This is a genomic window from Portibacter marinus, from assembly GCF_021533195.1.
In the GTDB taxonomy this organism is placed as follows: Bacteria; Bacteroidota; Bacteroidia; order Chitinophagales; family Saprospiraceae; genus Portibacter; species Portibacter marinus.
The window spans coordinates 115,343-166,123 of record NZ_JAJNKB010000010.1 but is presented as its reverse complement, the minus strand read 5'-3'; the positions used below and the strand labels follow the sequence as shown (position 1 = coordinate 166,123).

General features: G+C 36.4%; 39 protein-coding genes (1 of these 39 running past the window's edge). 23 read left to right on the top strand and 16 right to left on the bottom strand.

Annotated features, from left to right (window positions below):
* From L2567_RS18610 to L2567_RS18585, 6 genes are all read left to right on the top strand, one after another.
* Positions 1–194: hypothetical protein (locus tag L2567_RS18610; protein ID WP_235299358.1), on the top strand; the 194-nt coding region annotated here is incomplete at its 5' end.
* A 158-nt stretch (positions 195–352) separates the two neighbouring features.
* The gene (locus tag L2567_RS18605; protein WP_235299357.1) at positions 353–1,075 is read left to right on the top strand and encodes a hypothetical protein; all 723 of its coding nucleotides are present in this window, start codon (positions 353–355) and stop codon (positions 1,073–1,075) included.
* Positions 1,076–1,189: 114 nt separating this feature from the next.
* The gene (locus L2567_RS18600; protein ID WP_235299356.1) at positions 1,190–2,776 is read left to right on the top strand and encodes a hypothetical protein; all 1,587 of its coding nucleotides are present in this window, start codon (positions 1,190–1,192) and stop codon (positions 2,774–2,776) included.
* Between the two features lie 251 nt (positions 2,777–3,027).
* Positions 3,028–3,660 (top strand): SPOR domain-containing protein, encoded by a 633-nt coding sequence (locus L2567_RS18595; RefSeq protein ID WP_235299355.1) that lies wholly within the window; start codon positions 3,028–3,030, stop codon positions 3,658–3,660.
* Positions 3,660–4,358: an SOS response-associated peptidase gene (locus L2567_RS18590; protein ID WP_235299354.1), complete on the top strand. Its 699-nt coding sequence runs from the start codon at positions 3,660–3,662 to the stop codon at positions 4,356–4,358. The genes L2567_RS18595 and L2567_RS18590 overlap by 1 nt, the downstream gene beginning before the upstream one ends.
* 48 nt (positions 4,359–4,406) lie before the next feature.
* Positions 4,407–5,861, top strand: coding sequence for a M48 family metalloprotease (locus L2567_RS18585; protein ID WP_235299353.1), 1,455 nt, complete (start codon positions 4,407–4,409; stop codon positions 5,859–5,861).
* A gap of 15 nt (positions 5,862–5,876) precedes the next feature.
* On the opposite strand, the gene L2567_RS18580 is transcribed toward L2567_RS18585, so the two are convergent.
* Genes L2567_RS18580 through L2567_RS18570 form a run of 3 tightly spaced genes read right to left on the bottom strand, consistent with a single transcriptional unit; the run spans position 5,877 to position 8,930 of the window.
* Positions 5,877–7,205: a mechanosensitive ion channel family protein gene (locus L2567_RS18580; RefSeq protein ID WP_235299352.1), complete on the bottom strand. Its 1,329-nt coding sequence runs from the start codon at positions 7,203–7,205 to the stop codon at positions 5,877–5,879.
* Positions 7,206–7,209: 4 nt separating this feature from the next.
* On the bottom strand, positions 7,210–7,833 hold the full coding sequence (gene rsmG, locus L2567_RS18575) for a 16S rRNA (guanine(527)-N(7))-methyltransferase RsmG (protein ID WP_235299351.1): 624 nt from the start codon (positions 7,831–7,833) through the stop codon (positions 7,210–7,212).
* A complete protein-coding gene (locus L2567_RS18570; RefSeq protein ID WP_319942139.1) occupies positions 7,824–8,930 on the bottom strand; it encodes a glycosyltransferase in 1,107 nt (368 codons plus the stop codon). Before L2567_RS18570 ends, rsmG begins: the two co-directional genes overlap by 10 nt.
* A 146-nt stretch (positions 8,931–9,076) precedes the next feature.
* Between L2567_RS18570 and porU2 the strand changes: the two genes are divergently transcribed.
* Positions 9,077–14,047 carry a putative type IX secretion system sortase PorU2 gene (porU2, locus tag L2567_RS18565; RefSeq protein ID WP_235299348.1) on the top strand — a complete coding sequence of 1,657 codons (4,971 nt, stop codon included), beginning with the start codon at positions 9,077–9,079 and terminating at the stop codon, positions 14,045–14,047.
* On the opposite strand, the gene L2567_RS18560 is transcribed toward porU2, so the two are convergent.
* The 4 genes from L2567_RS18560 to L2567_RS18545 all read right to left on the bottom strand — a co-directional run bounded on the left by L2567_RS18560 (position 14,021) and on the right by L2567_RS18545 (position 17,562).
* Positions 14,021–14,926 (bottom strand): glycosyltransferase family 2 protein, encoded by a 906-nt coding sequence (locus tag L2567_RS18560; protein ID WP_235299346.1) that lies wholly within the window; start codon positions 14,924–14,926, stop codon positions 14,021–14,023. The two genes, porU2 and L2567_RS18560, sit on opposite strands and share 27 nt — an antisense overlap.
* Positions 14,927–14,936: 10 nt before the next feature.
* Positions 14,937–15,545 carry a class I SAM-dependent methyltransferase gene (locus tag L2567_RS18555; protein ID WP_235299344.1) on the bottom strand — a complete coding sequence of 203 codons (609 nt, stop codon included), beginning with the start codon at positions 15,543–15,545 and terminating at the stop codon, positions 14,937–14,939.
* 43 nt (positions 15,546–15,588) lie between these two features.
* Positions 15,589–16,599: an ABC transporter ATP-binding protein gene (locus L2567_RS18550; RefSeq protein ID WP_235299342.1), complete on the bottom strand. Its 1,011-nt coding sequence runs from the start codon at positions 16,597–16,599 to the stop codon at positions 15,589–15,591.
* Positions 16,600–16,746: 147 nt separating this feature from the next.
* Positions 16,747–17,562, bottom strand: coding sequence for an ABC transporter permease (locus L2567_RS18545; RefSeq protein WP_235299340.1), 816 nt, complete (start codon positions 17,560–17,562; stop codon positions 16,747–16,749).
* A gap of 15 nt (positions 17,563–17,577) precedes the next feature.
* Here L2567_RS18545 and L2567_RS18540 point away from each other — a divergent pair, with 15 nt between their 5' ends.
* The 3 genes from L2567_RS18540 to L2567_RS18530 are packed head-to-tail and all read left to right on the top strand — an operon-like array spanning position 17,578 to position 20,445.
* On the top strand, positions 17,578–18,486 hold the full coding sequence (locus L2567_RS18540) for a glycosyltransferase family 2 protein (protein WP_235299339.1): 909 nt from the start codon (positions 17,578–17,580) through the stop codon (positions 18,484–18,486).
* The gene (locus tag L2567_RS18535; RefSeq protein ID WP_235299337.1) at positions 18,483–19,640 is read left to right on the top strand and encodes a glycosyltransferase family 4 protein; all 1,158 of its coding nucleotides are present in this window, start codon (positions 18,483–18,485) and stop codon (positions 19,638–19,640) included. The genes L2567_RS18540 and L2567_RS18535 overlap by 4 nt, the downstream gene beginning before the upstream one ends.
* Positions 19,630–20,445, top strand: a complete 816-nt coding sequence (locus tag L2567_RS18530) for a sulfotransferase family protein (protein ID WP_235299336.1) — start codon at positions 19,630–19,632, stop codon at positions 20,443–20,445. Before L2567_RS18535 ends, L2567_RS18530 begins: the two co-directional genes overlap by 11 nt.
* Here L2567_RS18530 and L2567_RS18525 read toward each other — a convergent pair.
* The 3 genes from L2567_RS18525 to asnB all read right to left on the bottom strand — a co-directional run bounded on the left by L2567_RS18525 (position 20,442) and on the right by asnB (position 24,063).
* Positions 20,442–21,209: an FkbM family methyltransferase gene (locus tag L2567_RS18525; protein ID WP_235299334.1), complete on the bottom strand. Its 768-nt coding sequence runs from the start codon at positions 21,207–21,209 to the stop codon at positions 20,442–20,444. The two genes, L2567_RS18530 and L2567_RS18525, sit on opposite strands and share 4 nt — an antisense overlap.
* A complete protein-coding gene (locus tag L2567_RS18520) occupies positions 21,193–21,759 on the bottom strand; it encodes a glycosyltransferase family protein (RefSeq protein WP_235299332.1) in 567 nt (188 codons plus the stop codon). The genes L2567_RS18525 and L2567_RS18520 overlap by 17 nt, the downstream gene beginning before the upstream one ends.
* Positions 21,760–22,317: 558 nt before the next feature.
* Positions 22,318–24,063, bottom strand: a complete 1,746-nt coding sequence (gene asnB / locus L2567_RS18515) for an asparagine synthase (glutamine-hydrolyzing) (protein WP_235299331.1) — start codon at positions 24,061–24,063, stop codon at positions 22,318–22,320.
* Between the two features lie 122 nt (positions 24,064–24,185).
* On the opposite strand from asnB, the gene L2567_RS18510 reads away from it, so the two are divergent.
* A complete protein-coding gene (locus L2567_RS18510) occupies positions 24,186–25,133 on the top strand; it encodes a GNAT family N-acetyltransferase (protein WP_235299330.1) in 948 nt (315 codons plus the stop codon).
* On the top strand, positions 25,127–26,359 hold the full coding sequence (locus L2567_RS18505; protein WP_235299329.1) for a polysaccharide deacetylase family protein: 1,233 nt from the start codon (positions 25,127–25,129) through the stop codon (positions 26,357–26,359). Before L2567_RS18510 ends, L2567_RS18505 begins: the two co-directional genes overlap by 7 nt.
* On the opposite strand, the gene L2567_RS18500 is transcribed toward L2567_RS18505, so the two are convergent.
* A complete protein-coding gene (locus L2567_RS18500) occupies positions 26,340–27,869 on the bottom strand; it encodes a M20/M25/M40 family metallo-hydrolase (protein WP_235299328.1) in 1,530 nt (509 codons plus the stop codon). The two genes, L2567_RS18505 and L2567_RS18500, sit on opposite strands and share 20 nt — an antisense overlap.
* 53 nt (positions 27,870–27,922) lie before the next feature.
* Here L2567_RS18500 and L2567_RS18495 point away from each other — a divergent pair, with 53 nt between their 5' ends.
* Entirely contained in the window at positions 27,923–29,011 is a 1,089-nt protein-coding gene (locus L2567_RS18495; protein WP_235299327.1) for a glycosyltransferase, read from the top strand.
* An 8-nt stretch (positions 29,012–29,019) separates the two neighbouring features.
* Here L2567_RS18495 and L2567_RS18490 read toward each other — a convergent pair whose 3' ends face one another.
* The 4 genes from L2567_RS18490 to L2567_RS18475 are packed head-to-tail and all read right to left on the bottom strand — an operon-like array spanning position 29,020 to position 38,099.
* A complete protein-coding gene (locus tag L2567_RS18490) occupies positions 29,020–29,712 on the bottom strand; it encodes a 4'-phosphopantetheinyl transferase family protein (RefSeq protein ID WP_235299325.1) in 693 nt (230 codons plus the stop codon).
* Positions 29,713–29,718: 6 nt separating this feature from the next.
* On the bottom strand, positions 29,719–35,199 hold the full coding sequence (locus tag L2567_RS18485) for a non-ribosomal peptide synthetase (protein WP_235299324.1): 5,481 nt from the start codon (positions 35,197–35,199) through the stop codon (positions 29,719–29,721).
* A gap of 12 nt (positions 35,200–35,211) precedes the next feature.
* On the bottom strand, positions 35,212–36,429 hold the full coding sequence (locus L2567_RS18480) for a HupE/UreJ family protein (protein ID WP_235299323.1): 1,218 nt from the start codon (positions 36,427–36,429) through the stop codon (positions 35,212–35,214).
* 11 nt (positions 36,430–36,440) lie between these two features.
* Positions 36,441–38,099: an ABC transporter ATP-binding protein gene (locus L2567_RS18475; RefSeq protein WP_235299322.1), complete on the bottom strand. Its 1,659-nt coding sequence runs from the start codon at positions 38,097–38,099 to the stop codon at positions 36,441–36,443.
* Positions 38,100–38,334: 235 nt separating this feature from the next.
* Here L2567_RS18475 and L2567_RS18470 point away from each other — a divergent pair, with 235 nt between their 5' ends.
* From L2567_RS18470 to L2567_RS18435, 8 genes are read left to right on the top strand one after another with little or no spacing between them, the layout of a single operon-like run.
* Positions 38,335–39,471: an acyl-CoA dehydrogenase family protein gene (locus tag L2567_RS18470; protein ID WP_235299321.1), complete on the top strand. Its 1,137-nt coding sequence runs from the start codon at positions 38,335–38,337 to the stop codon at positions 39,469–39,471.
* A 9-nt stretch (positions 39,472–39,480) separates the two neighbouring features.
* Complete coding sequence (locus L2567_RS18465) at positions 39,481–41,025, top strand: amino acid adenylation domain-containing protein (RefSeq protein WP_235299320.1); 1,545 nt, start codon at positions 39,481–39,483, stop codon at positions 41,023–41,025.
* The gene (locus L2567_RS18460) at positions 41,022–41,258 is read left to right on the top strand and encodes an acyl carrier protein (RefSeq protein WP_235299319.1); all 237 of its coding nucleotides are present in this window, start codon (positions 41,022–41,024) and stop codon (positions 41,256–41,258) included. The genes L2567_RS18465 and L2567_RS18460 overlap by 4 nt, the downstream gene beginning before the upstream one ends.
* 6 nt (positions 41,259–41,264) lie before the next feature.
* A complete protein-coding gene (locus L2567_RS18455) occupies positions 41,265–44,336 on the top strand; it encodes a non-ribosomal peptide synthetase (protein ID WP_235299317.1) in 3,072 nt (1,023 codons plus the stop codon).
* 2 nt (positions 44,337–44,338) lie between these two features.
* Positions 44,339–45,691 (top strand): glycosyltransferase, encoded by a 1,353-nt coding sequence (locus tag L2567_RS18450; protein ID WP_235299316.1) that lies wholly within the window; start codon positions 44,339–44,341, stop codon positions 45,689–45,691.
* Entirely contained in the window at positions 45,688–46,566 is an 879-nt protein-coding gene (locus L2567_RS18445) for an alpha-1,2-fucosyltransferase (RefSeq protein ID WP_235299315.1), read from the top strand. The genes L2567_RS18450 and L2567_RS18445 overlap by 4 nt, the downstream gene beginning before the upstream one ends.
* Entirely contained in the window at positions 46,567–47,298 is a 732-nt protein-coding gene (locus tag L2567_RS18440) for a sulfotransferase domain-containing protein (RefSeq protein ID WP_235299314.1), read from the top strand. It begins immediately after the preceding gene.
* The gene (locus L2567_RS18435; protein WP_235299313.1) at positions 47,295–47,978 is read left to right on the top strand and encodes an FkbM family methyltransferase; all 684 of its coding nucleotides are present in this window, start codon (positions 47,295–47,297) and stop codon (positions 47,976–47,978) included. The genes L2567_RS18440 and L2567_RS18435 overlap by 4 nt, the downstream gene beginning before the upstream one ends.
* Here L2567_RS18435 and L2567_RS18430 read toward each other — a convergent pair.
* Entirely contained in the window at positions 47,973–50,135 is a 2,163-nt protein-coding gene (locus L2567_RS18430) for a T9SS type A sorting domain-containing protein (RefSeq protein ID WP_235299312.1), read from the bottom strand. The two genes, L2567_RS18435 and L2567_RS18430, sit on opposite strands and share 6 nt — an antisense overlap.
* Positions 50,136–50,297: 162 nt before the next feature.
* Between L2567_RS18430 and L2567_RS18425 the strand changes: the two genes are divergently transcribed.
* Together L2567_RS18425 and L2567_RS18420 are read left to right on the top strand one after the other, a co-directional pair.
* A complete protein-coding gene (locus tag L2567_RS18425) occupies positions 50,298–50,684 on the top strand; it encodes a hypothetical protein (protein WP_235299311.1) in 387 nt (128 codons plus the stop codon).
* Between the two features lie 31 nt (positions 50,685–50,715).
* A protein-coding gene (locus L2567_RS18420; RefSeq protein WP_235299309.1) for a TonB-dependent receptor crosses the window boundary here: on the top strand, positions 50,716–50,781 show its 5' portion. 2,160 nt of this gene lie beyond the right edge of the window; the window shows 66 of its 2,226 coding nt (coding positions 1–66); its start codon is at positions 50,716–50,718; its stop codon lies beyond the right edge, outside the window.

Sequence of the window (50,781 nt, the reverse complement as noted above, 5' to 3'; positions counted from 1 at the left end):
CTATATGTATACATGTTGGTCAGAAATGGAATAACATGGCCGCCCATCCGCTTTCGCGGTTCGCTCATTTGAAGCCCTGTCGGACTTCACCCGAAGGGAACATTCGCTCTTCATTTCCGAGAACACCCGGGAATGCTAATGATTGGTATTCACTGAATACAAAAGTTGGCCAAAATACTCTTGATACTGAATGAAATCAAAGCACCTCTGCCATCCACAATGTCGATTCCACTAGCTCCAATCGTAGAGCACATACACTATATCATCATAGATCAATCATTGAAATCTAAATAATCGGGGGTCACAAATATCAAACATTTCTCTCTTATAAGAAATCACCACAAGTATCATTATGGATAAGCGCCAGCCCCACAACTACGTCATCAACTATAAGGTTCTTCGCAGGAGTATCGGAATTCTGGGGATCGCTTTACCAATAGTATTGGTGTTGGGAAGTTTTATTTTATTTGAATGCGATCAAATTTTTCACTCTATCAGTTACTATTATCACACTGGTATGAGAAATGTCCTGGTTGCCATTCTTGCCAGTCTGGCTTTCTTCCTTTTTTCGTACAAAGGGCCTGATCCCATAGACCTTATTATGAGTAGGATAGCTTCTTTTCTGGCATTGATTATAGCGCTATTTCCCACCAAAGGACATCAAGAATTACGCACAGTCTTCACAGAAAATTTCGACAGTGGTATGGATGCTTTGATGAAGCAGTTTCAAAATTGCGATAGAGTGGCCCTGTACGACAACGAGCTTACCCAAACCATTCATTTGATTGCTGCGGCATTATTTTTATTGGTTCTGGCTTTTATGTCCTGGTTCTTATTTACCAGATCTGACCCTTCCAGCCCGATAACCGATCAAAAAAAGAAAAGAAATGTCATTTTTAGGGTCTGTGCCATTATCATTTTGTTTTGTGTTGTGGCCAGCGGAGTTATCTTTTTTGTATTTAATGAATGGATTGAATCGGCAACGAAACCGATATTCTGGTTAGAATCTATTGCATTATGGGCATTCGGAACTTCATGGTTGATTAAGGGAGATACCATATTTTCAGACCCATAAAGGTTCTATTTATGTAAAGTATTTGACTTTGTTGGAAGTTTAATGAGGGGAAAGCTTTTCTGTTGTTTCTAAATCATTATAGGAGTGTTTTCTCCAGGGCTTAAACTATTGATTATGAAAACAATTTGCAAAATCGCACTATTACTAATTTTTAGCCTATGCCAAGCCATCGCCCAATTTGAAACCACCGTTAATCTCTATGACACCATAGACCAGGGTCCATACATTGAACCTGAAAATGACGGTTACAATTTTCTTTTTAAAACCAAGGAGCAAGGAACCATGGTTTCCACTAGAGGGCAGGTGATCAATCCAGCACTGGATTATCACGTGTTCAACCATTACTACTTAAACGAAGATGGTAATATGGATTCACTTTTTTCCATTACCATCAAAGAAGAAGTGACGACTCCCTACACCATGTACAAAAGGGGTCTACCCAAGTTGATACAATACAGGGTAGGGACATCGAATGATCCATCTTTGGATAAAATCATTTCCAAATATCCGATCATTTCATCAGTTCGTAATAATGATGAATACCACGAAATCAGTCATATCAGCTTTAAGAATGGTCAATATGAATTTCTGACCGAAAACTATGATAAAGGTAAAGTTTCTAAGAAATCCCACACTAATAACTTTAATCCAACCTCAGAACATGGTACTTGGGTTTTAATGCATCAATATGCAGCTGCAAACATTGACCTACCCCTAACACTACTGGCCCACGGAAGGAAAATAGATGATAAATCCTTGAAGTTTAATGAGCATAAAGAATATAGGTTCGTTGCCCTGGATAAGAAAGGGGAGGTATTGAGAGATGAAGAAATCACCTTTGAAAAAGCATATGACATCCATACAAGTGGGATAATCAACAAAAAAGATGGCTCTGAGGCAGGGTTCTATATTGCAATGTTGGAGTCCGGAGGAAAAGCTAATGAAGATCAAAATACATCGGCACAAAAAATATTGTTCTTTGACCATAAGGGTATCTACGAGGGTGAAACGGAAATCATACTGCCTTTCGAACCCAAATCCAAAGAAATGGCAGATCAAAAGGTGGATAAAGTATTAGATCTGGATAATGTAAAGATGGTATACTTACACACTTCTGGTAACAAAAAGAATAAAGTTTCAGAGGGCTATTATACATATCAAGTAGATAATGGATCCTCTCAAATGATTCGATTCAAAGAAAAAGCCTATACTGAAGTAGCACAGGACTTAAGAAACAAATATGAAGACAGGCCGGAAGCCAGTACTGATTATAAATATGCTACCAGTTTAGAAAACGGAAACATCTTGTGTATTGCCTCGGAAAATGGAGTTGATTTTCAGTTTTTACATTTCAGCAGTAAGGGAGAGCTACTTAAAACTTCTACCGCATATATGCTGACAGACATAGGCAGTAAGAAGAATATTATATCGTTCGAGTACTTAAACAACAACAAGCTATTGATCAAATCCAAAGTAGGCTATGAGAATGGAGTCTACACGAGTTATGGCATCTATGATGGTCAAAGCGGATACCTTAAAAACATTCAGCCTTCTCAGGATATTGCTACTATACATACCTATAGAAATGGAGATGATATCATGGTATTTGGAAGCTCTTGGGAAGATGAAAAGAAGATTCATTTAATATTACACAAATTGGATATCAAAAAGGAAAGTTTATCCAGCATAGGTCAAGATTGAGTTTATTTTTATAAAAAAAGTGCGTAAAGATTGGTTCATTAATTTGATAACATAACAAGTTAGCTTTTCGTATTATTATCAGATTAAAGAAGTCAGTTTTACGCCAGTAAATCAGCGTTTAACTTATAAACAAAAGACTGTTGACACATCAGTGCAACGGTCTTTTTAATGGATGGGTCTAATAAAAAATAGATTATCAGCGTTATTACATATTATAAATATTTGTAATTTTATCCCAAGAATAGACAACAATGAATAGTACTATAAAATATTTTCTGACCCTGACTTTATTGCTTGCAATCTTTCTAGGCACTTCTTTCGGATTGGAATCGTGTAAAGGTAAGAAGGATCAATCTGATTATTATGAGGACTCGGATGACGATGATTATAGTTCGGATGAGGAAATTTATGATGAATATTTTGAATCAACTGAAGAGGCGTCAAGAGCTGGGGTTGAAGTAGAGTATCCTGCTAACACAGAAATGGATCCTGAGTTTCAGGCTACTGAAAAAGATGTCGTAGATTATCCCAAAGAAGACTTCAGTTTTGAAGCAACAGAGACAGAAAAGGCCGAGATTAATGCTGCCAGCAAAAAAAATTCGACTACCCCTAAGCGTTCCACCAATTCATCAAGTTCCACCACTTCAAATTCTGGCGGAAATTATTTTGTGGTAGCCGGCAGTTATTTAATTCAGGATAATGCTTCGAAGATGGTGGATAAATTAAAAAATCTGGGGTACGGTTCTGCTGAGGTTGTAAAGTTTGACGATAGTAAGTACCATACGATTACTGCGGGTAGATATAACTCATATGATGAGGCCAGCAGAATAGCAAGCACACTGAAACAGAAAGGAATAGATTGTTATGTACATACTAAGAAATAATGTGTGGTAGATCCTCATTAACCAAATCTGAAAAAGAGCTAGAGGAACGTTTTCACGCTACATTCTATAGTGACGAATTGGAGCGATACAACCCGTTGCCAAATTATAATGTAGCCCCTACTCATTATATGCCTGTAGTCACATCAGAAGATCCTCAGCATTTTCATATTTTTAAATGGGGTCTCTTACCATTTTGGGCAAAAGATCAAAAGATAGCATATAAAATGATCAACGCCCGAATTGAGACTATTCTGGAGAAGAACAGTTATAAAAAAGCCATTGAATCAAGGAGGTGTCTTGTGCCAATGGATGGATTCTATGAATGGAAGAGATCTGGCAAAGAAAAATTACCCTATCGTATTGTCACAAAGGACCAGGAGATATTTTCTGTTGCAGGTATATGGGAACGATGGAAATCTCCTGAGGGAGAAGAAGTTTATACCTTTTCTGTGATTACCAAACCACCTACGGAAGTCATGGAAGGAATTCATGACAGGATGCCGGCAATCTTACTTCCCGAACAGGAGGAAATGTGGTTAGACCCCGAATTATCTGGGAAAGAAGCTGTTCAATTGGTCATCGACTATCCACCGAACAACATGAAAGCCTATCGAGTTTCAACGAAGGTCAACAGTGTCAAAGAAAATGATCCGACACTTATTGAACCTGTAGCGGACAGCAATAATACTTTGTTTTAGTAGTTACAAGTTCACAGACCAAAGTTGTAAAATTTGATAATTATAAAGATGATTAATAGACTTTCCATCACTTCCATTATTCTATGCATTATCACTGTTATACCTGCATGTATCAGAAATCCAGTCACAGGCCGGAAGCAAGTAAGCTTTATGACTCCGGAGCAAGAGGAGCAAATTGGAGCGCAAAATGATCCCGTGATCGTATCTCAATTTGGGCTCTATGAAGATCAACAGTTACAGAGCTTTATAAAGCAGAAAGGCCAGCAAATGGTTGCGAGGTCGCATACACCGGATGAAGATTTTGAATTTAAGATTTTGGATTCTCCAGTGATCAATGCGTTTGCTTTGCCAGGTGGATATATCTACTTCACAAGAGGAATCATGGCTCACTTTAATAATGAGGCACAATTTGCCGGAGTACTGGGTCATGAGATCGGACATGTCACGGCGCGGCACTCGGCTGAACAATATACCAAACAGACATTGGGACAGATTCTTTTTATCGGAGGGCTCATTATTTCTCCCGAATTCAGGCAATTTGCAGAGGAGGCACAGCAGGGATTAGGCCTTTTATTTTTAAGCTTTAGCAGATCCAATGAATCTCAATCCGATATTTTGGGCGTGAATTACTCCTCATATATTGGTTATGATGCCCATGAAATGGCTGATTTCTTTAGAACTTTGGAGAGAAAGACTGAGAATACAGAGGCAGGTCGAATACCAGAATTTATGTCTACCCATCCAAATCCGGGTAGAAGGTATCAAAAGGTCAATAAACTGGCAACGGAATGGCAGGAGGAAAATGGCGCAACAAATCTGAAAGTCAATCGTGAGGAATATTTACGAATGATCGACAATATGGTCTATGGTGAAGATCCGAGACAAGGGTATACTGACAATAATGTATTTTATCATCCTGATTTAAGATTTCAGTTTCCGTACCCTAATGGCTGGCAATTGATTAATGCTCCTACGCAGGTACAGATGGCTTCCAAAGACGGTAAAGCATTATCTATATTTACGCTTTCTGCACAAAAATCAATTCAAGCCGCTCAGCAGGAAATCGTTCAAAACCTCAATTTGCAGGTGGTGAGAGATCAGAATATGACCATTGGCGGTTTTCCGGCATACGGTATGGTTTCAAGACAAGTAAGTCAGGGACAAAATGGGCAATCTCAAACCTTGGCGGTGCAGACAGTATTGATAGATTATGATAATACCATTTATGTGTTTCACGGTGTGACACAAGAGGGAGACTTCAACAGATATGAGCAAACTTTTGATTACATCATGACCAATTTCAAGAGGTTGACAGATCCAGCTAGACTCAATGTACAAGCTGAGAGAATAGATATTGTGCAGGCTAAACAAACAGCATCATTTGCTCAAGTGATGAGGTCTTATAACATGCCTTCTAATAGATATGAAGAGTTGGCAATTTTGAATGGTATGGAAGTTAATCAGCAGGTTAGCCAAGGTACATCTGTGAAGATTGTCAGATAACAGGACTAAAACGTCCTACTCGCCTTGTCTGTGTACGTAAATCTCTGATTGAGGAAATGGAATTTTGATCTTATTAGACCGGAATAGCTCATCCACTCTGAATCTTAGATTACTCTTTACATCCTGCTCCGTCAACAACTGCTTCGAGAAGTAGTATAGATCAAAATTTAGGGAACTATCCGCAAATTCCATAAACCGGACAAAAGGAGCCGGAAATTTTAAGACTTGCTTATTCTCTTTTGCGGCTTGCAGAAGCAACTTCTTTACCAATTCGGTATCGGAGCCATATGCCACTCCCACACTAATGTGAAAACGAATATTGTCAGATAAATGAGACCAGTTGACTATCGATTCATTGACCAACTTGGAATTGGGAACGATAACAGAAACAGCATCTCTGGACTCGACAATGCTTGCGCGCAACCCTATTTTCTTTACCATGCCGGTTAAACCATCCATGTGGACGATATCGCCAACTTTAACAGTTCTTTCAAACAACAACACAATTCCCGAAAAGAAATCATTGAAAGTTTGTTGTAACCCCAATCCCACTCCAACCAAGAGAGCTGCAGCACCACCCCAAATTAAAGTCATGTTGATTCCCATAGTCTCTAAAGCCAACAAAATGGCGATAAAGTAACCCACATAAGATATCAATTGATTCACGGCAAATTGAGCACCAATATCGATCCCTTTCCTCTTATAATATCCGTATAAAAACAATTGGGTAATGATCCAAATCAGTAAACGTCCGACTAAAAATATGGCTATGGCCCCAAAAACATTAGAAAGCTTCAGATCAAAAGGATTGCCATCCTTCAATTGTACGGTGGTGAGCACGTAATCCAGATCAAGTGTTCTAATAATCAGAATAAGTGCAATGATATAGACTAAAAATTGAACAGTTCTGGTAGCAATACCTTCAGTATCTCTTTCTTTAGGGGCTTCCTTTTCATCATCTCTGCGGACAAAGTTTCGGTGTATAAAATAGCTGGAAACAATCCAGTCCAGAAGTCTTGCAAACTGAATAATGGCCAGTGCTTCAAGAATAAATGATATGTATATGGGCGTTCCTGTAGTAGGACTAATATTGAAGTTGAGGCCCAACACGAAAACAACGGCAAGCGTTCCAAGAAAAATAAAGAACATGCTGATGATGCGCATCAGTTTTTTGCGTTGTGCATCCGTTACAGTCTCCCAGTCGCGAATTTTTGGATTGAGATAAACCTTTAGCCATCTAAAAACAGTGATGCCAAAGATGGTGATGAGAATTATGGAGACTAGCTGATGAATTTGAAATTCATAACTTCCTATTTGAAATAATCTGTAGTCTAAAAGCTCCATTTATTTAATACATTGGCACATACACAATATACTTGTTCTTGTAAAACTCCTCTTGAAAGTAATCATAAATAGCTACTTGCTCCTTTGCGCCTTTCACTTCTTTCAACTCTTCTTCTAAATCACCCCCTTTTAAAGTAATCAAACCATTGGGCATGGCATTTTTCATTTCACTGCTAATCAATGGTCGCACGAATGTCATCAATTTATCCAGTCTGGTTACTGCGCGAGCCAGTACAAAATCATATCTGGCTTTCATTTCTTCAGCTCTCTTAGGAAATGCCTGGCAGTTTTGTAGTCCTATAGCATCGATGATGGAGGAAGCAACCGCAATCTTTTTGCTGGTTCCATCCACTAAAGTGAATTCTGTTTGAGGAAACATTATGGCCAATGGAATACCAGGCAGCCCTCCTCCTGTTCCTAAATCCAGGCAGTTGGTCCCCTTTCGAAATCGAATGAATTTCGCTATTGACAATGAGTGGAGAATGTGATGTAAGACAATGTTGTCCATATCTTTTCTAGAAATCACATTAATCCGCTCGTTCCATTCACGGTAGAGTTCAGGTAGTGAAGCCAGTTGTTTCTGTTGAAGCGCACTGAGCTTAGGAAAATATTTGTTGATTAATTCCAATCTGTTTTTTTCTTAAATGGATAACTGAGGGATAAAATTACATAATACAAAGTTAAGCTCAGCTCCATGATGGGTGTGAAATAAAATAAGTTTCTTTCCTGAAAGATTCGGGAAGCTTTTAAGTAGGTCAATGTTGCAGTAATACTTTTCAAGAAGTATAAACCAAGTGCGAACTTCCAATATTCCGTAAATATTAATGGGATGAAAAGTAAATTACTGACGATCTGCGTAGTAGAAAATATGGCCAAAAAAAGCTTGATGATCGGTTTGTACTTTACAGATGAGGTAATATGTCTGGATTTTTGTTTAAAATAAGAACTCCAATCTTTTTTAGCTTCGGAATAGACAAAGCTGTCAGGATTGAGGACGGTTTTCGTATTCTTTTCATTTGCTAATGCTGATACCAGAAGATCGTCATCACCCGACGCTAAATAGTCAGAATTCTCAGCATTAAAGTCATAAATAGATTCATCAAAAAGGGATTTTTTAAATAGCAGATTGCGCCCAACCCCCATGTAAGGAAAACCCACATGTGCCAAAGAATAGTATTGAAGCGCCGTTAAGACACACTCAAATCTTTGAAAGAGGTTGAGAAAACCTGGTTTTTTGTGAAATGGAGCATAACCGAGTAATATTTCAGTCGGCATTTCTATTTCTGCGGTCATTGATGATTTCCACAAAGGTCCTGGTTGGCAATCTGCATCTGTAACTAAAATATAGTTCTTAGAGGATGAATTGATTCCGTCGGCTAAAGCTCTTTTTTTTCCAGGTATGTCTTCACTAGCCTTGATGACTTTGCAATATGGAGTTTGGTTCAACTCACAGAGGGATCTAGCTAAATCGTAAGTCTGATCCGTAGAGAAATCATCCACGATTACCAACTCGTCGTTATCACCTAGCTGTAGGATCCAGTCTGGAAAGTTTTGGCGCACATTATGACTTTCATTTTTAGCGCATATGACAATTGAAACTGAAGAGTTTTTATTTGCTTTCGGCCTTTTCTGGGGCTTCCCAGGTGTAACATTGACATAAAAAAAAATCCAGTATGATAATTGCAGCAGTATAGAAACAGAGAAGATAAAAAATAGTGCGGTCACATTGATTGCCAATTTAGACCTGAATTTGACAAAAAAACGCGAAAAACGGGGGAGGAATTCGAATTAAATTGAAAAGATGATCGTTAGGTATTTATCTACAATGTATGAAACAAGGGAAATTGAGACCAACATAACAGTTTTTGGTAATGAATAAGATTCTACTACTTTTTTTATTTGCATCCATAATACCAGGCTTAAATGCCCAATTTGTCTCAGAGGGAGGTGACACTCTCTACGGCAATGAATGGATCAATTATGATCAAGAATACTATAAAATTTCAGTTGCGGAAGATGGCATTTATAGGATAACACTTCCACAATTAGGGGCTTCGGGTATACCAGCGGGATCGCTGGAAGGTGCTAATTATCAATTGTATCACAATGGAAAGGCCTACCCTATATATGTTAGTAATCAAGGGAGAATGGGCGATGGTGATTACATTGAGTTTTACGGGAGGAAGAATCGGGGTGAATTAGATGCAATCTTTTATCAGAATCCGGAAATCATGCAGTTAAATCCGGAGTATAGCTTATTCACCGATACTGCGGCCTATTTTTTGACCTGGAACAACGGGGATACGAATTTGCGGGTCAATGAAGTGATTAGCCAGGAAGTGAGTGGGCCTTTTGAATCCTTTTACATGCATAAAGAGCGTCAAGTATTGAGTAACAGGGTACATAAGCCCACCCATAATGGTTCGGACAATGTCAGGTATTCTCACTTTGACGTCGGGGAAGGATTCGGTGGACCGCTGAGGCAAAACAACGAAGTGACCCTAGCAGCGACGAATATTGTGGAGGCTGGATTAACACCTTCTGTAGATATTCGATTTACGACAAACTCTACCGCACATAAGATTGATTTCCTGTTAAACGGAGAAGTGAAAAAGCTATATGAGCATTCAGGATACAGAGTGTATCAGGATAATATTGATTTTAATATCAGCGAATTAAAGAGCAACAATAGAATTCGTTTGGAAGGCAAAGTAGATCAATTTGATCGTAACATTATGGCGATAGTTGATTTGAATTACCCAAGAGCGTTTGATTTTGGAAATGAGCAATACTTCGAATTTTATATTAAAGGTGACTTCACAGAGCGTTTTGTGGAGGTTGACAGGTTCGATGGTGGAAGTAAACCTGTAATTTATGATCCAGCGACTGCAAGTAGAATTATTCCTGAGGAGATTAATGGTAAATATCGCTTTGTAATTCCTGCATCAGATGAAGACAGGTACATGATCGCTTATCATAGTGGAGAAGCAATCATCAGGGTGGCAGAGATGGAGAAAATGCCTTTCGTGGATTATCGTAACATGGATGGTGATTTTATCATTATTTCACATCCACGCTTGATGGAAGGATCTACGAACCAGGTTGAGGCATATGCATCTTACAGAAGCTCGGCAGCAGGAGGGAACTATAATTCCGTGGTGGTCAATGTAGAGGACTTGTATGAGCAATTTTCCTATGGCGTGCATAGACACAGTTATTCGGTGAAAAATTTTGTGAATTGGGTTACGAAGAACTGGAGTAATCCCAAGTATGTGTTTTTAGTGGGTAAGGCTAGAGAGTATGCAGTATATAGAACTCAGGAACAAATCGATAATCCTATTAATCAGGATTTTACGGTACCTACCTATGGGTATCCTGGAAGTGATAATTTGCTGACCTCCAATGGTAACTATAGTTCTTACGCGCTTTTATCAAGTGGCAGAATTGGAACGCGGATAAGTAATGACTTAGCTATTTATCTCAATAAAATTCAAGAACACGAGAGCTTTAGGTCTTTGCCTCAAACCATTGAAGACAAAGCCTGGACAAAAAAGATAGTACACCTGAGTGGAGGAGACCCAAATATTCAGGAGTTTCTTTTTAATTCTCTGGAATCCATGAGGTCGGAAATAGAGAAGAATAAGTTTGGTGCTGATGTAGAAACAGTAAGAAAATACTCGGCTGAGCCTATTCAATCGTCTTTATCAGAAGGCATTCTGGACATCATCAATAATGGTGTGGCTATGATGACATTCTTCGGCCACTCCGCAGTAGGTACTTTTGATTTTAGTATAGAAGATCCATCAGCATACGATAATAAAGGTAAATATCCTTTCATGATCTCGCTTGGTTGTCATTCGGGGAATGTTCATACCTCGACTTTAGGTGTCAGTGAAGATTTTGTAATTGAAGAAGATAGAGGAGCCATTTCCTTTTTAGCGTCTTCAGGTGCAGCCTATATCAGTATTCAGAGAAGCTTTGGAGAAAGATTTTATGAATATTTAGGTACAGATTATTACGGCTTGGGAATTGGAGATGCTTTAAGAGCGGTTATTAAAACATGGAATGATATAGAAGGTATTTCCACTAAAATACTGATGGAGCAACTTACTTATCATGGAGATCCAGCTTTAAGACTTCAGCATTATGAAGGACCTGATTTTATAGTCGACCATGAAACCGTTGCTACTTTACCAAAGATAGTGAGTACCAATATTGATAGTTTTTCGGTTCATTTCGATGTTGTTAATATTGGCAAGAAAAGTGACGATGACAGTTTACAAATTACTTTAAACCACTATCTACCAAATGACTCGCTGCGTTATGCCGTGGTCACAAAGATAGAGGCACCTCATTCAAGAAGTAGCATTACTCTGAAGATTCCTCAACCAGGCCTTTCAGGTTTAGGACGCAATAGCATTGAAATTACGCTAGATGCTGATGATCAAATACAGGAATTACCCTCTCCTGTAGCTGAATCTAACAATACTTTAAGCAGGGTTAATAATGGACAGAGATTTAGCTTTTTCGTTCTGGATCAAGGCGCTACTACAATCTTTCCAGCGAATAAGAGTGTGTTGAACTCTGAATGTCCGTTCTCGCTTAAAGCTTCAACCAGTAATGTATTCTTGGAGCGCCAAACTTATGTTTTTCAGATCGATACCACCCTGGATTTTAACAGTGCTCAATTGAGAGAGAATAAAGTAGAAGCATCAGGAGGAATAATTGAATGGGCTCCTGAATTTCAATTGGAAAACAACACGGTGTACTATTGGAGAGTAAGCCCTGATTCGTTAAACCCGGAAGTGGGATATATTTGGAATTCCAGTTCATTTATTTATTTAGAGAATGGTAATCTTGGCTATAACTCGAGTCATTTGTATCAGATTCAGGAAAATGAAGGAGATACATATGGTTTGAGGGATAACCGGCAGTGGGAGTTTGTTCGAGAACCACATGATTTACGCTTTGATTTAGGATTGAGTACGGAGTCCAGGAGATGGTTGCTATATGATGGTCAACCATTTGGGTCTTTAAACCACAGCAACTTTGGTTCCTACCTTAGTATTCATGCCAGAGATCTATATACTTGGTCAGTAAGAAACGATGACCCATCCAAGTATGGAGCATTGCCTACGCAGCGTGATATTTTCGCCTGGAATATGGATAAGATTGAAGACAGAAAAAATTTTATTGAAGTATTATCGATGTTACCAGAGGGAACCAGAGTTTGCATATACACTATTTTAATAGATGATCAAGCAGATCTAAAAACAGAGGAGTGGGAACAGGATTCCATTCAGCTCGGATATAATATGTTTTCAGTTTTAGAGTCTTTAGGAGCAGAAAAAATCAGGGATCTTAAAGATAAAGGCACAGTTCCATATCTTTTCATTTATGATGTAGGTACTGGTCCGTTAATTGAGATTATAGGAGACGACATTTATTCAGAAGTAGAGTACACGGTACCTGTCTTCTGGATGACCACCGGCGGTGAATATCATAGTGATATCATTGGTCCATCCAAGATTTGGGATCGTGTGATTTGGAAATATGATTTACCGGAAGCTACAGATTCTGTTTCCTTGAATCTTTATGGCATAAAGAATGGAAATAAATCACTTCTAATGGAAGGTTTAACTGAAACAGAGATTGATATTTCTTCTATAAATAGTGAAGAATATCCATACTTGCAGCTTGAGGTAGAGGCAAGGGATATTAATAGAACAGCTCCTCAAGTTAATTTCTTAAGGGTTTTTTATGAGTCTTATCCCGATTATGCACTAAATACAAACAGCGATGATTATCGTTTTCAAAGTGATACTTTAGAGCAAGGACAAAGCCTTGTAGTCTCTATGCCCATCAGTGAAGTTCAAGGGGTAGCCAGTGATAGTATTCTAATCAAAACTTCCATAGTCAATACTCAGAATCAGATTGAAGAGAAGTATGAGAAAGTTAAATCTCCTGGTTCAAAGAATAATTTATTATTTGAATTTTCGAGAAACACTTCAGATATGGTCGGAGATTATCAATTTCTAATTGAAGTCAATCCTGAAGATGAATCTTTAGAGCAATTTGACGGAAACAATTTTGGTGTTAAAGAATTTCACGTTCGTGGAGACTCCAGAAACCCGATCATAGAGGCAAAGTTTGATGGAACTACAATCTTGCCAGGGGATATAGTTTCTTCTCAACCTGTGATTGAAATCACCTTGAAAGATGAGAACAAATATCTTTTACTGGATGACCCTTCTGTAATAGAGCTGGGAATTATACATCCAGATGGATCTTTGGAGAATATTGATATATCAGATCCAAGATTACAGATAGTTTTACCTGAAAACACGCAAGAAAATGTAATCAAATTTCAACTAGAACCGAAATTTGAAAAAGATGGAACCTATAGCTTACTCGTTAATGGTGCGGATAGATCTGAGAATAAGTCAGGTGATCTGAATTTGAAAGTTGATTTCACTATAGTGCTTGATCAAAGTATTTCTGAAGTGCTAACATATCCCAATCCTTTTTCCAGCTCTACTCAATTTATATTTACTTTAACGGGAAGTGAAATACCAGAGGATTTAAAAATTAAAATTTACACAGTGAGTGGCCAATTGGTCAAAGAGATATTCAAAGAAGAGCTTGGACCTTTGAAAATAGGTATTAACAGAACACAGTATAAGTGGGATGGTACTGATCAATTTGGCAACAGACTTGCCAATGGTGTCTACATCTATTCTGTTGAAACCAAAGACAAAGATGATGAACGTCTAAAAAAGTATGATCTAGGAATTGGAGAATACTTCCAGAACAATTTAGGAAAAATGGTCATTTTGAGATAATTTTCCTTTAATGGCTCCGGCACTCGCATAGAAGGGTTCTAGCATTTCAAAAACGAAGTTTTGCCACTTGTAGAGTGGATCAGTGCTAAATTTTATCCCTCTTAAAAATAGATTCGGAATAAGTAGAATTATAGGATAGGCCACTAGATATACGTACCCTTTTCCACCCTTTATAATATAACTATCTCTGTGATGTGCAAATTGGCTTCGTAGATGCCATTGCAAGGTTAGTTTCTCAGATCTTACCAAATGATAAATGATAAGGTTTGGGTTAATTCCTATTCTGACCTTTAAATTTTTTAATTTTTCTATTATGTAAGTCTCTTCTCCATAACCAATTTTCGAGTCCTTCATTCCAAGATGCAGTGGAAATAAGCCAGTTTGGTTAAACAGATTTTTTTTGAAACCCATAATGCCACCACTGACGTAATCCCTGCCTAAATCTTGAATTTCAGTGGCAAAGATCTTTTTTCTACCAAAAGAATCAGGAATCCAATCTGGTTTCCTTTGCCTATACCAGGGTTTAAATATTCCTGTAAATGCTTCATAGATTTGGAGATCGGCAATTTTCCGAATTTCAATATAGAACTTAGAATCTATCTTACAATCATCATCCAGGAAAATGATCCACTCAGAATTTGCCTCTTTGATACCCCTATTTCTGGCTGCTGATAACCCCACTGTACCTTCAAAATAATATTTTATCTGATTAAAGTGATCTATAACGCTCCTTGTATTATCCACTGAACCATTATCTATTACAAGTATCTCAAAGTCAGACTGTTTGTCGGGATAGTACTGATACAATTCATTCAGACAGATCTCTAAGATTTCTGAACGATTCCTGGTGCAAACAATAATGCTATATTTCTTAGTCACCACCAATGCATTATGAACTTTGATTATTCAATTTCTGATTTAGGCAATGAGCCAGCTGGGTTCCTTGATTATGATCAACGATAAGGTGTTCTTTTACACGAAGATAGGTCGAAAGGAAGTCTTGAAATTCAAGACTATTCCATTCTCTGTAGTGAAATTTGTTTTTAGGTGGACCATAATCATATCTACCTCTTACCAAATCTCTCTCAGGAGTACTTAATACAAGATGTTTAAATTTAATATCATTGATGATTTGCAAAATGAATGCGGAAGGATTTTCTACGTGTTCTATTACATCACTACATATAATGATGTCAAAATTATGACCTCTGATTTCTTCAAATGTTTTATACTTGGCACTATCAAACATCTTTCTTAATTCAGAAAGTGTAGGTTCAACTTCTACTCCAATGTATTCATAGTCCTTAAAATACTTTCTCAATTTGTATCCAGAACCACAACCAATGTCTACAATAGAATTATAATTAAACTTGGTAAGTAGCTCAAATGCATACTTGTAAACCTCATCTTGATAGTGATCAGTGTTTGACAAATCATTGAAATGGTCAACATTTTTTCTATGTATGTAACCTTTCTTTATGCCAAATTTTCGAGTCAAAAATATAGAACGAATTTTTCCGAATATATATAAAATTAACTTTCTAATTTTCTGCCACATCAAACTTCCATTTTGGAATAACAGCTCCATAATTCAAGGAATTAAGCTTGAAAGGTAATTTTGCCATACCATTAATACTAAATTTTAAAATATTGATGCTTTCAATGGGCTGTTTGAATTTGTTAATCCCAAACCAAATAGAAAGATTGTAATCACCATCTGTTAACACAGGCTCTGTAATGACAATTCTGAGGGTACCTTTTTTTGGAAAGGTGGTTGAGTCCGGAGGTTTTGCATACATAGTATTGCCTCCAAAAATGTTTCTATTAAAAATATCACTCACCACGAATGAAAAGTTAGGGAAAACAACCTCCTTTTCCGAATGGTAATCTAAGATGATTTCTATGGAGTCGCCCACTTGCCTAACTTGTAAGTTGTGAATTAAGTCCAATTTTTCAGTCAAATGGTCTGATGTGTTCTCAAATTCTTTCGATAAAACGATAGAGGTCACATCATCCATCGCAATACGACCATTTTCCAGTTTAATGGTTCGGTTACAAAAGGAACGTATTAAGTTGAAATTATGGCTAACCATAAGCACCGTTTTTCCCATTTCTGAAGATAGGCTATTAATTTTGCCTAAACACTTCTGCTGAAATTCATAATCTCCTACAGAAAGTATTTCATCGATAAAGAGCACATCTGAATTTAAATGAGCAGCAACCGAAAAGGCCAGGCGAACGTACATGCCGGAAGAATACTTCTTTACTGGCGTATCAATAAAATTACCAATACCTGAAAATGCTATGATTTCAGATAGCTTTGAGCGAATCTCGGCATTTTTCATACCTAATAAAGAACCGTTCAAAAATATATTTTCCCTGCCAGTCAGCTCTGGATGAAAACCTGTTCCGACCTCCAGAAGTGAAGATACACGTCCATGAATAATTGCAGACCCTTCTGAAGGAGGGGTAATTTTAGATAGAATTTTAAGCAACGTGCTTTTACCTGCTCCATTTTTACCAATTATTCCAACAGTTTCCCCTTTCTCCACCTCGAAAGAAACCTTTTTCAAGGCCCAGAAAGAATCTTTTTTAGACTTCCTAAAATTACTGAGAAAGCTTCCTGTCAATGTTCCATTATATCTATTAATGAAATATTGCTTTCCGATATTCTCTACCTTAATTACTTCACGAGTCATCTAAATAATGTCTGCAATGGTGTGCTCATTTTTGAAAAAAATAAAATTACTGGCCAGAAAGATTAAAGGTATTGAAATACAACAAAACCAGATATGAGAGAAGTCATAAGTTACACCAAATAATGACCATCTGATTCCGTCTACTATTCCAACGATTGGATTGAGATACAATAAAAAACTATATTTATCAGGTATTAAATTACTAGAGTAAGCAATAGGAGAAATATACAACCCTATCCTTAAAAAAAAAGGAACTACGAATTTCAGATCTCGATATCTAATGGTTAGGCTACTTATCAGTATACCAAGTCCAGATCCTAATAGCATTATTAACAAAATGAACAATGGGAACCATAAGATGGAGGGAGTCCACTCAATATCGAAGTACAAAAGAAGAAATAGGAGTATCAAGATAGAGGCAACAAATTCGGGCAAGCTTGATAATGCCTTAGATGCAGGGAGTACAATTCTGGGGAAATAAATCTTCTTAACCATTTCCTGAGCATTCAAAATAGAATTGCTAGAATCGTCTATGATACTGCTAAAGAATGACCAAACCACTACTCCACTAGCTGTAAAAAGAAGTGGTGGCACACCATCCGTTCCTACCCTAATAACTTGATTGAAAATGAAGGCCAGGACAGCTAAACTCAAAAGCGGTTTGATGACTAACCAGGAGAATCCAAGTATAGATTGTACATACCTGACTTTAATATCTCTCCATGCTAAAGAGAGTAGAAGCTGTCTATATTCCCAAACTTCTTTATAGTTAAATTCTATAATCCCGTTTCTGGGCTTTATCTTGGTCGTTTTCATTATTCTGGACTACAGATGCTTTTTACAGTAATTATTCCGGTATACAATGCTGCAAAATATATAAAAGAAGCCGCAAACTCAGTATTGCTTCATAAAGAAGTATCTGAATTAATCCTTGTCGATGACGGTTCTCAGGATGGCAGCTATGAAATTTGTTTGGAATTATTAGGAGAGGACGAGCGAATCAAACTTTTCCATCATGTAAATAGAAAGAATAAAGGTCCAGCAGCCAGCAGAAATTTAGGAATTAAAAAAGCGCAGAACAAATGGCTTGCATTTTTAGATTCTGACGACCTCTATGAAAAAGATCGATTTTTAGAAACAATTTCAATTATAAAAAATGACCTTTCAGTTGACTTTATACATGGAAGGGCTAGATTTTTTGGCGCAGAATTGAAAGATGTAGATCACTTGTACTCTTCTGATGAGATTTATTTTAATAGTGATCAACATGGTTACGAAGCCTTTGAAGACTATTTTCTGGGAACTAAAGGCTGGACATCATTGTGTACATGCACCATTAAGAAAGAAGTTTTTGAACAAATTGGATATTTCGACGAAAATCTATATCAAGCAGAAGATACTGATTTCATATTAAGAGCATTATTGCATTGCAATACACGAAAATTAAGTGATAGAATCATCGCAAAAGCCAGACAACACCCCGATCGAAGTATCTTAAATAAAGAAAAATACCACCACTATAGAGCAAGCTTCTATCAAAAATGGTATGAAATCCTCATGGTGAGTAATTGGTCTTCGAAAATGAACAGGTACTTTATCAATTCTTATATGTATTATACCAATTCAAATATCAGGGAAACTTCCTCGTCAATCTTGAGAAAAAGCAAAAAGGTGATGATGCTAGTGCATTTGATAGTTAAGGATCCGATCATCGTAAAAAAGCTTCTTTTTGGTAAGTGAAACCTAAGAAAAAATATCAGATTGTTATTTGTTCATCTACATTTCAGACCATCACTCATGGTCCCTCAAAATTTGTATACAATTATTTTCGAAGCTGTCACAAGAGTGAAAATTTTGAGTTAACTGTAATTACGCAGGACTTAGATCATCCCCATAAAAACGTCATCAAACTTAATCATGAATATGGTAGATATAATGGTTTTCTATGGGAGTACCTGGACAACTTTAAATACTATCATGCCATACAAAAACTGGACTTCGAACCTGATCTCATTATTTTCAAAAATGCCATATTAGGATACTGGACAGCACTTAAGTTAAAAACGATCCCTGTCATAGGTTTTATCAACGATGATGAAAAATTGAGAGCAGGTCGACAATTTGCTTTCTTTTCCAAACAGAGGTTTCACATGGTCAAGTCCAGATTTTTGGAGAAAAAAGCAGCTCACCATTTAGATCTTGTCATTTCCAACTCTAATCATCTGAAAGATTATCTAGTATCTGAATATGGATTGAAAAAGGCTAAATTATTCACGCTTTACAAAGGAATTGACCTTAATTACTTCAAGTTTAAAGAAAGAAATGCCATCCGTAAAAAAAATCCTATCAAGGTTTTATTTATTAAGAGCGACGCTATCCGTGGCGGTCTGGTAGAATTATGTCAGGCTATTAAATTGCTGCAAGAGTTTACATTCGAAATCCATGTGGTAGGGAATATCCATCGAAGAGTACGCACGTTAATTTCAAATTCATTTCCAGGTTTAAAAATTCATTTTTTAGGCCCTTTGACACAGGAGTCCGTGTTGAACCTGATGTATGAATCACACCTTTTCTGTGTACCCGCATTACGAGAGGCATTAGGTGTTGCTAACATAGAAGCTCTGGCTACTGGACTGCCAGTCATTTCTACTTCTGCCGGAGGCATTAAAGAAGTCTTGAACAATGGACAAAATGGTTATATGGCTACTCCTGGAGATAGTGTTGATTTATCTGAAAAAATACGAAAAGCTATCGAGGATCCAGAACTAACGAAACAACAAGCAATAGCCGGTCGAAAATATGTGGAAGAGCAATTCGACCAACATGAAGTCTTTAAAAAGTTTACAAATGTTATGATCGATGTCATAGAAAGTCGGAAAGGGCATGGTATCTAAAAACTCTATAAACCAGATTTTCATCATTGGTGCAATGAAATGCGGCACATCATATCTATATGACCTACTATCACAAAGTAAACAGATCTGCCCTGGAATAACGAAAGAGCCAGCCTATTTTAGTGAAAATATGGGGAATCCAGTATATAAAGAAAATGATTATCTAAGTTTGTTTCCTTCGTTGATAGGTTCTCACAAATATACATTGGATGGATCTACATCCTATTCGAAATTTCCGGAAGTCAAAGAAGTTCCAAAAAACATTTATGAATTTTGTAAAAATCCTTATTTCATTTATATCGTAAGGGATCCTATAGAAAGGATTGAATCACATCTTAATTTTCATAGAAACGATCCTGCCAATGCTGAAGAGATTGATTGGCAACATTTGCTTGACATTAGTAAATATCACATGCAAATTTCTCAGTATTTAGAATTCTTTCCTCGCGAACGCATACTAGTCATCAAATTTGAAGATTTCATCAAAAATCAGGAGAAAAACCTGGAAGTAATCACAAAATTTTTAAAACTAGAGGATAATGTCCATGACTTTTCTGCTCCTCAAAATCATTATGCTACAGAAAACTACTACGCAATAACATTAATGAGAAAGATGGGTCAGCTAGGTCATTTTTTTCCCTCGGGATTAAAATCTTTTGTAAAGACGGTCATTCCTAAACTTTTCGCCGGTCGGGTTTTCAAGCTCAATCCCCAGCAAATTCTGGATTTCAAGAGTGAACTCCGTAAAGATATGCTAAGATTAAAGAGTGAATTTGGTATTGACGTCGAAGATTGGGGATTTTAATAGGCTTTTTGAGCAAATATTTCTACCGATATTTCATTGAGTTCAGACAAACAAGTTTCATTTCCAAGTAACGTGTAACCATCTTTTTTTAGATGATAAACCTGAAACTGATATCCGTCTAAAAGCTCAATGATTTTGAGTGTTTCTGAATAATATTCGGGAAGATTTGCTTCGAATAAGATAAAATCTATAGGTTGACCTATTGATTTGATGACTTTAAGTTCGTTTCCTTCGACATCGATTTTAATAAGATTAGGTATTCCATATTGTTGAAAAAGATCATTAATGGTGATGGATTGAACTTCTTGAATACCGGTATATACAACTTTATGGCTACTTCTTGCTGGTGCAGCCTTTAACCATTTTTCGTTAACAGTATGTAGTGAGTTTCCTTTTTCAACAAATAGTTTCGATACGCCCATTGTTTCAGAAACCACATTTCTAACGACAACAACACCGGAATCTTTTCGGAATCGGTTCCTAAGAATCCGAAAGTTGGTTTTTTCAGGCTCGACTGCTATGACTTTAATTCCTAGTCGCCTTAAATGTTTGGTATTATTTCCGATACTAGCTCCGATGTCAAATGCCAGGTTTATTTTCTCCTTTGGGATGACAAGGTTATAAAATTGGAACTCAGTATCCAATACCTCTTTAATCTCGGGTATGAGAATTTGGTGGATTCTTTCAATGATAGGGTGATACCTTATGTGGGCATAGAAAGGAAAAGTTTTTAGATAATGAATCAAACTATGAGTTAGTTTCATCTGCACCTAATTTTAGAATTTGCTCGGTGTTCCATACTGTTGCCATTTTGTTGTAGGTCAAGGTTCCATTCATTTTGTGTCGAGCATTGATATCATTAAGTACATTCCCGATTTGATTGATCAGCGAACTTTCATCACGGAAGTAGTTTATATATTTTTCTAAGTAGCCATGCCGATAAAACTCAGGTATAATAATAGGGCAACCAACGAATGCTGCATCATTGATTCCGCCAGAAATGTTGCTAGAACCTTTAATTTCAAGCACACCTTTATATTCAATGTATTCTTCAAGAGGAAGTATCATCAGGTCCGCATTTTGAATTTCTTGTAAATATTTATCTTCTGTGACGTAATCATTGAAAGTGTGAAAACTTAATTGATCTGTATTGTAAACCTGAAAGTCTATGCCTGAATGATTTCTTCCCAAGAGAACGATCTCCATTTTTCTGTCAGAACGCTTGGAATACTCTTGAATACCATCGATTAAATTCCCATAATTTCTATATTGATTAATAGTGCCGGGAATGACTATCTTAATGGTATTAGCCAAAGAAGGAGGTTTTTGACGGTATGTAAAGGCTAGGTGAAAATAAGAAGTCAGTTTAACGTGGGTATTATAGTTTTCAAACAAGATTTGAGACGGAGCTATAAAATGCTGAAAGGTCCTATGATACAACTTACGTTCCATGCTTGAAGTACGAAAGTATTTGATCAACTTTATGAATGATAGAGCAGATTTGCGGTTGAATTGGTTTAAGAAATAAAGATTGCGATATGGAGCGAGCCAGTAATTCATATTATGAATTAATAACTGAGAATCTTTAAACCAAAAAGAGTGTAATTTGAAAAAAGACAATTTGGGTGGAGTGATGGTTATTTTGATATAAAAGTTCTCCTTTTTCAAGTACGCTTCTACTTTGGGCTTGTCTTTTTCATAATTATAAATGCGAAGATTGATAAAGTCGTAAACAGACAATGCTCGATCACAGATTGAATTGGTGATTACGGTTACAATAAAATTTTGATGAATAGAGCACACTAAATTTCTGATCACTTCATGGTGCGACTCAGTTTCTATCAAGCATACTTCTTTCAATCGCTCTGTCATCTAGAATTCAAGGTCTAAAAATTTGAAAAAACTGTACAAGCGCCAAATATCTTGGTGGATAGTTTTAGCTTTACCTGAATCTAAAAAGGAAATCACTTTTTCGTCAATCCATCCTGGATGCTTCTGAATGGATTTTTTGATTTCTGAAAAAAAATAGGTTCTATTTTGCTGGATCCATAGCTCCTGAGGAGACACAAATCCCATCTTGTCTTTTCGGTTAGTGATAGAATCAGGAAGGCGGCCTTTCATTACTTTGCGTAATAGGTACTTCGTTTCTGAAAGATGCAGTTTATACTTGAAATCGAGACCAATACAATATCTGGAAAAAGTTTGATCTAAAAAAGGGAGTCGAGCTTCTACGCTATTGGCCATAGATAAATGATCTTCGAAAATCAGCAATCGTTGTAAGTGGCCCCAGGTCAATTGGTTGAGATAAAAGTTTTGAAAATTTGCGGCACTGTCTTCCGATTCATTTTTTTGATGAAATAGGAAAAGGTCAAGATTCGATTTCTCCTTATTGATTACAGATGAGAATTTAGAAGGATAATGAATGCCCAAAGAAAGCAGCATTTTGGCCGCCATGACGGGAGATTTCTTACTTAAAAATTTTAAGTAGGGTACAAAGTAGAAATGATAGCCACACAGAAGTTCATCTGCCCCTTGGCCTGCCAGCAGTACTTTGTAACCTTTGCGATGAACGGTTTGATAAAGTAAGTAGCTGGAAATCAAATTCATACTTAAGGCAGGGGCTTCGTTGGCCATTATTGCATCCTGGTGAGCCTCTAGGTGCTCTTGAAACGACGGTCTGATTTGATGATTGGAAATTTCAAGTTTATTCTTGAGCTCCAGGACATACTCAGATTCAGAATAACTTTTTTCATTGACCGTGAAGGTAAAGGTATCTAACAGCAATTCTTGTTCAGCGGCTTCCTGAACAATTGCAGAACTATCTAGTCCTCCACTTAAAGCACATGCGACTGGAACATCTGCTACGAAATGCCGTTTCACCGACTGGGAAAATAAATTTGAAAATTGATCGGGTGGTGAATTAGAATTTAAAAAATGATCTTCATTTATTTGAAAGTTGAAAGATTCTAATTCTTTTCCTTTTGAATCCAAGCGAAGCAGACTACCAGGTTCCATGGAGTGTACACTTTGAAACATAGTGTCTCGGTTGTGGTAAATCAAACCATTGGCCAAGTAGTCGTAAACTGAATCCTTATTCAGTTCACCATTCCATTCTTTAAAGATTGTGAATGCCTTAATTTCAGATGAAAAGCAGGTAAATCCTTCCGCATTAAAAATGAATAGAGGTTTCATGCCCCACTGGTCCCTCGACAGTGTTATATGCTTTTTTACCCGGTCATAAATAATGAAAGCCCACATTCCTGAAAATCGATGTACTGCATCCTCTCCCCATTGATCATAAGCGCTAAGTATGACCTCGGTGTCCGAATGACTATGAAAACGGTATCCCATTTGCTCCAGATCTGACCTTAGCGTTTTATAATTGTACAGTTCGCCGTTGTAGGAAATGACCAATCCATGTTTTTCCATGGGTTGTTTGCCCCGATCACTTAAGTCAATAATACTTAATCTTCTATGGCCTAGTCCTATATTGTTTTCTACAAAATAACCTTCACCGTCTGGGCCTCTATGATATAATTTTTGAGTAGCACTTCGCAGAAATACTTCATTGACTTTATGGCCACCTTCATGATGAATCATTCCAAATATCCCACACATAGATAATCTGATTGACGATCGAAAGGATAAGAAATGAAAAGTACTACTTGCATTTATAATGATTCATTATCAAAAAAAGTGCTAATTATGCACTAGCTGTAAAATTACACATAGTTTAATAAGTGAAGCACAAAGAAGCATACAAAGCGTTTTGCAATCAAAGCGATCATATACCGGTATTTTCACAGCCCTGGTTTCTAGACATCGTTTGCAATGACCAGTGGGAGGTGGCCTTAGTTCATGAAAAAGATCAACTGATTGGCGTATGGCCGTATTATGAATCAAAAAAGTATGGTTTAAAAAAAATCGGAATGCCACCTCACACACCGTTTTTAGGTCCAATAGTATTAGAGAGCAGTCCAACTTCTAATCGATATAAGCGCAATAGTCGCCACTTGAAAACCTTGAGTGATTTAGAAGCCCAATTGCCGAATTTCCATTACCTGAGTTTTAAATTCAATCCAGATGCCACCTCTTGGTACCCATTTCATAAAAAAGGCTATAGTCAGAACACCAGATATACCTATGTGATACCTTCAGGACAGACAGAGCCGGAATTGAAGGGTAATTTGAAAAAACAACTTAGAAATGTAGTGTGTAAACAGGACCATCAAGAGAGGATTGAATCTTCAACTGATGTGACAGGATTTTTAAACATGGTTAGGCAAACATTTGAAGAAAACGAGATCACGGAATTTTTTAATCCTGATATTATGCTTCGTTTGATATCCCATTCCATTGAGAGAGGCCAAGGGTGCATTTGGGATTACAAGAATAAACGAGGTGAAACCATTGGTGCCATTTATACCATTGAGGATCATCAAAAAGCGTATCTTTTATATACGACAAAGAATCAAGAAGGCATGCAGCAAGAAGCAGTCGGTTGTTTGATCTGGCATGCCATTAAAGATTCCGTTGCAAAAGGTAAAGACTTTGATTTTGAAGGATCGATGTTACCAGGTGTGGAAAGATTTTTTAGAGGATTCGGAGGTGAGCAAGTACCTTATCATCAGATCACAAAGATCAATCATCCCTTATTGAAGATCTTGAGTAATTTTTTTCAATGGTGAGCTATTTTTCTATTCATACAGATCGACCTCTGCCGGCGATGGCAGAAGCAAGACTTTTATACACCATTGATTTCATCAACAATCATCCTTTTACAAAGTTACAGGAATGCGTGTTGAATTTAAACCAAGAGACTGATCGGATTATATCCTACACGAAGGAGAAAAATAAGCGCAAACATTTCATATTTAGAGCTGATCAAATTTTTCAAGATGTGAATAAGCTAGAGGAGTCTGATGTTCTGGAGAGCATCTTTTTCCATGTATCACGGTTCGAAGAACGGTTTATGGATTTCCAGTTATTTCTAAACGATCGAAAATCATATGAAGACCAATTGTATCTGGTTCGAAATGGTCTGGAAAAGACACCGATCGTAGATCATTTGGTTCAAGATTTAATAACCTCCCTTTGTCAAGGTAAAATTAACACCAGACTGCAAGCGCCCGTTCATTTAACGCACGATGTAGATTTTGTGGAGAAATTCACTTCCCCCTGGTCCATTTTAAGGAAAACCGTAGGTCATTTGTATCATAGAAGAACCCTAAAGAATCTCGACTTACTTTGGAATCAGTTTTTTGATAAGAAGAAAAACAGACAAGACCCATTTGACACTTTTGAGTGGCTATTGAGCGAAAGGTCCATGGAGAAGACGATCTACTTTTTAAGGGGAAAAAACCACAGCTTAGATAACTTTTATGAGTCTAACCACGCAACTTTTAGAAAAGCATTAAGGACTGCTGAGGAACGCCAGTATAACATTGGCATACATCCCTCTTACCTATCTTATAACAAGGGTGCGATGATGAGTGAGGAAAAGCAAAAGCTAGAAAGAGAATGTGGACAGGAAATAACCAGAAGCAGGCAACACTTCTTAAACTTTAAAGTGGACGAAACGCCTCAGAATCTGGAGAAAATCGGCATTAAAGAAGATTCTTCCCTGGGATATACGAGGTATGTAGGATTCCGTTGCGGAACAGGTTTTTCGTATAAACTGTATGATTTTCAAAAGGAAAGGCCGACGAATGTCATTGAAAAACCACTTGTATTTATGGATACTTCATGGTTTCATGAAAGTAAACGTCAAGGATCTTGGAAGTTGCCGGACTTGTCCAATCTTTACGGTACATTCAATTTTCACAATTCCACTTTCGATGATTTAGAAATGCGAGGAATTGAAATGAAGCAGCATTATTTGAGATTTTTCGGGGTTAGCGAATCGGATGAGTGAGAATGGTTCTTATGGTCTGAATTCCATCCACAAAATTACCCAATCTTAGATTCTCATTCGGACTATGTTGATTATTATCAGAGTTAACAGTAGGAACCGTTACTGCTGGCACACCAAGTGTAATAACAAATGGTGAAATCGGAATACTACCCCCACTCGTTCTCTTCATGATTGGCTCTGAGCCATTTTTTTTCTTCATAGCAGAGCGAAGCCATTGGCCCGTTGTGCTATTCAGCTCCGTTCTAAAGGCTTGATAGTTAATTTCATAATCGAAGTGTACAAGGAGAGGGTGAGACATTTTCTCTTTTTTGGTCGGCTTATCGGTGACGAGATGGTATCCCTGTGACCGGATGTGATTTTGCAACAAGCGAATAAGGTTTTCAGGATCAGATTCCTTCACCGTTCTGATATCGATCTCTGCCGTTGCTACCGAAGGAATGATTGTGCGTACTTCATTTCCGACCCAGCCGGCAAGCATTCCCCGTATATTCAAGCTGGGATATTGGATGGATTCCTGGTAATTTGTGCCAATGTTATCGGGTTGAGCTATACTCATCTTAAATTGCAATGCTTGTTCATCATCGGGAACAGCAGCTAAGATTTTCTTTGTTTCTTCATCTAATTGAATGCCATCATACCAGCCCGGAATAGAAACCCGACCTTGTGTGTCTTTCATACTGGCCAATAACTGAGCAAGTTTGAGGGCCGGGTTCGGGACATAGTTGCCATAGTGACCACTGTGTTGAGGAAAGTCAGGACCATAAACTTTCAGAGTAACGGTTACAATACCTCGTGCTCCGAATGAGAGTGTCGGCTGATTAGAGGGATGCATCGGGCCATCGAAAATGACCATATGATCGGCGCTAAGTATGTTTTTATGGGCATCTACGGCACCAGCCAGCCGTGGTGAGCCCAGCTCTTCTTCAAAATCAAGAATCACTTTGAGGTTAAAAGGAATGGTCTCTTCGTCTTCTTTTATCAACTCCATGGCTTTGAGAAACATAGCGACCGGTCCTTTGGCATCAGAGGCCGAGCGTGCAAATATTCTCCAGTCCGGATCATAATTCGATTCAAGCGTATCCCAGGGAATTTGTTTCCAACCTCCATCTTTCGATTCTGCTTTTAATACGGCGATATAGGGATTTTCCTGATACCAGAAATTCGAATCTACAGGTTGGCCATCCACTTGTAAATAAACTAAAACGGTCTCTTTGCCAGCTGAGTTTGAATCATATTCTGCGAGTAGTAAGGGGAGTGTTTCGGTTTCTAGCCTTGTTGTTTCGAAACCTAAAGCATCAAAAACTTCTTCACACCAGACGACATTCATCATAATGTCATCAGGGTAGTTCGCATCGTTAGGAATGGAAAGAAGGGTTCGGAAGGTCGTTATGGCGTCGAGTTGATCTTGTTTGGTTAAAGTAGATTGAGCCAGGGTGGTAATCCAGCAACCCAGAAAAATAAATATGTATGATAACCTCATTTCAGCGTAGTCTTTGTCATGAAGATACATATAATTGACAATTAACTTTATATTCACAAAGCCAATACAGATTATAGTAGATTATGAAAATCTTGATCATTTACAGGATTTATATTGATGAAAAAAGCACTTTCGGAATAGCCCGCAAACAAAAGTCTCAAGCCAGTGCATTTCGTGCTTTAGGCCATGAATGTGACTTTTTAGCAATATCTGCAAAAGGATATTGTCTGAATGATAAATTGATCAAGAGGAAAAACTTTGGATCAGAACCTGCAAAGTCATTCAATTTGTTTTATTGTTTTTTCAGAGACATTCCCAAAATCCTAAAAAAAACATATGGTGTTTACTACATTCGTTATAGCCCGATGAGTTCGGGACTAGAAATGATGGTAGAGAGATTATCCAGACATTTTCCTGAAAGTAAGGTTATTTTAGATTTTCCCACCTTTCCGTTTATTGAAGAGTACACTGGCTTGAAAAAGAAAATTGCATCTTATCGTTTCAAGAAAGTAAGTGATTTCTCTCGTCGAATTGATAAAGCTACAGTCTTGGATGACAGAAAGACTATCATAGGAATTCCTTGTATTCAGATAGAGAATGCAATTGATGTTGAAAAATTAAAACCAAAAACAATCAATACGGACCATAAGATAGATCTACTTTTTGTTGGACATCTTACTAAATCACAGGGAATAGATAGGTTGATCAATGGTTTTATAGAGGCCGAAGAGGCCATGAGGGAGAAATTTACTTTAACCATCATTGGAGAAGGACCTGAAGAAAACAGATTGAAAGCTATGGCTTCTCCTTTTGAGGACTATATTCGATTTATGTCAAATAAATATAATCAGGAGTTAGACTCGTATTATAATCAAGCTGATTTAGGAATAGGAAATTTGGGTATTCATAGAGTGGGTTTAGACTATAGTTCAGGACTTAAACATCGGGAATACTGTGCGAGAGGCTTGCCATTTTTTTACAGCTGCAAGGATTCTAAATTTGATGACGAAAATTTTATCATAAAAGTTGATCCTGATGACTCCTCAATCGACTTGAAAGAAATTTCTGATCAATATGCAATGGTTGAAAAAAATGTATCGACAATCAGAAAATTTGCAGAAAAAAATATTGGGTGGAAAAAAGAAATGCAAAAGATTCTTGACCATTTATAGTTGTAAAACTATGAAACTTTAAAATCAAATATTTCGAAAGTTGCTTTTTGGTTTTTCACTACACAAGAAGCCTGGTATTTAGGAAAAGGCTTGTAAGAATAAATCGTCCAATCATTCTGATTTTCTCCGTTCCAATCCAAATGTATAAAATGGGGGTAATTCTTTTCTGCTGACTCCATTCCAAAACTCACTAAAGGAATAGAGAGACCACCTCCTAGAGCTTTTATAAAAGCCTCTTTTCTTGTCCATAGATTATAAAAAGCTTTTACTTGAAGATCTGGGTCTGTGTTTTTTAACGATTCAATCTCAAAACTGGAAAAATACCGGTTGACGATCGAAAAAACATCAATTATCTTGGAAGAATCTTCGATATCTACACCAATCGAATTTTGTAAAGTTATAGCGACTAAAATCGCGCTATTGCTATGGGAAAGATTGAACTTTAAATCAGTATCTTTTAAGTAAGGCTTATTATTGTGATCCCTATATAATTTTACTGAGCTGAGACTTTGATTGAGATAGTTTGATAGTAGCTTCTTAAGCATATATTTACTAGCAATAGACAGGTCCCTATCTTTTTTTAAAACGAACTTTTCAGAATCAATTTTTTCTTTTTGATTGAGAAATCCCTTTAGCCGTTCAATAGGTGTTTCATCTGTAACGAGAAACTGCCAAATATGGACTTTCTCAGAGGTTATCACTGTGTATTATTGCTGTAAAATTTGATTGACTTCTCTGGCCAGCGACCTTGCTGCAGATTCTTCAAAAATCTTTATATGTTGAGCATCAACTTCATGCACATGTAGTTGATTATCTGTTAATTTTGACCAAACTTCTAAGTGAAATTTTTTCCTGGGCTGATTAGCAAATTCAGAGCTCCTGATAAGGTGAACCTCATCATTGATGTTTTTCCACTGATATTGACGATACATTTCATTTAATATCTCAATTGTCTCTACCAAATCTTGCTCTTCTGTATTGAAAATATCTGATATCAATTCAGCTTCTGACTTTGGGTTAATCAATCTCTCAAATCTCCTAATTAGGTTATTAAATTGCAATCGCTTTATCCACTTTTTCCACCTTGATTTCTTTTCGTCAAGGTTTTCCAAAGCAGATAAGGAAGGAGCGGAGTCTACGACCAATAAAGTATTGCTTTCTTCACCTTGGATTTCAAGTAAATGACTGATTTCGACGAGAAGGGTGTTACTGAAGCATGTACCCATCATTCGATACGGACCATTAGGTTTGATTTTTCTCATTTCAGTGAGATATATCCGGGCTAGATCTTCAATAGATTTTGGACTGTTTTCTTCATTTAATCGAGGTGTTTGAATACTGTATACAGGTATATTTGAATCTATTTTCCTGGCAAATTCACTATAGAAAAACACTTGAGAACCTCCTGCATGGAAACAGAACAAAGGCTCACTTCCATTACCAGATTTCATGGGCACAACCATTTCGCTTTCATTTTCCGAATTTCCACTTTCAACTATGAATTTTGCTAGTTTTTCAGGAGTATTGTGATTCAGAATTACAGAAGCGTTTAGGGTCACATTCAAAAGATTTGCAATCCTAGAGGTACTTTCGACGGCGTCAAGAGAGCTTCCTCCCAGCATAAATAAATTTGAATCATTATCTACTTTCACATTAAGCATATTTGTCCAGTCCTCAATAATGAGGTTTTCTACATTAACCAGAGAAAATTGCTCTATTCCCTTCTTTTCTTTAACCGGTTTTAAATTAGAAGTGGAAAAGTGAATTGGGTAATTATTCCATCTTTTAATAATTTCAGATATATTTAGAAACAGATTTGAACAGATGAGTTCAGCCAAATTAAAAAACTCTTGTTGAATAAAATCTATCGCTTGTTTGCTTATAATATTGGAGTTAAATCGCCATATGATCTCTGTTTTCTCCAAGGGTTTTATTCTAATAGTCAGAGGATATGAAGAAGAAAAACCACCATTAAAGTTTAAAATATTAAGGCTACCTATTTTTGTATTTTCAGCTAAAAAATTCCCATAGATATAAAGTGTATCAAATAGTGATTGATTAGGTTTAAATGATAAGCATTCTTTGATTTCAGGCAGAGAACAATGGTCATAGCGTCGTTTTTCATAAGCTAAGTATTGTAATTCATGAAGCCATGTATTGATCTCTTTGTTTTCCGGAATATTGACTACTTCAGGGACGATATTCATAAAGAGTCCTGCCATTTCTTGAATTCCAGGAAAACTCAAATTCCTTCCTGAAACAGTCAAGCCGTAACTTACATGTCTGCTACGAAATAATCCACTCAGTACCAAACTCCATACCACTTGAAAGTAATAGCTTTGAGCTACTTTTGACCTTCTGCAAAATGCTTTTATTTTATTTTGTAAATCTTCAGGGATGATGGTTTCGGCATTTTCAAATTTTTCTGGTATGCTTACCTTTTCATTTTGTAACAGGGTTAGGATTGTATCTTTTTGGAAATACGCGCTCCAAAAGTTTTTGGCTTTAGCAGAATTTCTATTCTTTATCCAGTGTAGATAAGTAGGAAAATTTTGAATCTGAGAAAACGCTCCTTCGTTTTCATAAAATTTCAACAGGTCTTTGATGATGACTCCACATGACCACCCATCAACCAAGATATGATGGCACTTCCATATTAATTTAAATCTGCCCTCGTTGATCTTTAATAATGAAAACATATTAGCGCACGTCTCAAGATCTAATTCTTTTTCGTCGATAGAAACGCGATCTTGATACAGCGTGTATAAAAAATGACTTTTTATTTCCTGGAAATAGACACCTTTTTCTTCATATATCACAGTGCGAAGTACATCATGTCTATTAACTGTTTTTGCGAGAGCGTTTTCAAAAGCCTTTACATCAATGTTACCTTCAATATCAAATTCCAAAAAAAGTAGTCCGTCGTCATTTTTGGAGGATAATTTATTAATTAAAAATGCAGATTGAAGATTATTGAGTTCGATCTTATTGATCTGTTCGATCTTCTCACTTTTTTCAAATTGAATATTTCGCTTTCCAACCTGGACATCTAGTTCTCGAATCGTCTGATACTTAAATATATCATTTGGTTTGATATCAAGACCATCACTTTTAGCCTTTGATGCCATCAGAATACTAAGAATTGAATCACCTCCAAGAGAAAAGAAATTATCATCTATTCCCACATGTTCTAAGTTGAGCACTTCTTTCCAAATACTTGTTAGAGTTTCTTGTCTTTCATTTTGGGGAGGTAAAACCTGCCTATTTACGGAAGTTTCAACACTTTTAGGAGATGGGAGGAGTTCTGTATTTATTTTGCCATTCGGCAATTTGGGTAGTTGATCAATTTCGATAAATACTTTTGGTATCATATAATGAGGCAAACTTCCCTTGAGATGATTGATGAGAGTGTTCTCAGAGTATGAATCGTTAGGAACGATATAGGCTACTAAATGCTTTCTATTTTTTGAATCCTGGTAAGTACTAACAAAAGAAGATTTTGACATTCCAATATTAGACACTTCAATATTGATTTCTTGCAATTCGATTCTGTGACCATTAATCTTTACTTGCTGATCTTCTCTTCCATAGAATAGAACAGAGCCATCTAGATTATAGCGAACAATATCGCCAGTTTTATAGCATATTTTGTTTTGAAATTTCACAAATTTTTCATGAGTGAGATCGGAATTATTGAGATATCCTTTTGATATATTCTTACCGCTAAGCAGCAATTGACCTTTTACACCAATGGGCACTCTTTTGAAGTTTTCATTAAGAATATGTATCTGGGTATTCGCAATAGGTTGACCAATGGGTACCTCATGATGGTTGTTGAGTTTCAACTGTGTGGCGATGGTCCATACGGTGGCTTCAGTGGGGCCGTACTCATTGTATAAATCACAATTCTTTAAGTGATCAAAGTGTTTTTCTACAAGGTTATAGGAACAAGATTCACCTGCTACAATTACTGTATTAAGAGACCTTAGTTTATGATTATCAATAGTTTCTAGAAGAACCTCATACAAAGAGGGCAAAAGTAAAGTATGTGTTACAGCTTCTTTCTCAATGGTATTGCCAAGTGCTTCTGGTTCTTGTTCCAGCTTTTTCCTGGCCAGCACCAATTTACCTCCCGTTAAAAGCGTCCAAAAGATTCCAGCAGCAGAACTGTCGAAAGAAAATGGCGAGAGAAGTAAAAAGGAGAAAGGGTCTTGTGGGTAGAAATGAGGTCTTGCGAATGTTGAAGCCAGAAGGTTCTCATGACTTACTTGTACGCCTTTAGGGTTTCCTGTACTTCCTGAGGTATAGATAATATAGGCCGTATTAGTTTGTACCACTTCTGGTAAATCAGTAGGCAACTTATTTTTAAGTGGTTCAGCATCTACGGAAATAACGGGTGTTTTTATATATGTTGGTGCTCTATCACTAATAATTAAACTAGTTTTAGAGTCTTCAATCATAAACTTAAGTCGGTCTTCAGGGTACTCAGGATCTAATGGAAGATATATACACCCTGACTTCAATACACCTAAAATAGAAATGACAAAGTCAATATTTCTGCCTTGCAGAACGCCAATGATGGAGCCTTTTTTGGTGCTGGATAGTATTTTTTTTGCCAGCAAACTAGATTTCTTGTCTAAATGATCGTAAGTAATTTTTTCTGCAGTATCTACTACTGCAATTTTATCTTTGTTAGCTTGAACTGTGAACTGAAAAGCGGCACTGATGTTTTTAAATTCAGGTAGGGGAGCTTGAGTATTGTTCCAATTAGCGATCCTCTCCTTTTCAATCTCGCCAATAATCTCCAATTCATTTAAGACGTTAGGTGAATCTAGATTTATTTTAGTAATTAATTGATTGAAGTGATCGAATAGACGTTCCATATGCCATTGATCAAAAAGATTAGAATCATATTCCAATCTAAGGGAGATCCCATCTTCTTTCTCGTAAGAAAAAAGGGTCATATCCAGCTTCGAAATGCCTAAATCCAGAGTTTCTTGTTCAACATTGAACGGTAAGCCATGCTGATCTATATTAGATTTTTTATTATGCACATACATCACTTGAAACAAAGGGTTCACACCGGGAACTCTTGGAGGGTTTAGTAAAGCAAGTAAATCGGCATAATCATAGTTAGAATGTGCAAAAACAGATAACACATTTTCTTTGACTTTAAGAATGAGGTCAGACAAAGTAAGTTTTGAGTTCAATATGGTATCAATGACCAATGTTTTATTAAAGTATCCAACAGTATCTTTAAAACCTTTTTCTAGCCTTTGTGAATAAGGTACTCCAATTGAAACATGAGATTCACCTGAATATATGCTCAGAAGATATTTGAACAAAGACAAAAGCACCACATAGGTGGTCGTTTGAAAATTTTGAGCAATAAAGGCAATTTTTTCAGAAGATAGTTTTCCAATATTTGCTTTTATTGTTTTGCCGGTAAAGCTTGGTGAGCTATCCCTATTATTACTAAAATCTAAATCTAAAACAGGAGGAATATTTTTAAAATGTTCTTTCCAAAACTCGCTATCAACGTCTGGTTTGTCAGAGATCTCTTGTGTTAAATAATCTCTGAATGACTGGTCTGTTTTTAATTGTAAATGATCATCAGTTTTGTATTCTTTCAAAATATCACTGAATAGTATATCAAGTGAATCACGATCCCCAATGATATGATGCATTGAAATCAATAACCAAAGTTGATCTTGTTCCAAATTAATAAAACCTGCTCTTATCAATAAATCACTGTCAAGCAAAAATGGCTTTCTACCAAATTGTTTTGCTATATCATAGGCATTAAATTCATCTCCAGCATTACCTAGGTCTACAACATTAAATGATTCTATGCGGTCATTGAGCTTATATCTGATTTCTGTTCCATCTTGCTCAAAATTGAATCGAAAAATTTCGTGCTTCCGAATGGCTTGAATAATGGCATTGATTAATTTTTGACGATTAATCTGTGAGGCATTGCTAAATTTATACACCTCCGTATGCTGATAAAAAGGATTTTGTAAATCAAGTTGCTGTAATATCCAAATATTTTGCATTCCAGCAGTAATCTTACCCTTTTTGGATAGATCTCCATTTTCATTAAAATTTTTTACAGACCTCTTTTTTCTCCACTGCTCCAGTAAAGATTGTGCATTATTTTCAGAAGAATATGTCTTAGAGCCATCCATTTTTTAATCTTTCTAACTTCCCCCGAAAAGTGCTAAAAGCCTATAGAAATAAGCACCGGCTGGAAGATCTATATTAAAAAACCTTTCAATGAACCAATAAATAGAAATGATAATCAGTATGATGGAGCCATAGAGCAAAATATGCTTATAAGCTTTGGTTTTCCGTATCAAAAAGAGTAGCGGGAAGACTGCTATGATTATGGCCAATTGACCCAATTCAACGCCTAAGTTAAAACCGAGTAAGGACAAAGCCATAAAATCACCACTTAAACCCTTTTCACCGAGCACACTTGCGAAGCCAAAACCATGAAATAGTCCAAATATAAAGGCTATCAGCCATTCGCGTCCTTTGAAGACAGGTGTGATGTTATGAAAGGCTGCAAGTGCAATAGATATAGCTATTATGGATTCGACTATTCGTGAAGGTAAGTTCACGATGTTTAAGGAAGCAAGAGCAAGTGTTATAGAATGCGCTATGGTAAAAAATGTGACTATTTTGATGATGTAAATAAAAGCTGGTTTGAACTTTGGCTCAGGTATCCAACCTGACATTTTATTGCTTCCATCTTCAAGCTTTTTACGATAAACAACGGCAGGCAAAATTAATGCGATGATGAATAGAATATGATCGAGTCCAATCCAAATATGCCAGATCCCAAGCCTTACCAATGCAACAAAACCTTTCCAAAGTGAAGCACTGGTTAAGTCAAGGGATTGTTGCCGGTTATTAGGAGTAAATATTAAAGATATTAAAGCTTCGTTTTCTACAATACCGGCTTTCCAGTTGTATTCAACAATGAGTGCGCCTCTATGTCTTGGATATTGATCTAAAAGTATATTATAGTCGATATCCAATTGATCAGGTACTTCTGAAACGCCATTAAGGTTAAAATGAAATCGAACAAAGTCCTCCATTTCATCAAGTGCCAATACGGTAGGTTCTAAAAATTGAAGTTGATATTCCTCTTGCCCTGAACTCAATTTTAGTTTTTCCTGAAAATAATCTGTTAGTTGAGGCATATAAGGCATCACATCTTCTAAAGACATACGATCAGGTAGGTTGATTCCCAATGCCCTATTCATATCCTTTGATGTCATCTCAACTCTTCCATCAATTGCATCGCCATAAATTTTTAATACCAGATAGCTATGATCTGGAGTATGACCATGCAGTGACATTGCAGATAAAAGATAGAAAACAAATAGAGTAATAAAGTTGAGTTTATTCATTTGATTTAGAATTAAGAAATTTCTACTAGCTTTTTAAAGGCTTTATTTGACTTAATGAGTTCTTCATAGCTTCCATGCGCTACAATTTTTCCTTGGTCTAAGATATAAATCTTATCTACGTGTTTGACAGTTGAAAGTCGGTGAGCGATACTAATTATCGTTAGATCTTTGGGAAGATTTTCCAGTGACTTTATGACACTCTGTTCTGTCAGCCTATCTAGTGAACTTGTGGCTTCATCTAAAATCAGCAAATTAGGATTTCTATAGATTGCTCTTGCCAGGCCCAGTCGTTGTCTTTGTCCGCCACTTAAACGGACCCCATTTTCACCAATTTCAGTATTGAACTGCTGCTCCTGTGAATTTATGAAATCGAATATTTCCGCAACTTTTGCAGCTTGCACTAATTTTTCTTTATTAATTGTTTCATCTATTTGTAATGCAATATTGTTCTGAATGTTGTCGTCAAAAAGAAAAGTTTCTTGCGGTACGTATGAAATATTGTTTTGCCAAAGATCGATTAACTCGTGTACCAGGACTTTCCCGTCCACACAGATCTGTCCGCTCTGTGGCATAAGAATACCTACGAGTAAATCAATAATAGTGGTTTTCCCAGAGCCAGTGGAGCCGATAAACGCTACCCTTTCTCCTTTATTAATCGAAAAGGAAAGATCTTCGATGACATCATGATCTGCATTTTCGTACTTAAAACGTACATTTTTAAACTCTATTTTATTGTCAAAAGGAAGTACCTCAGAAGTGATTTTAAGCATCTTTCCATCAAGGTGTTTACCCATTTTTAAGTCCTCATACATTCTGTCCAAAGCGGGTAAGTTATGTTTATATTTTGATATGGCGGTAAAGGCATTTTGAAATGCAGGAATGAGTCTGTAACCCGCCAGAGCATATAATGATAGCTTAGGTAAAACGGACTGTAGGTCTCCTTCAGTAAGAAAAAGATAGATCGTAACAGCGATAATAGCAGTAAACGAAATAAATTCAAGAATATATTTAGGTGAAGAGATGATGAAATTATACTTAGGTTGAACATTACAGAATTCTCTGCTGCCATATTCAAATCTTTTATAGAAAAGTGCTTGCTTATGATAAGCCAGTATGGTCTTAATTCCATTAAATAACTCTGTTATCGATCTGAATCTTAATGTATTCATTTCTAATCGGTGTTCTCCTACTGTAGACAGAAACTTTCTTCTTGAATAAAATATAATCAAATACGCACCACCAATAATGGTAAACATCATCAGAGAGATCTTGATATCTACATACAAAAGGAGTGCTAGAATAATAATAGCAGATAGGCATCTTGAAAAGAATTCAATGAGCGGTACAAGTACCCCGACAGAAATACTATTGGTTTCAGCGATGACATAAGTTTTGGCATCTGATGTATTAGAATTAAGATAAAAGCTGTACGGTTTATTAAGAAAAGATCGTAACAATCTCAGACTTAAAGTATGACAGGTGTCCCATGAATATTTAAATTTTAACCATGTAGAAAGAAGACCGATTGCATTTTTTACACCTATTATTGCCAAAATGCCAAAACCAACCCAGAGGAGAAGCTCACGAAAGTCATCAATATTTAAAAAATTAGTCAAAAGCAGAAAAAATTCACTATTTTCAGCTATTTCGGGATTAGAAATCAACTGCATAAAAGGAAATATAGAGGCTACTCCAGCTACTTCAAAGATACTTTGAATGAGTATAATGACGAATAAAAGACTAAAACGATTCCGATCTCTCTGATTAAGTATGCTATATAGCTTTTTGATATGTTCCGTGCTTTAATGCGTAAGAAAAAAAGAATTTCTAAATAAAAAACCGCGCCGTCCCAAATTTTTCACCAAAAAAGATAATTTCACATGTTTTGTAATATTACGAATAGATATGGAATTTAGCTGGCCTCAAGATTATCTCGATGAGAAGGAAGCAATCATCAAATTTGCACAAAAAGAACTTAATAAAGAAATCAATGGTTTATTTCCTTCTGATTTGTGGTTATCCTGCGCTCAAAGAGGCATTTTAGGTTTCAGTGTTCCTAAACGATATGGAGGTCATGAAGAGAAAGTTAATTTCAGCAAGTCTCTATTGCTTATGGAAGGTCTGGGTTATGGTTGCAAAGACACGGGCCTTACATTTGGATTAAATGCACAAATGTGGACAGTTCAGGCTCCAATATATAGTTTTGGTTCAGATTATTTAAAAGAAAAGTATCTTCCTCGGTTATGTGAGGGTTCCATTATAGGAGCTCATTGCCTTACAGAGCCGGATTCCGGTTCAGATGTTTATGCCATGAACACTGTGGCAGAGAAAAAAGGCGATTTCTACATACTGAATGGTAAAAAATGCCTAATAACATTTGGACCCATATGTAATATGGCCATTGTTTTTGCCATTACAGATCCTAAAGTAGGTAAATGGGGCATTTCTGCTTTTATAGTTGATGCTGATTCACCTGGTTTTATTAAAAGTGAAAAAAAAGAAAAAGTTGGTCTAAGGAGTATACCGATAGGTGAAATCACTTTCAATGAATGCAAAGTACCTGAGCAAAACCTACTTGGCAAAGAGGGATTAGGTTTTAGCATCCTAAATCATTCATTAGAATATGATCGCTGTACTATTTTGGCTAGCCAACTAGGAGTAATGGAGCGACAGTTAGAAGAAGTGGTAAATTTTGCAAAATCAAGAAAGCAATTTGGAAAATCTATTTCCAAGTTTCAAAGCGTATCTAATAGGGTTGCTGAGATGAAAGTAAGATTGGAAACTTCGAAGTTATTATTGTATAAAACAGCGTGGCTAAAAGAACAAAATAGAGCTACTAATTTAGACTTTGCACTTCTGAAATATTATATCAGTGAGGCATTCGTGGAGTCAAGCCTGAGCGCCTTTCGGACATATGGAGGAAAGGCTTACCTCAGGGAGTACGGTCTTTTTAATGACGTAGAAGATGCTCTTGGAGGTATTGTCTATGCGGGCACCTCCGATATTCAAAGAAATATTATTGCAAGTATGCTCGGTCTTTAAATTTACTTCATGAACTGCAGTCTTTCGGATTATCTATCTTCATCGGCTTTAGCATTTCCAGATAAAGTAGCATTTAAATGTGGAAAGGGTCAGATTAACTATCGTTCTCTGAATAAAAAAGCGTCCGCACTTTCAGCAACACTTATTGATCATGGAATAAAAAAAGGAGATAGGGTGGGCATATATATGCATAGGTGCCTGGAGACTGTAGTGGCTATTTACGGCATTATGAGGTCCGGTGGTGTCTATGTGCCTATTGACATTAAGCATCCTAAGGCGAGAGTAGAGTATCTAATCAGAGATTGTGGAATTAAGACCATCATTACCCATGAGACTCAAGAAAATAAAGTCGCTTCAATTCTTGATTCACTCACCGGCTTGCTAGTGATAGGGGCAAGAATAGCAAAACAAAAGAGTATAAATTGGTCGCAAGCCACTGAGAATGAATATGAAAAAACACGTACAATAAATATTCTGGAAGATGATTTAGCATACATTCTATACACTTCAGGATCTACTGGTCAGCCAAAAGGAATAATGCACACCCACAGAAGTGGAATGGCGTATGCCGAATTAACAGCATCAACATATGAGATTACTCATTTAGATATTATTGGTAATCACGCACCTATATTTTTTGATATTTCAACTTTAGGTTATTTTACCGCTGTTTATATGGCAGCCACAACCATCATTGCTACAGATGCAGAAGTTATATTTCCACAGCTTTTAACAGAACTTATTGAAAAAGAAGCTGTGACCATCTGGTATTCTGTGCCGCTAGCTATTATTCAGATGATGTCATATGAAAAGTTTTTTGAAATGAAATTCAAAAAATTGAGATGGTTGTTATATGCAGGAGAACCATTTAACCCCCAAAAGCTTAGAAAGTGGATGTTGTATTTTAAAAACGTAAAAGTTAGTAACATATATGGACCAACTGAAACCAACCAATGCACCTACTACAATTTGAATGAGATTCCTTCTGGAAAAAGCCCAATTCCAATAGGCATGGTGTGGAAAAACACAGAATACAAAATCTTGAATGAAATGGATCAAGTCTGTGAAAGCGGCGAAGTAGGTGAACTACTCATCCGGAGCTCTACACTAATGGCTGGTTATTGGAACAAACCAGAATTAACAAATAGATCTATGTACTTAGAACAAATGGAGGGTGGTTATGTTAAGAAATATTACAAGACTGGTGATCTGGTTTTTGAAGATAAAAAGGGAATACTTCACTTCAAAGGTCGGAAAGATCACCAGATCAAATACAGAGGTTATAGAATTGAAATTGGTGATTTAGAAAGTGCCATTAATCAAATTAAAGACATAGAAGAAAGCGTGTGCTTTTTACACGAAGAAGATGAAATACGCTTAATAGCATTGATTAAAACCTATCAGAATAAAGCTATTGAAACAAACATGATTGTTAGTGAATTAAGGAAAATGATTCCGTTATACTCCATTCCACAAGAGTTTTATATCGTAAAAGATTTCCCAAGAACAGCAACTGGTAAAATTGATCGCAAAGATCTTAAACTGCCTGAATGAAAAAAGAAATAATAGATTTTATACAAGAGACATTACTGGGAGGTATTCAGGGTGTAACGATAGAAGAAGAAGACGATTTGCTAAGCACTGGTTTTATCGAATCTATGGGGATGATGCAGCTCATCAATTTTGTGGAAGAGCATTATCAAGTCAATGTGACTCCACAAGATATGACTATCGAAAATTTCAGAACGGTAAGAGCAATTGAGGATTACATATTGAGAAACAAGTAAAATATTTTGGACGCTTACAAACCATCAAATACCCAACAACTCATATGGGCAGGTCATCAATTGAACCTGGAGTCTCCACATTCCAACATGGCCTTTGCATTTTATCTGGATGAGCATGTAGACATTGATACATTCACAGAAGCTTTGTTTAATACAATAAGGAACTGTGATGTCCTAAATATGAGGTTTCACAATGTAGAGCAAGCGTATTTCTCCGATCAATTGCCTGATGTGGAGATACAAGAAAGCCTGGTAGACCCAGAGGCATGGATGATTGACGAAACCAGACGTCCATTTGATCCCAAGAAGTCTTTATATAAAACTGCTATTTTACAAAGTGATTCAAAATCTAAAATTTGGTATTTTAAAATACATCATCTAATCACTGATGGTTGGTCCTTTGCCTTACTCCAAAAGAATGTTTGTGAAAGATATGAGGAGTTACTTAAGGGAAGTGATGATGAACCCAAACTATTTGAGTTCAAGGAGTATTTAAATCGCACAGAAAATAAGAATTCAAACCCACCTGGTTTATGGAAACAGAAGCTGGAGAAATTGCCTTTACCTAACCCTTTTTTTGGCAGAATTTTTAAGGATTTCATCAACAAAACGCATAGAGTACACATTAATCTCACCATTGAACAAGTTGACGAAATAAAAAGACTTTTAGAGCATGATGATTTTAAATCTTGGACCTACGAACAGTCACTTTACATTTTCTTTCTTAGCATCACTCATATTTTAGTTGGAAGATTTACAGGAACAAATATCCCTGTCGTAGGTACGCCTTTTCATGGTAGAACGGACATAAAACAAAAGAATACGGTAGGACCGTTTTTAAAAATATTTCCTTTAAAAGTTGAATTACAAGAAAAAGACAGTTTTTCAGAGGTCTTTAATAAATGTAAAATCGAATCAAATGATATTCTAAAGAATAGTATACATGACGCAAGCTCAGTGGAATTACTTAAAAAATTTAATTCGGTCTTCAATTTTATAACCACTAAGTTTTATCATAGTGAAACGATTTCTATGAAATCTGAATGGTTGGATAGTGGCTTTTGTGATCCAGGTCATGCGGTCAAAATACAAGTATATAATTTCAATGATGAAACAGTTCCAAAAATCACCATTGACTTTTCAGAACAAATTTTTGATGAGTCACACCGTTTGATGTTTATCCACGCCTTCAACACCCTGCTAAAAAACATATTAGATTCTGAGGGAGCTGCAAAAATAAGTAGTATCTCAATTGAAGATCTTAAGTTGGTTGATGAATTTAATAGAACTACAAAAGAGTTAGCGACTACTAAAAGTATCATTGACGAATTTGAAACGCTGGTCAATGATCATCCTCACAAAACAGCAATAATCTTTGAAGGAAAGAAATACACTTATAGAGATTTAGATTTGCAATCTAATCAGATAGCTCATTTTATTTCCAGGCAAATATGCCCTGAACAGGGTGGTAGAATAGGAGTTTGTTTAGATCGTTCCTTTGAATTGATCATCACACTTCTTGGCACTGTTAAAAGTGGCGCTGCATATGTCCCATTAGATACGAATTTACCTCTACAGAGAATAAATCAAATTTACCGGGAGTCTGATTTGTCTGGCATTTTTGTCAATGAAAATATCATTTCCTCAATGGATGCAGAGGTTAATACACTGTCCGTCAGTCAAGTTTTATCTGAAAGTGAAGATAGTGCAACTATCAATAAGTCGAATGCAGGGAATTTATTCTACATCATATATACTTCAGGCTCTACGGGGAGTCCCAAGGGAGTTATGAACAGAATGGCTGCGGTCATGAATAGACTTTATTGGGCAAGAGACTATCATCAACTAAATCCGGAAAAAGATCTGATCTTACATAAAACAAGTATCGGTTTTGATGTTTCTGTATGGGAACTTTTCTTACCACTAATGACAGGTGTCCCCTTGTTGCTGGCAAAGCCAAATGGCCAAATGGACAGCTCTTATCTTATTGATCTCATTGAAAAATTTGGTGTTACAATAATTCACTTTGTGCCTTCTATGTTAGAGGTTTTTTTACTGACGTTGAAAGAAGGTGCATGTCCTACTTTAAGACAAGTCGTTTGTTCTGGTGAAGCACTGAAGCCTGAACATGTAGAAAAATTCAAATCACTTTTGCCTTATTGCACACTTCATAACCTATATGGCCCCACTGAGGCCGCAATTGACGTTACTGCATTACAGGTTTACCCTGGAAAGCAATTTTCAACCAGCATCCCTATAGGCAAGCCGGTTTATAATACTCAGATTCGAATTTTGAATTCTGATTTGCAACAAGCGCCAATTGGTGAAAAAGGAAACATATTTATTGGTGGAGCACAATTAGCTGAAGGGTACTATAAAAATAGCTCGCTTACCGATAAAAGCTTTGTTACTTTAAAAGAATTCAATGGTCATAAATTTTATAACACTGGAGATGAGGGCTACTGGTTAAGCGATGGCAATATTATATATTCGGGAAGGAGTGACTCTCAAGTGAAATTGAGAGGTAATCGTGTGGAACTTGGGGAAATAGAAAATGTTTTGTTAAGTGTCCCTAAAATAGAAAAGGCCGCAGTTGTTCTTATTAATGATGATGACATCAAGTATTTATCAGCTGTCATTGTTGCATCAGAAAACTTATCAGAAAAAGAAATTCTGAATTATCTGCAAGCAAGGCTTCCTCATTACATGGTTCCTTCATATGTCGTTTTCGAGGAAGATATGCCACTTAACCTAAGTGGTAAAATAGATAGAAAGCAGCTCGTGCTCATCACGAAGAACAAAGTGAAGAAACCAGAATTACAGGTAGAGCCACCTACCACTGAAATAGAGATGATTGTCCATGATATCTGGTGTGATGTTTTAAATCAAAATAAAATAGGTTTACATGATTCATTTTACAGTCTGGGAGGTGATTCCCTGACTGGAATTAAAACAGTTGTCAAGGTAAACTCAACATTAGACCTAGAGCTACCAGTAGTCAGTATTTTAAGAGAGCATACAATCTACAGATTTTCAAAGTATATTGAAAATACATTAATGAAATTGCTCGCAGAATAATTATGGCTCACATTTTATGTATCACTTCCGGTTTAACTGGGATAAGCAATGCTAGTCTAGAACTTTGCAAAAGGTTGCAGAATGAAGGAAATACTATTGTTGCAGGAGCTGTCAGAGACAAAAGCAATTTCTATGAGTTGAATGGATTTGAATTTGTTAAATTTCCAGAGATAAAAGTTAATACAGTTCCCAAAACGTCCCCGGCCTTCCAAAAAATGGGAAAAATAGGAACCTTGCTTTTTAGCATTCTATTTTTTCGTAAAAGAAGAAGAGACGCCTACATTGCGGTCTATCCCGATAAGTTTATTGAATATATAAGTAGGCATAATTTTGATGCTATTATAATCGATATTGAACTCCATGAGTTTATTATTTCAGCTTATGCACTAAAACAAAGAGTGATTTTATTATCTCAGTGGTTTTCCATCTGGAGATCTAAAGGCTTACCTTACCTATTGACTTCTACTATTCCGAATAAGGAGAATCTTGACGCCATCGAGAAGGAATGGGATAATCTTGCTGAGGAAAGAAGAAAAATGAACTGGATGAAGAAATGGTTATCTTTTGGGACGGATCGAAGGACAGTATTGAAACGAATGGCCAGAAATATGGGTTTTCCAAGAAAATTCATTGAGTTGGATTTCTGGCCAGGTATTTTCCACTACGACCAATTACCAGTTTTTTCCATGACCCTAGAAGGCCTTGAGTTTCCTCATGAGAAAAGGCCCAATCTCTTCTATATTGGCCCCATGGTATTTGAAGAGAGAAAAGAACAAATTTTCGAGAAGAATTTCATAACATTAATAGAAGATCAAAAAGCAAAAGGTCAGAAAATCATAGTTGGCACATTTAGTACATTAAATTCGGAGAATACCGCATTCTTCAACAAACTAGTTTCTATTTTCAGATCACAGCCTGAATGGTCACTATTTATAGGCATTAGTAATCTGGACTATAAATTAAGGGCAAGCTTGCCCCAAAATGTATTTGTATTCAACTTTTTACCTCAAATCAAAGCCCTCCGATATGCTGATATCTCGATAAATCATGGGGGAATTCACACCATCAATGAATGCATTCATTTTGGAGTACCAATGTTGGTTTATTCAGGAGGTCGTTCCGATCAAAATGGATGCGCTGCGCGTATACAGTATCACCAGGTAGGATTGCGAGGTGATCGCAATACCGAAAGTGATGATCAAATCAAAAAGAAAATTCGCAAATTACTCAGCGACGAGAACTTTCAAAATAATGTTTTAAAATTTCAGAAAGAGTATTTACTTCAAAAGCAAAAACAATCTTTAACCAAGTTGATTGATCAATTAGAACTCCATTATATCACTGAAACAATATGATTAAAGTCAGGCTCAAAGGTGGTTTAGGGAATCAGATGTTTCAATATGCCTTCGGTCAAGCAATGGCCAAAAAACTGTCTACTGACGTGAAGTATGATCTAAGTTCACTATTGAACAGAAGAAAGCAGAAAGGATTTGTCTATAGAAATTATGATCTGGATGTATTTAGACTAGAACCACAATTTGATATAAACAGAAACATCATTTCTTCACTTCATGGAATTAAAAATGCTAGAATTTCAGGCCTGATCATGAAATACGTTCAATGGCAAAATACTTTTTTCAAAGAACGATTCTTTCATTTTGATCAGGAACTTTATGAAAACCCGAGAGATGAGGTATTGTATGATGGTTGGTGGCAAAGTCACCGCTATTTTGATGCAATAGAGGATGATTTAAGAGCAGACTTTACGTTCAGAGAGAAGGTCATTGACCATTCGACGAAACTTTACCATGATATTATTGATAGTAATTCAATTTGTCTCAACGTAAGAAGAACAGATTTTTTAAAAAACGAAGTTTTAAATGCTACAGATTTATCCTACTTTAAGAAAGGAGTAAAATTTATGCAGGAAAATGTCGATTCACCAAGCTTTTTTATCTTTTCGGATGATATCAATTGGTGTCGAGAGAATTTTGGATTTTTAGATAAAAATACCATTGTCGATCACTCGCATAAAGGAAAAAAGTTTGAAAATTATTTAAACTTAATGAAATCATGTAAGCACTTTATTATACCAAACAGCTCATTTGCTTATTGGGCAGCGTATCTGAGCAATTATTCCAATAAAATAGTTGTAGCGCCTAAAAAGTGGTTTACAGATGATTCTATCATCACAGATGATTTAGTACATAAAGACTGGATACGCTTATAATTGAAAAACCCACTATACATACGAAAACATTTAGATTGCCTGATTGTATCTTCAGGTGGGGTAGGCACAACCTTATTGATAAAAGAACTTTCAAAGTGGCTCGTATGTAATTGTCCAGATAATACGGATGGATACAAACATATGTTTTTGCCGCCCCTAAATTGTCCTGATCTTAAAGTGATTTACATTTATGGTGATCCAGTGGTAGCAACCTTATCTCTTTTTAGGAGAAAGTATCAAACTACCCAAAGCTTGCTTCTCAGAAAATACATTCCTGACAATCCGGTTTTGGATATAGACATGACCATTGAGGAATATGCCCAAAAAAAGAGAGATATCCTTCATTTGCAAGATCACTTTACCAATTGGTTTTCCAGATTTCAAGCACACCAATCACTTTTTCTTTCATACGAAACGCTGTTTGAAAATTTAGAAGTTATCCAAAATTTCTTACAAGTCCCCAACGATTTCATCAGTGACTTTCCTCCTTTAAGAGAAAGGAAGTCTAAATTGGAGGATACCACTACTAAAACTGTTCACTTGCTTTGTCAATCCTACGAAGCATTTATTGAGCAACAAAAGGCCATTCCAAAACCCTTAATTTTGGAGAAACAAACGCATTACTTCCCATTTCGATATAAAATTTATAGAAGAACTTTGTTTCACTATCTAATTTCTAAAATTGAGCTGGCTAGAAAATTTAAGCAATATTTACATAGACGAAAGAAATGAAACTTTTAAGTAGAGTTCTGGTTGCCTCTGGTAAGAGAGTAATGAAACTTGGTAAAGCTATGCAGCGCCAGGATAAAGAATGGACGGAGATATTGAGAAAATGGAAAGAAGAAAATAAGTCCAGAAATTATCGTTACACCTACCCTGATCTTGGTAAGAATAGCCTGGTATTGGATTTGGGAGGTTACGAAGGTCAATGGGCAAGTGATATATATAGTAGATATAGATGCAAAATGCTTGTTTTCGAGCCCAATCCCAGCTTTTGTAATCAGATTAAAGAAAGATTTGAATTAAACCCAGATATAGAAGTTTACTGTTTTGGTTTGGCACCGAAGGATCAGCAGATTTCTTTAGGGATAGACAAAGATTCTACCTCCGTTTATAAATGTGGAAATAAATCCATAATTGCAAACTTAAAGGGCATCTCTGAGTTTATAGATCAAAGAAAAATAGATGAGGTTGATTTGATGAAAATCAATATCGAAGGAGGGGAGTATGAACTCTTAGAATATTTGATCAGCTCTGGATTAATTAATAAAATTAAACAAATACAGGTCCAATTTCATCACTTTATGCCTAATGCGAAAAAAAGAATGTACGAGATTCAAAGTCAACTACAAAAGACTCATTACACGACCTATCAATTTCCTTTTCTATGGGAGAATTGGAAAATATTATAGGATGATTAGCGTATATTTTTGAGCGCCTTTTTTTGTAACAATTGTCAAAATATAGGTGCCCGCTGATATCTGATTATTTAAAATGATCTGATTATTTGGCGTTTCGAACACTTTTTGATCTACAAGATTCCCCGATGAACTTTCTAATTGATATTCCTTGAAGTATTCAATTGTTGTTATTGTGCCACCCTTTTGGACAGGATTTGGATACAAAAAGGCAGTATCTTTTCTATCAATTTCATCTGAACTAGAAAGAACAATTTTTTCAGTTTTTGTATTAGCATGACATAAATTCGAAGCTTCCAATGTGACCTCAAATTCCATAGAAGAATCATAAGGAATAAAGATTTCATCTTGTGTCGAGGTGCTTCCGTCTGGTAGTGTCCATGTAATTTGATCAGCGTTTTGTGATGAATTAATAAGGTGTAAAATGTTGTCGTTCAAAGTATAGGAAAAATCGGCTTTTACATTATAGGGTTGGACGGTATCGATAAAAATATGGGCTCCACTGCTTAGATTTCGAAAAGTCCCGCTGGGAGATGTAACAAGATCTACACTTCTTATTAGATAGGAGACATTTAAATCGTCTAAGTATACACATGAATCCATAAAACTGTTTGAGGAAATGGGATGATCATTTATGAGGGTGTATTTTTTTTCATAATCGCCCTTTCTATATATGAAGTAACCCAATACATCTTCATTGAAAGGAGGTTCCCAATTTATACTGATTATACCCCCATCTTGAGAATATTCTAAATTGCGAGGAGGAACAGAAACAAATGATTTCAAGGTAGGGTCACCAAGAAGGTTGCTGTGTATGGACCTTGGAAAATAACCAGCTTCATAGATAGATGAGTTGTTTTGAGAAAGCCTGGTAATATAACCTAGAGGAAATCCCATAGCCATTGGATGGAAATGCCAATTTGGAGCACCAGTATAGTTGGTTGCAAGTACGTCACCAGAGGCTAATATTGATCGCAGGAAATTATTTGGGTAATCATAATCTCCGAAATAGGATCCAAAAAAACCAGTAAAGGTCACCAAAAAGTCCTTTTCTGCATAAGTGGAACTGTTTCCCAGACCTGTGCCGCTCGTATAAGAGCCACTTGCGCCACCATAATACCAGAGATAAGAATTTGTAAACGCATCATTCCATTCCTGATAAACAATACTATCGAGTGATACCAGAGCACTAAAATTTCTAATGCCGTTTTGACCAAGTCCACCATTCCATGGGTTTGTGTTTTTTACTATTGCTTTCCTTCTAGGCTGATATTCACCTTTCCTGTATTTGATATTTTTGAGTATGTAGTCTTCAAGGAGTTCATATTCATTTTTTTCAAATACATCCAATTCAGAAAAGTCTATGCGTCCAACAGCTATTTCTATGTCACTCGGAATGTAGGACTGATCAAATCGACCGTCACCTGGAACATTATGGTTTCTATCATTTTCAGAGCTGGTATTACTTACCAACGTGTCGGTCCACATACCATCCAAATCTCCGTAGTACAAATCAGCTGGCCATGCACCTTTATGATCAGTGTGAGCATCGGGATTTATATTACCTGAGTGTGGAACAGGCACATCACCTAATAGAATGATGGAATGAATTTTTGACATTGATTTAGCGGTTTCTAAAATAGACTCCTTAACTGCTATGGCAGAGGCGCTATTTTTAACTACTATCGATTCTGTATAAAATCCATCTGCTTCAAGAGCGTCTACAAATCCACGGATCACATCACTAATATTTGCCATTGTTTTTTCTTCGATCACAAGCAAGACAGGACTAATGGATGGCGAAATTGGATATTCAATACCAGAGTATAGATATCCATATCCCACTAACGTGTCAACAAATTTTATGACTCTGTATTCTATAATTTGGTTAATAGGCACAAGCTGGTCTAAATAAGAGGTTTCACTACCGTCGCTCACCATCAAAGGTTCTCCCCACGATTGATCATCCAACGTTTTTCTGTAAAGTTCATATCGAAATCCTTCAGGATCATGTATCCAATTAATTTGCAAAGCTGTATCAGCCACTACTTCAGCGTACATCTTGACTGATCGATGGGTATCGAAAATGTTTTGTGAGTGTAACTGAGAGCAGAGAATAATTATCGGAAATAAGAATACAGCTTTCGACATTTTATTATTTAATGATGATAGAGCATTAAAATTGTTTCCTTTAGAAAACTTTCATTGATATACCCTTCGTATTTAGGTTATAGTTTCTTTACAATAAATGAACAAGTTTTGCCAATATATATTTTATATCTTTAATTAATGGTTAATGGTCCAAAAGCCTATATGGAATCCGAAGAAAAGAAAGTTCTTGCTTATATTTTGATAGCGGTCATGTTTTTTGCTACATTTTCTCCGGTTACAATTGAATTGTACCATCTAACAAGCCATGCAGATGATATTATTTTAGGGGAATACCACTTTCACAACCACGATAGCAATGAAGTTGGGCACTCGCATAAGATATTAAAGCAATCTGATAATGATAAAGAGTCTAAAAACAAACATGTAAATACAGATTTGACAATCAAGAATAATAAGATTTTTAAATCAGATTGCAATGTCGATATTATTCAACGGGTATTTACTGAGCATTGCTTTTTTTATCAAAAGATTTTCTCTATTTTTCATAGAGAAGTTCTGTTACCACCTCCAAATCCTGCTTTAGTCTGAAAAAATATTATTCATTCTAAAGTTTACAAACATGAGAAAATCAATTCTTTTTGTAATACTTTCTGTGATTTCTTTAAATGTTATAAGTCAAGATATT

Coding starts and splice junctions, on each gene's coding strand:
- L2567_RS18425 (WP_235299311.1), top strand. CDS start 50,298: ATGGAATCCGAAGAAAAGAAAGTTCTTGCTTATATTTTGATAGCGGTC.
- asnB (WP_235299331.1), bottom strand. CDS start 24,063: ATGTGTGGGATATTTGGAATGATTCATCATGAAGGTGGCCATAAAGTC.
- L2567_RS18530 (WP_235299336.1), top strand. CDS start 19,630: ATGGTATCTAAAAACTCTATAAACCAGATTTTCATCATTGGTGCAATG.
- L2567_RS18600 (WP_235299356.1), top strand. CDS start 1,190: ATGAAAACAATTTGCAAAATCGCACTATTACTAATTTTTAGCCTATGC.
- L2567_RS18475 (WP_235299322.1), bottom strand. CDS start 38,099: ATGCAGTTGATTTCTAATCCCGAAATAGCTGAAAATAGTGAATTTTTT.
- L2567_RS18580 (WP_235299352.1), bottom strand. CDS start 7,205: ATGGAGCTTTTAGACTACAGATTATTTCAAATAGGAAGTTATGAATTT.
- L2567_RS18435 (WP_235299313.1), top strand. CDS start 47,295: ATGAAACTTTTAAGTAGAGTTCTGGTTGCCTCTGGTAAGAGAGTAATG.
- L2567_RS18460 (WP_235299319.1), top strand. CDS start 41,022: ATGAAAAAAGAAATAATAGATTTTATACAAGAGACATTACTGGGAGGT.
- porU2 (WP_235299348.1), top strand. CDS start 9,077: ATGAATAAGATTCTACTACTTTTTTTATTTGCATCCATAATACCAGGC.
- L2567_RS18500 (WP_235299328.1), bottom strand. CDS start 27,869: ATGTATCTTCATGACAAAGACTACGCTGAAATGAGGTTATCATACATA.
- L2567_RS18585 (WP_235299353.1), top strand. CDS start 4,407: ATGATTAATAGACTTTCCATCACTTCCATTATTCTATGCATTATCACT.
- L2567_RS18545 (WP_235299340.1), bottom strand. CDS start 17,562: ATGAAAACGACCAAGATAAAGCCCAGAAACGGGATTATAGAATTTAAC.
- L2567_RS18495 (WP_235299327.1), top strand. CDS start 27,923: ATGAAAATCTTGATCATTTACAGGATTTATATTGATGAAAAAAGCACT.
- L2567_RS18480 (WP_235299323.1), bottom strand. CDS start 36,429: ATGAATAAACTCAACTTTATTACTCTATTTGTTTTCTATCTTTTATCT.
- L2567_RS18485 (WP_235299324.1), bottom strand. CDS start 35,199: ATGGATGGCTCTAAGACATATTCTTCTGAAAATAATGCACAATCTTTA.
- L2567_RS18605 (WP_235299357.1), top strand. CDS start 353: ATGGATAAGCGCCAGCCCCACAACTACGTCATCAACTATAAGGTTCTT.
- L2567_RS18590 (WP_235299354.1), top strand. CDS start 3,660: ATGTGTGGTAGATCCTCATTAACCAAATCTGAAAAAGAGCTAGAGGAA.
- L2567_RS18465 (WP_235299320.1), top strand. CDS start 39,481: ATGAACTGCAGTCTTTCGGATTATCTATCTTCATCGGCTTTAGCATTT.
- L2567_RS18430 (WP_235299312.1), bottom strand. CDS start 50,135: ATGTCGAAAGCTGTATTCTTATTTCCGATAATTATTCTCTGCTCTCAG.
- L2567_RS18525 (WP_235299334.1), bottom strand. CDS start 21,209: ATGAAACTAACTCATAGTTTGATTCATTATCTAAAAACTTTTCCTTTC.
- L2567_RS18470 (WP_235299321.1), top strand. CDS start 38,335: ATGGAATTTAGCTGGCCTCAAGATTATCTCGATGAGAAGGAAGCAATC.
- L2567_RS18540 (WP_235299339.1), top strand. CDS start 17,578: ATGCTTTTTACAGTAATTATTCCGGTATACAATGCTGCAAAATATATA.
- L2567_RS18450 (WP_235299316.1), top strand. CDS start 44,339: ATGGCTCACATTTTATGTATCACTTCCGGTTTAACTGGGATAAGCAAT.
- L2567_RS18595 (WP_235299355.1), top strand. CDS start 3,028: ATGAATAGTACTATAAAATATTTTCTGACCCTGACTTTATTGCTTGCA.
- L2567_RS18505 (WP_235299329.1), top strand. CDS start 25,127: ATGGTGAGCTATTTTTCTATTCATACAGATCGACCTCTGCCGGCGATG.
- L2567_RS18445 (WP_235299315.1), top strand. CDS start 45,688: ATGATTAAAGTCAGGCTCAAAGGTGGTTTAGGGAATCAGATGTTTCAA.